The sequence below is a fragment of the Streptomyces sp. NPDC002788 genome, from assembly GCF_053592115.1.
Map to the genome: position 1 here is coordinate 76,025 of NZ_JBSFVB010000022.1, position 42,981 is coordinate 119,005.

The window sequence follows — 42,981 nt, forward strand, 5'->3', positions numbered from 1 at the left end:
GTCCAGGCCGCGCGGCTCGCTCTCGCGCCACCCGGCCGGCCGGTCCGCCCGGCAGCTGGGCCAGGTGGACATGAACACCGGCCCGTGGTGGCCCTCCGCGAGAACGCGTACCGTCCCGTCGTCGCCGTCCACCTCACAGACCAGCTCGCCGGATGCGAACCGGTACGCCTGCACCTGCCGGGGGGCCCGCACCCGATACGGAGGTTTCTCGATCCGCAACTCGCGGTGCGTACCGTCCGGTCCGGTGAGTGCTGCCTCGCGCACGCATCCCTGGTCGGCATCGACGCTCGCGGTGAGCCGGTGCTCCCCCACGGTCAGGCAGTAGTCGACCAGGCGGATGCCGTCCACCAGACGGACATCGGAGCGCAGTTCGTCCTCCCGGGCAGGCGTGATGGTCGCGAAACTGCTCAGTCCCCTCAGCGCCCTGCGAACCTCGCTGTCGAGATCCCCGACCACACTCCGCAGGATCAGCGGAATGTAGTTGTGCAGCTCGACATTGCCGTCCTCCCCGGGCACGGCCGGTCCCACGGAGACGCACCCGACACGCCGGTAGAGCCGGAGCGCCACCGTATTGGCCGGATTGACGGTCAGTCGCAGCACAAGGCAGCCGGACCGCTTCATCCACTCGACCGCCTCGGTGAACAGGCGTCCGGTCAGAACCCCGTTCCGGTAGGCCGGAGCGACGAAGAACATGTCGGCGATGAGCTCGCCGGCGCGTGCGGAACGCCGGCCGGTGGTCTGGAAGAGGCCGAAGGTGCCCACCACACGCCCACCGTCGACCGCCACGAGGAAGGCGGCCGTGTTCCGCTCGGCCAGCTCCCGCGCCAGCTCCTCCCCGCTGATCCCCCCGGCCACCGGGTTCGGACTGTCACGATGACGGTTGAAGAGCTCCGCGACATGGTTCTCGTCGCCGCTCTGGTACGGGCGGATCATGAGCGACATTCCGCACTCCTCCCTCTTCGCATCAAGTGCCACCGGCAGGGGCACAGCCGCTACGCCTTGCGCTCCGTGGTGACGACCAGAGATCCCGCGGCCGCTGGCGCCGAGCCCACTGCGGCCCGGACCGTCACCTGCCGCAGCCGGCCGAGCCGCTGGCCGAGCCGGGCCTCCAGCAGCAGCTGGTCACCGGGCACGACCAACCGGGAGAACTTCATCGAGCTGATGGCACCGAGGTAGCCGACGCCGGCGGCGGGGTCGCCGGCCCCGGCTCCGTCCGACTCGACGAGTTCGGCCACGTACACGACCGCCACCAACTGGGCCATCGCCTCGACGATCATCACGCCCGGCATGATCGAGTGGTCTGGGTAGTGCCCGGCGAAGAACGGCTCGTTCACCGAGACGTTCTTCACCCCACGCCCGGATACGCCGGGTACGACGTCGTACGCCCGGTCGATCATCAGCATCGGCCAGCGGTGCGGCAGCAGCCGCTTGATGTCGTCCGAGGAGTAGCTGTAGGTGCCCTTGGCTGCCTCGGCCCGGCGCCTGGGGGCGGGTGCGGGGGCTTCTGGCGTAACGGTCATGGTCCGACCTCGCGGGCTTCGATGAAGTCCACCAGGGCATTGACGGAGCCGAAGGCCTCGAAGTCGTCGTCGTTGATCAGTACGTCGTACTCGTTGTTGACCATCACGACGATCTCCAGGCTGTCGAGCGAGTCCATCTCGAGGCCGCGGCCGAACAGCGGCTGGTTGTCGGACACGACGGCCGGGTCGACGCCTAGGCCGAGCTGACCGATGATCATCGACTTGATCTTCATGTTTCTCTCCAGGCGCCTCTCGGCCTGGGCGCGGACGTGCTCGACGGTGGTGACGGACACGGCAGGATCCTTTCCTGGGGTTCCGGGACGACGAAGTTGCTGTCTGGTCACTCTGTCCGGTACGGGGCGATTTGTCAGCTATAGAGCATTCCGCCGTCCACGGTGAGGACCTTGGCGGTGATGTAGGACGCGGCCGGGCTGGCCAGGAAGACCGCTGCCTGAGCCACTTCGGCCGGGGTCCCCATACGTCCGAGGGGGATCGCCTGGTACGCCTCCTTCAGCTGCGCGGGAGGCACCTTGCGGACCATGTCGGTGTCGATGAATCCGGGCGCCACCACGTTGACCCGGATACCGCGAGGGGCGGTCTCGTACGCCAGTGTCCTGGCCATGGCGATCACCCCGCCCTTGCTCGCCGCGTAGTTGGCCTGGCCGGCCCGGCCGGCGATGCCGCTGGTGGAGGCGATCAGGACGATCGCGCCGCCGGTCGCGTACATCTGCTTCGTCGCCTCTCGGGCCGTCAGGAAGGCGCCGGTCAGGTTGGTGCCGATGACCTCCTGCCACTTCGCGCGGCTCATGGCGGCCAGGTGCCCGTCAGCGGTCACCCCGGCGTTGAGGACGGCGACGTCCAGGGGTCCCCAGGACCCGCGCAACTCCTTGTACATCGCGGTCACTTGGTTTTCGTCCGAGACGTCCGCCCGCAGCAGCAGCGCCTGTCGGCCGAGCCCGCGCACCACCTCCGCGACCTCCTCCGCTCGCGAGGCGCTGGAATGGTAGTTGAGGGCGACGTCACAGCCGTGCTCGGCCAGGGCGACCGCGATCGCCGCGCCGATGCCTCGCGACGCACCGGTCACCAGGGCCTTGGAGCCCTCGGCGAACAGCGCTCCCGGCCCCCTCATGGCGCGCTCCCGGCCAGCACCGCGGTGACCCGGTGGCCGCCGGGATCGAAACCCTCGACCTCGATGCCCAGACCGGCCCGGTCGGCGGCCCTGAGCACCAGCTGCGCCACCGCGAGGTCGAGGATGCCCAGGCCGAAGGGCGAGAAGACGATGGGCCCTGCCGTCTCCCGGATGCCGGTCCGCCCCTCCAGCACGGCACCGATCTCGGCGTGGATGAACTCCCGGTGACCCACCTCCTGCTCGGCGCGGTGCACGGAGGTCTGCTCGCGGCAGACGTGTGCGATGTCGTCGACCACGTTGTGCGCGCCGAGCACCGAGGCCGTGCTCAGGTCGCGCAGCGACAGGTGCAGGATCACCTGGCCGGACGGCTGCAGCGGATAGTCGGCCAGGTTCAGCCAGTAGGTGGAGTCGGTCGTGGCGATGCTCACGGTGTCGGCCCTGAGCGCCTCCCCCACGTCACCGGCCCGGAACGTGATCCCCGGGTACTCGGCGGCCAGCTCGGACGCGAGCACCTCGGCACGCTCGGCGACCACGTCCTGCAACGCCACGGTCTCGATGTGCGGGTGCACCAGCGTCAGATATGCCATGACGCGGTGGTTGATCGTGCCGCACCCGATCAGCCCGGCCGTGCGCACCCGGCGGTCGCCGTGGAGGACCTTCGCTGCCAGCGCGGCACCTGCGGCTGTCCGTGTCGCGGATACCTGACTGCCCTCCAACAGGGCCGACGGGTAACCGGACTCCAGGTCGTTGAGGATGCACAGCGACGAGGCGCGCTGCATGCCCCTGTCCACGTTCGCGGGGAAGGACGAGATCCATTTCAGTCCCATCACCGGTTCCGGCCCGCCCAGGTAGGCCGGCAGCGAGATGACGCGGGAGCCAGTCGGCTGCGGCGGGCGCAGGAAGGTGGAGAACGGGACGTGCGACTGGCCTTGGCCGTGCAGACGGTAGGCGGTTCGCACGGAGTCGAGCACGGCAGACTCCAGGCCCACCAGCGAGGCCCGGACGTCGTCGCGACCGAGGATTCTCATGGCTCGCTCCTTTCTTGATCGTGGTTCGGCCCGCGGTGCGGGATTTCGGGGATCACGAGAAGCATGAGACGTCACAAGGCCGTTGAGACTCCGGGACGTGCTCCTCGACCCACCGGTCGGAGTAGATGGTGTCGAGGTACCTGTCGCCCCCGTCGGGAAGGACCGCGACGCAGGTCGCACCCGGCTCGATCCGCGACGAGCCGTCCTGGAGCGCGGCGACGGCGGCGCCCGACGAGCCGCCGGCGAGGATGGATTCCTCCGACAGCAACTGGCGGCAGCCTCGGACGCAGTCGGAGTCGGTCACCTTCACCACCCGGTCCGCGAGCCCGGGCCGCAGCAACGGCGGCACCATCGCCGCCCCGTGCCCGGGGATCGTGCGCCGGTACGAGTGCTCCCACGGCTCGGGCGTACCGAAGATGACGCTGCCGACCGCGTCGACCGCGACGATGCGGGTTTTGAGACCGCTGTCCCGGATGTACTCAGCACAGCCGCGAAGCGTGCCGCAGGTGCTGGCCGCGACGAAGAGGTAGTCCGGTTCACGAGGCAGGGCGTCGCAGATTTCGCGCATGGTGGTGCGGTGCGCCCGCGCGTTGTACTCGTTGGCGTACTGATTCGGCCAGTACGCGCCGGGAATGCTGCCCAGGAGCTCCCGGACGCGGTCGATCCGGGCCGGAAGATACTCGCCCGTGGTCGGGTCGCGGTGCTCCACGACGTCGACCCGGGCACCGTAGGCCCGCATGATGGCGAGGTTCTGCCCGGTGGTCCGGGGGTCGACCACGCAGATCAGGTTCAGCCGGTAGAAGTTGCACAACTGTGCGAGGGCGATACCGAGATTGCCCGAGGTGGACTCCACGATCGTGGACACCCCGGGGAGCAGCCGACCCGCCCGCAGCGCCTGTTCGATCATCGACTTGGCAGCGCGGTCCTTGATGCTGCCGCCCGGGTTGAAGCACTCGCACTTGGCGTAGACGCGGAACCGCTCCGGAGGGAACAGCCGGTCGAGAGCGACGAGTGGGGTACCGCCGATCGTCGCGACGATGTCGGCCTCCCAGGGGCGGGCCCGGCGGACCGGCGTTGCCGCACCGTCGGGAACGATGGCTGTCATTCCGTCGCCTTTCTGCTGATCTGGAGCCGCAGTTCACTCACGTAGCGCTGACCGTCGGCATCCGGCAGCCAGGAGTCGCCCGGGGCCGGCAGGGGTTCGCTGAGGGTCATCACGGCGTCGGGGTCGAGCCGCCGCCCTCTGCGGACGAGGTTGGCGAAGGAGAGCACCAGCGTGGGACTTGTGAAGTCGAACAGGGACGGTTTGGTCTCCTGGGGAAACTTGACGTAGGCCCGATCAGGCAGGGTGTTCTCGGCGACCCAGCGGCGCACTGCCAGGTAGTCGCGATGCCGGTCCGCCTTGGAGGGCAGCTCGAGCCCGCCGACCGGCATCCGCCAGGTCTCCCGGAACACGACCAGGTCGTCGAGGGTCACCCGAGGCGAATGCGCCCCGTCGAGCCCGATCTTGAAGGCGTCCGCGGCGATGATCGATGTCAGCACCTCTAGCAACTTGCGGACCGGCCACGAGCGCCCGTCGGGGGTGGTGGCGGTTACCGTGCCGTCAACGTCGGCCAGCACGATGGCCGCTGCCGGATCGATCCTGGCGCGGTCGCCGAACGGGGCCCGCGTGAATCCGATCAGCCGGTCGCCGGTGCCGATCGGCGCGGGTACCATCCGGCCGCTGTTGCGTCGCCAGCCGACCGGCAGCAACGGCACCATCCTCTCGGCGCCGACCGCAGTGTTGATCTTGTCCCGGAGTGATTCACCGTCCGTGGTCCAGTCGAGGAACGACAGGTCGAGGGTGGCCAGGCAGGCGTGCAGTTCGCCGAGGACCACGGTGTAGTCGCCGGCGTTCACCGCATCCACGGACGGGGCCACTACCTGCAGGTCGGGGCTGTGCAGGGCCAGATGAGGTGAGCAGGATCCGTCGGTCGCGAACAGGGCGCGGGCACGATCCTCGATCTCCGCGACGGACCGGTGCAGCCGCGCCGATGGCGCGGCGTCCGGATCGAAGCCGATGACCTCGCGCCACTTCTGCGCCAGCTCGCGGGTCGCGGTCCGTACGCAACAGGCGTCGTCCCCCCAGTACAGCCTGAGAACCTTCGGCCAGATATCGGCGAAGGTCACCTTCCCGTGACGCGCCGCGATATCGCGTACCATCCGCGCGACCTCCGCCTCCGCGAGCCGAGCCAGGCGGTCGCCGAACCAGTCCGCCGAGTCGGCCATCAGGGCCAGGGGACGGGACACGCCGTCCAGGAAGTCCCGGCCCAGGTGCATCCGGCAGTCCCGGAGGGTGTCCTGATAGCACAGCGTGCGGCCCGCGTACGCCTTGCCGTGTTCACGGGAGGGCGACTGCCCGGTCGTACGGACGAAGAACTCGTCGAGCCGGTCGAGCGCCGCAGTGAGTTCCTCCGCGCTGTCCGCGCGGTCCACCTCCTTGCGGAGCTGTCCCAGCTCCGCAAGGACCGCGTCGAACCGGACGAACAACTCCGCGTCGCCGACGGCCGTCACCCGCCGGCGGAGAATCTCCTCAGCATGTACACCGACGGGGATGTTGGCGTCCCAGCTCACGACCCGCTGACGCAGCAGTCTAAGGAGCACCTGTTCCACGCGCTGCCGTGCCGTCGTGCCGTCACACCGCTGCTCGGCGATGAGCGCGTCCGCGATGCTCTCACCGTTCCGGTCACCGTCGGTGTGGCGCAGCACGTGCAGGTCGTCTTCGCCCAGCCTCACCAGGCGGCGGCCCGGCATGACCAGCCGGTCACCGTCGAGGTGCACGTCGGCCCGCAGCATCGGCGGGAACCACCAGCGGGCGCCCGGCTGTCCGGCCATCCAGTCGCCCAGCGCGGCGATCATCCAATGTTCGAAGAAAACCCGGCTGTCCGCGATGAGCGACGGCCCGGGTCGGAACTCGACGGCCCGCTGCACCTGTCCGACGGAGATCCAGGCCGCCGGGCCGAAGAAGCCGATCGTCTCGGCCTTGGCGCAGTACCGCAGCCAGTACATGGCCAGGGTGCGTTCCCGTTCCCGGCGCTTGGCCCCGGTTCCCTTCGAGGATGCGACGGAGTCCAGGATGCGGTACATGGTGCGGTTCTGCCAGGCGATGGCCAGGCGTACCCGCTCGTCGGCGGCGACGCGGGCCAGCTGGTCCGACTCGGCGGCGCGGTCCGCCTCGTACGCGGCCACGAACTCGTCATGGCCGACGGCGCCGCTCTGCAAGAACGCCGCTGCACGCATCGCCCGCTGCCCGCCGAACCGGTCGAGTCCGGAGACCGGGAAGCCCGCGCTGCGGAGCAGGCCGATGCCCCACACTTGCCAGTCCGTGTCGCCCAGTCGACAGGACGGGGCGAAGGCCGACCAGTCGAGGGAGGGGGCGGCTTCCAGCGTGCCGGTCATCGTGCCGCTCCGTCGCGGATCGCCGCGGCCAGCCTCGTGACGCCTTCGGTGATCCGTTCCCTCGGCACATGGCTGAAGCACAGCCGCAGTCCGTCCAAGTGCTCCCCGCCGACGCTGAAGTGACTGCCGGGCGTGAAGGAGACGCCGTGTTCGACCGCTGCCGGGACCAGGTGACGGGTGTCCATGCCTTCGCTGTGGCGCATCCAGATGTAGAAGCCCCCGTTCGGGCGCTGCCACCGCCAGGGACCCGACGTACCGAACTCCTTCTCCAGAGCGTCGGCCATCAGCGCGCAGCGTTCCCGGTAGCTCTCGCGGTAGTCGTCGATCAGGTCCGTCCACCCGGCCCGGGCGTGGAACGTGGCGATCACGGCATGGGCCAGCGCGGAGGGCGACAGTGCCATCACCTCACTGGTGCGGCGCAGCGACTGCGCCAGGCGGGCCGGTGCGGCGATCCAGCCGCAGCGCAGTCCCGGAGCGAAGATCTTCGAGAAGGTGCCCAGATACACCACGCGGTCCGGGTTCATCCCGTGGAAGGCGGTGGTGCATGTGCCGTCGAACGACAGCAGTCCGTACGGGTTGTCCTCGACCAGCAGGAGATCCAGGTCCTCGCAGACCGCCAGCAACTCCTTGCGGCGTTCGACGGACAGAGTCAGCCCTGTCGGGTTCTGGAACGTCGGATTGCAGTACAGCAGCCGTACGGTGTGCCCGTCCGCGCGAAGACGCAGTGCCGTTTCGCGCAGCCCGGCAGGGTCGATGCCGTGCTCTTCCTCGGGTACGGCACACAGGTTCAGGCCTGCGGTGCGGAAGGCTGCGATGGCTCCCGGGTACGCGGGTGTCTGGAACAGCACGGTCTCACCCGGTGCGCCGATCCCGAGGGCCACGGTCATCAGCCCCATCTGCGACCCGCTGGTGGGCACCAGGTCCTCGGCGACCGCGTGCGCGCCCTCACGGGTCATCAGGTCGGTGATTGCCTGCACGAGGGCCTTGGAGACGTGTGGCGTGCTGTACTGGAAGGCGACCCTTCCGCCGAGTCGCACGAGACTGGACAGCTGACCGGAGAGTGCCTGCAGCGGCAGGACGCCCAGGTCGGGCATGCCGCCCGCGAAGGAGATCAGATCTCCCCCCAGCTCGAACAGCCTTGGCATCTCGACCGCGCATCCGGTGTCGGTTCGCATGATGTGCCTAGATCCCGGCCGGAGTCGAGGCAGCTACCTGTGCCTGAACGTGGCGCCACAGGTCGGCCGGGGAGAGGAGCGCAGGATCGGCGAGCGCATCGGGGTCGATCTCGATTCCGTAGTGCTCCTCGACGGCCACCACAAGGGCGATGGTGTGGAGCGAGTCCACGCCCAGGTGCACGAGCGGCGTCTCCTGATCCGTGATGGTCACGGAGCAGATCTGCTCGACGAGCTGGTCAAACTGTGACTGGTCCATGGTGGGTCCTCTCTGTGCGTGGGGAGACCTGGCTGCGCGATGCGGGCGTGCCCGGCGGATCGATCAGGCGGTGGACAGCCGCGCGGTCCGGCTTGCCGTTCGAGGTCAGAGGCACCGCGCTGATCCGGATGATCTGGTCGGGCATCCGGGCGGGGTCGAGCCGTCGTGCCAGGTCCGCGTGGATTTCTTCCGGCTCCAGGACGCTCTGCACCGCCAGGCGCAGCGGCCCTTCCTCGGGTTCGGGCCGCAGCGCCACCGCCGCGGTCACCCCGGGGATCCGCTCGGCGGCGTCCTCGATCTCGGCCAGACCCAGGCGGACTCCCCGCCGCTTGATCATGTCGTCGTCACGGCCGATGAAGTAGAGCCGTCCCGCCTCGTCGAGACAGCCCTGGTCGCCGGTGTGCAGTTCGAGCGAGCCGTCGGCGCACCGGACAAAGCGCTTCTGCTCCTCCAGCGGAACCCCCCAGTAGCCGGCCATCACCGTGGCGCCCCGGACGACGATCTCGCCGACCGTACGGGGACCGACGGGCCGCTTGTCAGCGTCGACGATCCGGACGTGGTCGCCGGGGATCGGCAGACCGACCGAATCGGGGTGCGCGGCGTACTGATCAGGGGCGAGGATCGAGATGCGTTTGCACTCGGTCATGCCGTACATGGAGGCGAAGACCGCACCGGGGAACAGCTCCAGCAGTTCGGAGACGAGCACGTGGCCCGGGCGGGCACCAGTGTTGGTGAACAAGCGCACCTTCGTCGGCCGACGGGACCGGGACTGCAGGAGGGTGAGCATCTGTGCGAGGGAGGGCACCACCGGAACGACCGTCACCCCGTGCCGCTCGATGAGGCGGAGCAGGGCCGTGTCCTGGCCACGCCCGCTGAGCACCACAGTGCTGCCGGTCAGTGCGCACAGCAGTGCCTGGTACAGCCCGTAGTCGAAGGACAGAGGCAGTCGGCAGAGCACCACGTCGTCCGCGTGATAGCGCAGACACGTCTGGATCGCCTCGACCGCCGCGAGCATCTGCCGGTGCGGGCAGACGACTCCACGCGGTCGACCGGTCGTGCCCGATGTGTAGATCAGCATCGCGACGGCATCGTCGGGTGCCGCGACGCGGAAGCCATCGGGCGCGGTCCTCCGGATCTCCTTCCACGCCTGCGCGCTCTCGACGGTGCGCTCCGCACGCTCCCCTGCGGCGGGTGAGCAGACTGCCAGGGTGGCGGCGCAGTCATCGATGACATGGCCGACTTGAAAGTCCGTCATTTCCGGATGCACCGGAACGAAGACGGCGCCGATCCTGAGGGTGGCGTAGAACAGGGCAAGGAAGGCGCGGTCGTTGCCGCCGACGTAGACCACTCGCTGCCCGGCTGTGACACCTTGGCTCCGCAGCCATCCGACCGCGCGGTCCGCAACTGTGCCCAGCTCGCGGTAGTTCAGGCACCCCTGCGCGTCGATAACCGCCGGGTGGTCGCCGCGCTCGGAGCACGGGCGGTCCAGGAGATCAGACACCAGCATGGGCGGGCTCCTCTCGTCCGCCGGTCCTGCCGATCCACGCGCAGGCCCGGCTGAGGTCCCCGGCCGCGTTGAGGCAGAGAAGTTCCGTGCCGGGATGCTGGCGCTTGAGGAGGTTGGCGAGCGTGCGGGCAGGGGGCAGAGAGACGGTCAGCCCGGGCTTCAGCCGGGTGAGGGAGCGCATGCAGAGGTCCCAGCGCACCGGCCGGACCAACTGGTCGATGAGCGCTCGGCGGATCTCCTCGGGAGAGGTGATCACCCTGCCGTCGGCGTTCGACAGCAGGAGCCTGCATGGCCGTTCGAAGTGGGTTTCGGCGGCCGCGGCGGCGAAGACCTGCCGTGCCGACTCCATGTACGGGGTGTGGAAGGCCCCCGCGACGGGCAGCGGTCTGACCGTCGCCGCGCGCGGCGGCGCGGCGGACAGCCGCTCAAGGTCCTCGACCGGTCCGGCGGCAACGATCTGGCCAGGGCCGTTGAAGGTGGCCGCAGTAAGGCCGAGTTCCGCGATCCTGGCCAGCACCTCCGACTCTTCACCACCGACCACCGCCGCCATCGAGGTGGGCACGTCGGCGCAGGCCGCGGCCATGGCGCGACCGCGGATCGCGGCGAGCCGGACAGCGTCGGCGGGGCTCAGCACTCCGGCGTACGCGGCCGCGGTGAGCTCACCGACCGAGTGGCCGGCCACCACCGCGGTGCCCTCAGGTGCCGTCCGGGCCAGCACGTCATGCGCCAGCAGGCCCAGGGCGACCAGCAGGGGCTGGGTGTTCTCGGTCCGGGCGATCTCCGTGGCCGACGCCTTTGTGCCCAAGTGGGCCACGTCGCAGTCGGCGGCCTCGGACCAAGCCCGCACCCGTTCGGCGTGGGCCGGGTCGCGCAGCCAGCCGGCCAGTAACCCAGGAGTCTGAGAGCCCTGGCCCGGTGCAATGATGGCGAGCAATTTCTTCCCTTTTCCTGTTGCGTACCCCACACCCGCGGTCTCGCGGCTTCGGGTCACCGGCGCCCGGTACTCGTTGCGAACCTGCGAATCGCCACGTACGAGAACGCGGCGAACCAGGCGATGACGTTGCATACGGCGCCCGCCAGACCGGAGTGCTCACCGCTGAACGAGTAGCCGTCCGTGAGGGCGTAGCGGGCGAGGGTCGCCACCCCATACATGGGAGTGAAGCGGGAGATGTCCAGCATGGTCCCGCTGAGTGGGATGAACAGACCCCCGAGGAAGGCGAGCGCGGTCATCGTCAACCCAGGCATATGCATGACCACATCGGGCTTCATGGCCAACCCCATGGCGATGCCGAGCGCGGCGAAGACCGCTGCACCGAGCCATGCGACGAGCAGGGACGTCACCCACACATCGGCATCGGCGCGTGCGCCGGTCACGAACCCCAGCACGCCGACGACGGCCACGGGCACGCCGGCCATCACCACCGAGCACCACACCTTGACGAGAAGGTATCCCGCCGGGGTGAGCGGGCTCAGCGTGATGGTGCGCATCCACCCCACCGATCGCTCCACCGAAATGGTGGCCGCGGAACTGGTGGCAGCCGTCGCGGCGCCGTACACAGCCAGGCCGATCATCATCCAGGCGGCGAAGTTTCCGTGCGGCAGCGCCGCATCCTCGGGACTGGTGCGGAACAGGGCGAGATACAGCACCGCCGGGAGCACAAGAGTGAAGACGGTGGTCTGGCGGTTGAACCGCCGTCGCAGCTCGTAGCGGATGAACGTGAGGTTCACCCCGCTGACGGGCGAAGTACGAGGGCGGGCGCTCGGCGCCGAACGAGTGGAAGAAGTGGATGAAGATGTCACCGCAGCCTGTCCTCGACGTGCGTGTCGGAGTTGGTGATGGCCATGAAGGCGTCTTCGAGGCTGCGCGGCGCGACTTCGATCTCCGTGGCCGACGTCGCGTTGACCAGCACCCGCAGCAGGGCGTCCGAGTCGTCGCAGGCGAAGAAGTGGCGTTCGCCGCGGGCCGTGCAGGAGCGGACGATGGCAGACCTGCCCACCTCCTCGGCCTCGGGCGGGTCGATCACGGCCGAGACGGTGCGTCCGCTGATAGCCGCACGGATGGACGACGCCGAGCCGTCGGCCACGACCGCACCCCGGTCGATCATCACCACACGGTCGGCGAACTGGTCGGCCTCCTCCATGTAGTGCGTGGCGAACATGACCGTCATGCCACGTTCGGCGTCGTGGCGGACAGCTGCCCAGAACTCACGCCGAGCAGCCACGTCCATGCCGGCGGTCGGCTCGTCCAGCACCAGGAATGCAGGATTCGGCAGCAGCGCGATGGCGAACCGCAGCCGCTGCTGCTCGCCGCCCGAGCACTCGGAGACCCTCCGGTGCCGCAGCTCACTGACTCCCGCCCGGCTCATGCAGTGTTCGGGATCGGCGCCGGAATGGAGCGAAGCGAGCATGTGAACCGTGGCCTCGACCGTCAGGTCGGGAAGCAGTCCGCCCGTCTGCAGGACCGCCGCGACCTGCCCAGTGCGCACCGCGTGCTGCGGCGACTGTCCGAACAGCCTGACGTCTCCCGAGTCGGGCCGGGTCAGCCCCAGAAGCATGTCGATGGTGGTCGTCTTGCCGGCTCCGTTCGGTCCGAGGAACGCCACGACCTCGCCACGCGGGATCCGCAGGTCGAGCCCCTTAACGGCCGTGAACTTATCGCCCTTAGCATCAGTGAAGTGCTTGGTAAGCCCGCTGAGCATGGCGGCGTCGGGAGGTGCCTCTCCCCCCGTTACCGGGCTGGCCTGGGTTTCGACCATTATCCGGACCTTTCATGATTTAATCAGGCGCGACCTCGGTGATCCCTTCAGTGGGGGCGACCTCGGTGATCCCCACTCTGCTACACGCCACTGCCGAACACTGCCGCTGACACGCGTTCATGATCGCAAAGTTGGGGCATCTGGTGCAGTTTGCAGGCGCGCGCCGAGCCGTCCGCGCGCCACCGCTGGACCGCTCGGCGATCCACCGGGCCTCGGTTTGGTCCCAGACCACGACGGGGCGCTGTCACGTCGGCTGAGCGAGTGGGACGATCTCGGGGTCGATCGTGGTGGAGGGGGTTCGTCCGCGGGGAGTCGGCCAGCCCTTCACCCGCTGGTCCCTGCGCAAGCTGGTTGCCTACCTGCGGAAAATCCACGGCAGGGTCATCCGGATCGGCCGCGAGCATGACGCTGCCTGTTCGCCCGCAGAGGTGTCACCTTCCAGACGCCCCGATCGTCTGCCACAGAAGCAACTTGACAGGGCTTTCGGCAGGCTGTCGTGAGGGTCTGAGTCAACGTCATCGTGCCCCATCGGTCCCCACGTTCTCCAGTCCCGCGACTGCGACGCGCAGTTGGACGCATGACGATGGATCAACTTCTTGTCTCGGCGTTCGTCACGGCGCGCAGCAGCGCGCCGAGGGTGCTCGGCGTTCATGCAGACCTTGGCCGGGGCGTGCCGGTTGTCCGGGTCGGGCGAAGCCGTGCTCGCGTCCCGCACGGTCGCGGCCGACCCGCTTGACGACAACCGCGGCCTGCTCGCGCACCGAAGCGTCGCGGACGCCGGCCCACCGACCGCTCGATACGCACCACATCCCTGTGCGCCCCGGCCGCGTGGCGCACAGGGATGTGGTGCGCGCACACCAGCCAGACGGCCCGCGCCGGCAGCTTCGGCGGCGCTCCGGGCGATGGGCAGCAGCGTCCCGTCCAGGATCACGAACGCCTTGCGTACTGTGCTGCGTCCGGCCACTGCGATGTCCGCGGCGAGAGCGGCACGTCGTTCTCGCCGCGATTGGTCAGCCCTTCAACCAGGTTCGACAACGGCTCACTGGTCCAGGAACCTGCTGCATCACCCACTCGGCCGAGGTTGCAAGCAGATGTCGGCTGTGTTTCGGTGAATGAACGGCCGTGAGGTTGGAGCGGACGGATCCGGTCAGGCCCCGTGCGTGTACCTCGCCTATCGAGGTCGCCGTTCAACTACTTCGATGACGTGGCCGGCGGAACGGAAGGTCACGGCGGACCGGGCGCCGGCGGTGGCGGCGCCGCCGTGTACCACGACAAGCACGGCTCCTGGGGAAAGGAGGCGCAGGCGGGGCGACGGAGGAGCCAGCCGGGCAGGCGGAGTGAACCCCTTCCCGACGGCTGTGCACCTCGCGGAGATGCACGTCAGCCAGCCCGGTGAGCGCCCCCGGCAACGTGACCGCCGGCGGCAGCGTGGCCCCGGAAGAGCCGGTGCCGAGAACGGCAGCGAGCATCCGGCAGCCCATCGCCTGCCGGGCCACGCAGCGGCCGGACGCGCCGAGCGCCCCGAGAACCACGGGCAGGACACGGCTCGAACAGAGAACAACGATGTGGAAGGTCACCGAGCGATGAGCGAAACGCAGAACAACCAGCACATCGACCAGGTCGCACAAGCCATCGGCAACACCGGTCTGATCAGCCCGCTGCCGACGTGGACGGCCGTACCAAAGGCACCCGAACCCGATGAAGTCTGGCAACTGGGTGCCGGAAACGCCTGGGTGTACTACGGGAGCGGGAACGACGGACTGGTCCGCCCCCTGATCCTCTCCGACGGGTTCGACAGTGGGCCCAGCAGCCTGGACCACATCTGGGACTCCTGGAACAGCGAAGGCACGTTCGCGTTCTTCACCAAACTCCTCGACAGCGGCAGAGACCTGATCATCGTGGGGTACCACGAGCGCAGCGCATCCATCCAGGACAACGCGGCAGTCGTCACCAAGGCCATCACCAAGGCGATCCACGACAGGACGGGAAACGCCGAGCTCGTGGTCGGCGGGTACAGCATGGGCGGGCTCATCACCCGCTACGCGCTGACCAAAATGGAGCACGACGGACCGGAACACCAGACGCATACCTACTTCAGCTACGACACCCCGCACCGAGGCGCCTGGGTCCCCATCTCCCTGCAGGCATTCGCGCACTACAGCGCAGTTGTGCACCCCGATGTGTTCGCCCCGTTCTCCGACCAGATCAACAGTCCTGCCGCCCGCCAGATGCTGTGGCGTCACATCCACGATTACAATGAAACCCCGGCCGAGGATCCGCTCCGCACCAAGTTCCTCACGGAACTCCACGACTTCGGCGGATGGCCGCGCCATCCCCGCAAGATCGGCGTGGCCAATGGCCTGGGCACCGGAGTGGGCAACGGCGATGTCGCCGGCGCCGAGGCACTGAAGTCCACGGGCGTGTGGCTCAACCAGACGACCCTCGACATCCAGCAAAGCGGCAACCACCAGAAGGTGGCGTCCCTCAGGAACGCTGCCGTCCCCCCCCGGTCTGTGGACGTGTACACCGACGGCATCCCCGATGGCGACGGAGCCCCCGGCGGGCAGCTGAACTCCTTCCAGATCGTTGCCGAGGCGCTACTAGGTCTGGCCGATAACAAATATCGGGACGCGTGCTTCATCCCCACGGTCAGCGCCGCGGCCATCCGGGACCTCGGCACGCACAACGACCTCTACGTCAATGTCAACAGCCTGCCGACCAGTGAAAGCGAACTGGACGAATTCCAGTGCTCCACGGACAAGAATGAGGGACACATCTACATGTCGCCCGAGCACGGGCAATGGCTTCTCGACAGGCTGCCGGCCTGACGGCGGGCGGGATCACACCTTCCCTCCGGGGCACCCGGGGTGTCCCGGAGCTCCCTCGCCGGCGCGGTCCGCCGCCCCGCCCGCTGACGCTGGACGCAGCGTAGACCCAGGTGCCGTCCCCCGCGCAGCCGGACGACGGCGCCGACATGCTCACCCGCGAGGCGCGGATGCTGTGGAAGCGCGCAGGGATGCCCGCCCGGACCCACGTCGTCAAGGCCACCCGGCACCCCGGCATGCGGCACGACCTCACCCTGCTGCTGCGCGCCTCGGAGACCGGCCGACCCATCACCGGTCTTTCCCCCCGAAAACCGTCGGTGCGGCGTTCGGCGTGCCCGCGGCCGACATCACCCTCGCGGAGTGCGGGTGCGGTGGCCACCCGCCCGCTAGCGCCCACTCCCCCGCTGCACGACGCCGAAGGGCGCCGGCGGAGAACGATCCCCCGCGAGCAGCGGCTCGCCGCCGAGCGGACCGTCCGCGGGCTCGTGGACCGCGCCCTGTGCGCCGGTGCCGTTGGCCCATCGCCAGGAAGGTGCCGCGGGCACAGCCTGCGGGGCCTGGCTGAATGCCTCGTCTGTCGCGCGCCGCGAAGCTTGCTGGCAGCCGGTTCGGTGTAGACCGCGGGCCGACGACGCCACCGCCGAAACCGAGCCACCCGCTGGTGGCCGCCCCGGGCACAGCAGCACCGGGGGGTGCCGTCGGTCGGCCCCACTCCACCCGGCCCAGGCGCCTGCGAGCCACGCGAGCACCCCGGTCACGACACGCACGGCGGACCCTGCTTCCGGCTCGACTCGCCCATGTCGAACGCCCCGCACACCAGCACCGCCTGCGGCTGGGTACCCAGCTGGCGCAGGATGACCAGCGTCTTGTCCACGGGGGGCGCGTTGACGTCCGGCGCGTAGGCGATGTAGCCGGTGGCCCCGTTGAAGGGGGTGATGCCGCCGGCAAGTGTGATCAGCACCGAGCGGCGCTCGATCCGTTCGTCGCGCGACCGGGCCTGGTTCACCGCGTCCGACAGCACATGGAGGGCGTCGTACGACACTGCCGAATGGCCGTCCTGCCGCCAGGGGTCGGCCCCGGCCCCGTAGGTCCGCACGAACGCGTCGTACCGTGACAGGAATTGCCGGGTCTCGGCGCTCAGGGACGCGTACCCGTCCGGCAGCCGGTGCGCCGAGTAGTACAGGCGCAGCCAGTTCTGCTCGGCGTAGGCGCCGGTCTGGGCCACGTTCGTGAGTTCGTTGCCGCCGAGGACGGTGACCGGGCGGTCGACGCAGGTGCCGCGGTTGTCCATCGCGCTGATGAAGGCGGTGAAGTCCTTGGCCCGGGCCGACCAGTACACGACGGATTGCGGCTCTTCGGCGAGGGCCTTGCACAACTGCCCGGCGAGCACGCTCGCGCTGGTCAGGGTGGGGGCGCCGTCCGGTGTCTGCGGGTCGAAGTCGCCGTCCTGGTTGAAATCGAAGACGCGCGTGGTGCCGGGGAACGCCGACACGAAGCGGCCGGCGAGGCTGCGGCTGTAGAGGTCGGCGGAACTCCGGATGACGATGGCGCGCCGGGCCGGGGAGCAACTGTCGCTGTCGTCGTGCCGGGCCACGATGTTGGCGCTACTGGCGAAGTTCGCCTCGATGCGGGCCTCGCGCTCGTTGTCCGGGGTGAAGGGCCAGTAGCTTTTGGTCGCGTTCCCGGCCAGCATCTCGTTGGCGGTGGCCGTCGTGCCGACGGTGGGGATGCCCTCCCGGCCGAGCACCTGGAGGGCGGCGCGCGTCTCGGCGCGGCTCTGTGCGTACGCCAGGACGCCGACGATCTTCTCATGGTCCTCGGCGTTCTTCTCGTCGCGCACCTCGGCGACCAGCTTCCCAGCCTCCGCCACGGCGTCGCGGTACGCCTCACCGGTGTTGCGCACGTCCACGCGCAGCGGGACCGTGTTCTCGTCGGAGCCTGCGTCCTGGTTCAGCTGCTGCTGCCACATCGCGATGCCGTGCAGTTCCGGGATCGTCCCGTCGAAGCGCATGTCGTCCTCGCTGCGCGGCGGGCTGGAGACGAAGGCGACGACGGTGCGCACGTCCCGGCCCTTCGCGGCGTAGGCCTCGGCGCGCCGGTTCTGATCGGCGATGGCCTTGAGCGCACCCCTGTACCAGCCTTCGGCGTGCAGCGGAACAGGGCGGGAGCGGGCCTGGGCGGCGACGGAGGCGGTACCGCCGACGCAGCTGCGGTCGCCGCCGTCACGGACCCGGTCGGCGGCGACGCCGCCCGCCGTCAGGGCGAGTACGGCCGTACCGGCGAAGAGCGCGGTGGTGGTACGCCAGCTGGTGCGGAAGCGACGGTGCGGCTCCACCCGGGCGATGGGCAGCCCCGGCCCGGTGAGGGACGTCTCGTCGAAGGTGAAGGCCACCGGGGTGCCGTCCTGCGACCCGAGCGCGGTGGCGGCCTGGGAGAGCCTCGACTCGCGGGCACCGAGCTCGGCCATGAGCGTGTCGTCCGGTCTGCCGACGGCGACGACGAGCGGTCCGGGCCGAGGGGCGGTGTCACGCAACTCGTGCAGGACACGCAGGAACCGCTCGGCGCGGCGGGCCCCGTCGGCACCGGGTGGCGGCACCTCGACGAGGAGCACGGACCGGGCCGTGCGCCGTCGCCGTTTGGGCAGGTACCGGCCGGTCCTCGGCGTGGCCAGATCCTCCAGCAGAGCCCTCAGCAGGAGCTTTTCCAGCGTCTGCAGGGCCTGCTCCTGGTGCCGCTCGTCCGACGCCGTGCGCAACCGCGGCGCCTGGGTGGCGGCGACGTGGGCCATCACCTGGTACAGGTCGCGACGCCCGCCTGCCTCCCGCATCCCGCCGAGCCAGCGCCGTATCACCTTCCGGGAGATCCGGCGGGACCAGACCCAGCGTGGCAGATGGCAGGTGAACGACAGCCAGAAGACTTTCAGCAGCCAGCCCTTCACGTCGCCGCCGTCGGGCGACACATCGGTCGAGGCCGCCCTCGGTAGACGCCCGAGCAGACCCCGCCGCTCAGCCTGCTGTCGGTCGCAGGCGTGCCGGCGCAGTTCCTCGGCGTACCCGCCGACCGACTGCTGGGGACGTTCACGGATGTAGGTGACGAGCGACCGCACGACGTCGAAGTGCGGATACCGGTCGGGTGTCATGCGCCGCGGTGTGCCGTTCTCCAGCAACTGTCCCGCCTGCTCGGTGAGCATCACCGGCTCCTCGGCGGCGGACACGAGCGCGTACGGGACGAGCGGACCGCGGTCGTCCAGCGGCCTGTGCAGCGCCCGAAGAACGCGCCTCGTGCCCTCCTCGCCCGCCGGGCCATCCGTGGCGATGCGGAAGACGAACAGCGGCGGCCGGGTGTCCAGGCGAGCCGGGTCGGCCGGTGTGATGGCGGTCGGATAGTCACTGACGAAGATCTCCGCCCCGGCGTTGACCGGGTCGGGGAAGAGCTCGTCGGATTCACCGCGAAACGACGTCATGCGGAAGGCCCCCGTTGCCGACTGCTCGCTGCACTCTTGCGGATTGCAGAATGTATGCCCAGAACATGCCCATTCACAACGGCTATTGACATACCATCAGGTCTTGGTCACAGCGTTGGATCGCCCACGAACCCACCGAGGCCCGCCTCGGACGGTTCGCCTCCGACGTCCAGCCCAAACGCCGGCGCGACGACGACCATGCCTGACTTCCTCCACCCGGAGGCCCCCATGAGCAACACCCAACGCGACGTCGACCACGCCTCTCCCACCCCGAACCACCCGCGTCCCCGCTCTGGCATCGGCACGGCGCGAAGGCCCGGCCGCTCACCGACGCCCAACGGAAGCCCAACGGAAGCGCAGCCGCGAGCCGCTGGAGATCGCCCAGTGCCAGCCCCGCACCACCGTCGTGCAGGAGGGACAGTCGATGGGCACCGACGGGATCGAGGCCCTGCTCCCCTGGGCGAAGAAACACCCCGCCGCCAGCCTCCGCAACCGGGCTGCCCGCGTCCGCAGCGACCTCCGAGCTGACCGAACGCCGCGTCGCCGACACCGCGCAGCGGGAGGCAGAGGTACGTGTCGCCAAGGCCGCGGCCGAACTGGAAGCCGCGCGGGCGCAGCGCGCGGTGAAGGCCGGCGGCCACGTCGCCACGACGGTGCAGGCGGCCACCTCCCGGCACCCGCCCCGGGCCCGGCGGCTCGGACCGGCAAGCGCACCTCGGAGGGCGCTGGCCGCGATCCGGACGTGGGCGCGCGCCAACGGCTACCAGGTCGCCGACAAGGGCGACCCGGCCAAGGCCGTCCTGGACGCCTACGACGCCGCCCACCGCACCAACGACCTGGCGGACGCGAGCTGATGAACGCCATAACCGCTCGCTCTGGACGGCCACCTGGCCGCCGACCCCGGCCCCGGCGACCGTGAGGGCACCGTCTCCTGGCGGCTGACCTGCTCCGCCGGGACCGACCACCTGGTGAAGACCTCGCCGGGCGGCAGATGGCCCCGGAATTCCTCCACGACACCCAGATCCTGGGCGCGGCCGTGGATGCCGGCATCGACACGAGCCACTGGGAGGAAGGCCACACCGAGGCGTTCGCGAAGACTTACGGCGCGAAGTGGCCCAAGGCCGTCGCGAGATCACCGAGGACCGGGAGCAGCTGCTGGCGTTCTACGACTTCCAGGCCGAGCACTGGATACAGCTGCGGACCACGAACCCCATCGAGTCGACGTTCTCCACGGTCAAGCTCCGCACCAAGGTCACCCGCGGTGCCGGCAGCCCGGCCGCCGCCTCGCGATGGTGTTCAAGCTGGTCGAGTCCGCGCAGGCCCGCTGGCGGGCGATCACCGGCACCCACCTGGTCCCCCAGGTCCGCGCGGGCGCCCGCTTCGAGAACGGCGTCCTGGTCGAACGCCAGGAAGACGCATCCGCCTGATCATGCGTCAGCCGATTTACCACTCAATTGCCCATGGAACAGCGCCGGCGGCCCTACGCTGCTGTGTCATGCAGGAGACGCGCCTCGACACTGCTCGGATCCGGGCGGCTCGCCGGGTGATCGACCCGATTTTTCTCGACACTCCGCTGTACCGCTGCGAGGCGCTGGAGCCCGACCTCGGGTGCAGGGTGAGCATCAAGCTCGAAACGGCGAACCCGGTCCGCAGCTTCAAGGCCCGCGGCACCGAGGTGGTCGCGAGCCTGCTCGCCGACCATGGCCCGCGAGCCGTGGTGTGCGCCAGCGCGGGCAACCTCGGCCAAGCCCTCGCCTGGTCCGGTCGCGGCCGGGGGCTCGACGTCACCGTCGTGGCATCCCGCTTCGCGACTGTGGCCAAGCTTGATCGCATCCGCGCACTGGACGCCGGGTTGGAGCTGGTGGACGGCGACCACGAGATGGCTCGCGAGCGGGCGGCGGCCATCGCGCGCTGCGACGGCATCCGGCTGGTCGAAGACAGCCTGGACATCGAGACCTGCGAGGGCGCGGCGACCATCGGCTTGGAGCTGGTGGACACTGCGCCGTCGTTCGACACCGTCCTGATTGCTCTCGGCGGTGGGGCGCTGGCCACCGGCGTGGGTCATGTGGTGAAGGCCATGGCGCCCGAGGTCGAGGTGATCTGCGTCCAGCCGCTGGGCGCACCGGCGCTGACACACTCGTGGCGCCAGCGGCGCGTCGTCACCACCGACTCGACCAACACCATCGCTGACGGCGTCGCCGGCCGGTGTCCCATCCCGGCCGTCCTGGACGACCTCCTCCTGGTCGCTGACGACGCGGTCCTGGTCCAGGAGGCGTCGATCATCGCCGGTATGCGGATGCTCCTCGACCACGCCGGCCTCGTCGTCGAACCGTCGGCCGCGCTCGGCATCGCGGCGATCCTCGAAGACCGTGACCGCTTCGCCGGCCGACACGTTGTCACCATCGTGTGCGGCAGCAATGTCGACGTGGACGCCTATCACCGCTGGGTCGGTTTGGCTCCCGTCCACGGGTCTTGACCATTGCTCGCCTGGAAGAAACGCGGTGCCGATGCCCGTTGCTCCCTGTGACAGACACCATTCACAGGGCCTGCGAGGAGATTGTGAGCATGACTGAGATCAGCACGGGTGGTGACCTGGTCACTTACATCAATGTCTTCACCGTCGCTCCCGAGAATCAGCAACGTCTCATCGAGCTGCTCCAGTACATGGCGCGGGAGGTCATGCCGAAGCAGCCTGGGTATGTGCAGGCCAATATTCACCGGGGTCTTGAGGGCACTCGAGTGGCCAACTACAACCAGTGGCGCTCGCAAGCGGATCTGGCGGCCGCGCGCGAAGACGCCGACGTGCGGGCGTGCATGGAGCAAGTACTGAAGATCGCGACGCTCGACCTCGTACCGTACGAGGTCGTCTCCGTACACCGGCCGTAGGTTTGCGGCCGGAGGGTTTACCAGTTCTGTGTGCAGACTGCTGTTTTGTTGTGGTATGCCGCCACAGCGGATGTTCTGCTCGCTGCGGAAGCGGGCGGGTTCCTTGCGCTGGGCGGCGAGCATGTCGGGGCGGCGGGCGTCCGCCTTCCGCCAGCGCAGGTAGCGGCGCAGGGCTCAGGCGTGCGCGCCATCAGCGCAGGTGATCGCGGCTAACGTCCCGCCGATTGATGACACGGACAAGGGCATTCGGCTCCCGGACACGCTCCTGCGCGGTATGTCCGGTCAACCACCCCCTTGGCCTGCAAGGCGAGCACTCGACCGTGTGGTGGAAGAACCCACGTCGTAGATCGCTCCGAGTGCCTCGTGGGCCGGTCCCGTCCGCAGGTGGACGAGCGTCACCAGGGCCCGGTGGGTGAAGACGCGCTCGTACTTCGGTCCGGCGCCGTGACGTTCTCGGCCGCGGCGTAGGCGAACACGTCCTCCAGTGTCCGTAGCCGAACCATGCCGCAGAACGCACGGTGAGACATGACAGCACGAGCCTGCTTGTTCTTCACACGTCAAGAACCTGGCGGGGCGCTCCCATGACACGCCAGAGTCCGACGGATCGCTTGGTCTGACCTCACCCGTATGCGACCGACTGGATAGCGGAAGCACAACATGGCCGGGGGCGGCGCTTTGACGAGTTCAGCTCTCCCCCTCGGCGCAGGGCACCTGCCCGAGCGGCGCTGTCCGAAGCGGAGATCCGCGAAGCGGAGGCGGAGCTGGGCGAGCCAACACCCGGGCTGGGCGGGGGCGGCAGCCCGATAGGTGAACCCGCGAACCACCGGCCGATCGGGACTCTCGGTCACGCTCATCGCGGGGCGGGTGCGTGACCACGAAGCGGGGGCCGGTCTGCTGACTGGTCCTCCCCCGCGCTGCTTCTTGCATAGCTTGTTCTACGAGTGATTACGGCGTAATCACTCCCGGCGCGATGCACCAAGGCCCGTCAGGGTGCGCGGTGAAACGCACCTGTTTTGATCGCTGGGCACGCCAACGTCAGTCGGGCCGCACAGGCCCGAACCGTTCATCACAGGTCGTCGCATCTGATACCGCGGCGGCAGCCCTGTATGAGCGCCTGGGCTGGGAGCTGATGGCCACAGTCGAGCTGCAGTGGAGTCCGCACCAGACGGTGGCCAGCCGCTGTTACGCAGCACCATCGTGACGTGGTCAGTCATAGCCACTCGCTGATGGCGGCGACGAGGACGGTCGCCTCGTAGCGGACCGACCGCGAGCTTGTCGTACCGGGCTCGAGGGCGATTGTCAGTGGCCCCTGCCAGCATGCGCAAGTGACCTCAACTGACCACTCACTTACCGCACCTGACGAACGACCGCGGGGCCACCTACTGGCGCTGGTCGGTGCGATCGAACCCTGGGACCACCTGGAGCGCACTCATGTGGATGCCACCAGGCAGTGGATCGCCAGTGGAGCCCCGCTCTACCGAGTGCGCAAGCCGGACGTTCCGGCGAAGCACTTGGTGAGCTACTTCGTCGTCCTCGACGACACGCGGGGGCAGCTGCTGCTCGTCGCGCACCGCAAGGCGGGCCTGTGGCTGCCGTCCGGAGGACACGTCGAGCCGGGCGAGGACCCTTGGGCCGCGGTGGTCCGCGAATGCCGCGAGGAACTGGGCATCGAGGCCGTGGCATCGCCGATCACCGGCGAGCAGCCACTCTTCCTCACCGTCACCCCAACCCAGGGGCAGCACACGCACACCGACGTCTCGCTCTGGTACCTCCTCAATGCGGAAGCCCACACCATCACGTCCTACGACCACAGCGAGTTCAACGCAATCCGGTGGTTGACCGATGAGCAGGTGCTCAAGGAGCCGGACGAGGTGCTCGACCCTCACATGCACCGCTTCACGCGCAAGTTGCAGCACGCCCGGACCAAGGGGCATCGCAAGTAGTCGGCGGCGGCTGTTGGCGGAGCCGTACGGCGTTGCTAGGCCAGGGGCCGACCCAGCACCGCCACGCTGCACGCCAAGCTGGGTCGGCGAAACCAGACTGGCGACCAAGTGCTCGGAGCCAGGCTGCTGCCGTCACAAGGGAGTCCTTGGCCGGGAGTGATTACGGCGTAATCACTCCCGGCGGATGCCTTGCCGCGGGTGAGGTGATTACGACGTAATCAACCAGGGGCCGAAGGTCGGCTCAATGGTCTGACCAACGAACGTGCGTGGCGGCTGGCTGTCGGCCCCTGCCCACGTCACATCGAGGATTGGCGGGCGACCCGACGTCGTCCCTGACGAGGTCCGGGAGAATGGCTGCCGAGCACTCAGGGGGACTTCAGCTGCACTGCCAGGTGAACATCGCCCGGTCAAAGCGCCGATCGGTCAGGTCCTGCGGACGGATCAGCCAGTACAACGCACCGCAGTCACCCCACATCATGCCCGCGGCATCCTCACTGTCGAACTGCGCCAGTAGCACCCAGCTGCCCGCCTCGTCCGACAGCCGGGGATCCCCCCAGGACACCCTGCCTTCCAGCACAGCTTCTGCGATCTCTATCTCCACCGGGTTCTGCACCGAGTGCGCATAGCCGCCGACCTGGTGGCCCACTGTGTCGTCGAATTCCCACAGCGCGTCGAGGAACTCCTGAGTGCATACGGGATGGTCGTAGCGCTGCCCGAGCGGAGCACCCGGTGCGAACGTCTCCCGGATATGCGGATGCCAGGGCTCAGCCGCCGTCATCTCCACCCGCGCTGTCAGCGGCACCAGCGGATACGGCTGGAGCTCCCCCGGTGTTTCCCGATCCGGCACACCTGCGCCTTCCGGAACGTAGAGCACGCGAGCGCCGGCCCAGCTGTCCCGGTCCTCTGCCAGCACGAGAGCATCGCCGTCATCGAGCTGACCGTCGAAGTAGAAGAACAAGAGAGACCCGGACTTTGGCAGGTCGATGGCCAGTGTCTGGGAGGGAAGCGCCGCGCATTCGATCGACGCAATGAACGAGAGGGGCCCGTGTCCCTCCCACACGGGCCAGTCCACTCCGGTCGCGAGCTTCGGCTGACCGCCGAGATGGCCGGCCACGCTGTCCGAGCCCGTAGCTACGCCGAGTCGTACAGATGGTCGCACCAGCTCCAACCACCTCTCGGCTATGCCGGGGGGCAGATGCTCGGAGGCGAGAGAGCGCAGAGCTTCGTGAGATCCATGAATCATGCGCCTGATCATGCAAGACACCACTGACAGACGCCTCCGTCACCACGCGACCTGAAGCTCACAGCGGAGTCGTGGAACGGCACTGCCTTGTGAGTGCAGGCACCTATCCACCGGCGACCCGACCGCCCGTGCTGCCCGCTCGCCAGCGACTCACTCTCAAGCCCCCCGCCGTGTTGACGGCCTCTCCTACGGGGCCGTCAACACGGGCTCCGGAACGGCCGTTGCCCCCAGCCGCCTTATTTCCCGATCGCTTCTCCGGCGCGGCCGCGAGTCGGGCGGCGATGTTTGATCCGACGCCGGCGGCCGTGCCCGTTGCCGCCCCGTAGCCGCGAGGCACCACGCCGACGTGCCCGCCATGGCCACCGGCATTGCCGCCCAGGGCGAAGCGGGAGCGTGACATGAGCTGTCTTGAGCCGCAGTACCCGGTTACGGCAACGCGCCGAGCGCTGTGAACCGCCGGGGGAGTACGGGCCTTTGCGTGGTTCGGGTCCTGTCCGGCGAGTCGCGTGAGTCAGTCGGGCGTCACACGGCTGGGCTAACTGCTGGCGTGCGGTTGCGGTGCTATGTGCTCAGTTTGCCGGTCGAGTGATTACGGCGTAATCAGCCGGGGGAGTGCTTGCGGCTCACCAAGTTGGTCTAACTAACGTGTCGATGGTGTCAATGATCTACAACGTTAGTATGGTGTCCTTCATGAGTTCGCCAGCCACCTCCAGCGACCGCGAGAAGGTCGTCTCCAAGCTGCCGGGATGGCTCCGGCAGAACCTCAAAATCAGAGCCGCCCAGCACGGCATCGAGATTCAGGCCGCCGTCGAACAAGGCATCACCGACTGGTGCAGCCTCGCCTCCACCCCCGACACCGTTGACACCGCAGGCGCCGACTCCTTCTCCACCTTCCTGCCCCCCGGGCAGTGGGAGGAGTTCCGGCAGATCGCAACCGACCGGCGTGTCTCCCTGATCCAGGGCCTGGCCCAGTCCGTCCAGTTGTGGCTCGACGCCAACCCAGCCCCCAACATCGAGCGACCCGCGATCACCCGACGCATCGTCGTCTGCAACCAGAAGGGCGGAGTCGGCAAAACCGCTGTCACCGCCGGACTTGGCGAGGCACTGGCCGAAGACCCCAACAGACTGCACCCCGTACGCGTCGCCAAAGCCCTCACCAAGGCCCTACGCGCGAGCGAGACGCACAACGACCAACCGGAAACGGGAGCCGACCCGCTCGACATCGAGAACCTGCCCGGCCTCGGCCTCCGGGTACTCCTCGTCGACTTCGACCCTCAGTGCCACCTCACCAACCAGCTGGGCGCCAGCCCGCTGCCGTTGAACGGTGACAGCCTCACCAACCACATGGCCGGCGACCCCAAAGGCGATCTGCGCGACCTCATCGTCTCCGTCGACGACGAAACCTTCGGTGGCCGCCTCCACCTTCTGCCCGCCTGCAACGACGCCTTCCTCCTCGACGTACGCCTGTCCGCCGTACGAGCCCGGGAAGCCGCGCTCGAGAGGGCCCTTGCCCCACTCGAAGCTGATTACGACGTAATCATCGTCGACTGCCCACCCAGCCTCGGCCTCAGCATGGACGCCGCCGCCTACTACGGCCGACGGCGCGACAGCGAAAAGCCCGGCCAATCCGGGGCCCTCATCGTCGTCCAAGCCGAGGACAGCTCCGCCGACGCCTACGAACTGCTCACCACTCAGATCGACGACCTGCGCGGCGACCTCCAAGTCGACATCGACTACCTCGGCATCGTCGTCAACCTCTACGACTCCCGCCGCGGATACATCGCAACCTCCTCCCTCCAGGGCTGGGTGGACATAAAGGATCCGAGGGTGGTGGGACTCATCGGAGACCTCAAGGAACAGAAGGAAGCAGTCCGCGTGAAGAAACCCCTGCTGTCCTACGCCCCCAAGTCACAGCAGGCCGTCGGCATGCGCGCCCTGGCAAGGGAGGTCTCGTGAGCAAGGCCGACCGACTGGGCTCCGGCCGGTTCGGCGGGGGAGTGCGCACGGTCAGCGCACGCCGTCAGGCCGTCGCTGCCGCCACGGGCGTCCCCACCGAGGGCATCGCCCCACCCGCGGAACTCCCCGTCCATCGAATCAGCCTCAACCCGGACAACCCCCGGTCCGACCTCGGTGACCTCACCGACCTCGCGGGCAGCCTGAAGACCCACGGCCAGAAGCAGGCCATCACGGTCATGAACCGCGACGCCTACATCAAGGCCAACCCGGAACGCGAAGGCGACCTCGAGCCGGACACCACCCACGTCGTCGTAGACGGCAGCAGCCGCCTCGCCGCAGCCCGCGAGGCCGGCCTCGACACGCTCAAGGTCATGGTCAGCGACGACCAGGGCTCCACCCCCGAAGAACTTCTCGAATCCGCCCTCGTCGCCAACATCCACCGCCAAGACCTCGAAGAACTCGACGAAGCCCGCGCCCTCCAGCGCCTCCTGGAAATTCACGGCAGCCAGCGAGCCCTCGCCAAACGCCTCCACCGCTCCCAGGGCTGGATCTCCCAGCGTCTCGCCCTGCTCAACCTGAGTCCTGAACTCCAGGCCCGCATCGGTGAGGACCCCATCGATCTGCTGCGGGCTGTCGGCAACAAGCCCGTTGACCAGCAAGTAACCGCCCTGGAAGAACTCAAGGCGGAGCGCGCGGCAAAGGAAGAGGTGGCGCGCACGTCCAAACGCCATGCGACACAACAGACAACTACTGCTCGCGAGGAAGACACCCCGGGCCGGCCTGCCGGTGATTACGGCGTAATCACCGGCTCCGCGGAAGAGGGCTCGTCAACCAACAGCCAGGATGAGTCACCAAAGCGGGAGGGGGAGCCGCCGCAGAGTCCGGCAACATCAGACACAATCCCCGAGCCCCGCGCCGACTCCCGCTCGTCGAAGGGCAATAAGGCGAGCCTGGAACAGCAAGCCCGTCGGGTGCCGTTCGACAGGCCCGGGGAACTCGCGTTGCTGCTGGACGTGAGGGTGGAGGCCGACGACGCCTTCTTCACGCTCCTGGAACTGCTGACCAGCAAAGCACTCGACAGGGACCCAGCGCGGGCTGGTGAACTGGCGCGCTCCTTCGCTGAGCAAGCCGCAGCACGGGCCGGCTGACTCGGCAGTGCCCTTGCTGCGTAGACGGCCTCATCCTGCAGGGGATGGGGCCGTCTGCATGGCTTCGGCTACAGGAATGCGGGCCCGGCGGGGCTAGGCGGTGTGGAGACGACGGCGGGGCTGCTCCAGCGTGACGAGCAGGGCGCAGGCCTTGGACAGGCACGTGGCGTTGGCGCTGAGCCAGGCCAGGTCCTCGGCCACGGTGACGGCCTTGTTGCGGAGGTCGTCCTTGGACTCGCGGGGCGGGTGAGCAGGCGGCTGCGGTGCGCGTATTCGTCGGCGCCTGCGTGCAACTGCTGGGCCGCGATATCTATAGGGCCCGCAAGTACGCCCCGGGCCCGGCGCTCATCGGGTGTGGGTCGCTGGGGGTGGGGTCGAGGTGACGTGTCTGATTCCGGCCCCGGTGCTGCCGGCGGTCAGGGCCGCCGAGGCCAGCCGGGCGGGCCAGCGGCTTGGACATCGTGTGGGCCGTCGCCCAGGGTGTAGAAGCGCGCGGGGAGGCCGGTCGGCCAGTGCATCACCGCCAGCATCGCCGTCGCAGACGGCCCGAGTGGGGGGTTGACCGGACACCTGCGCTGAACCGTCCTGCTCTGGGCTCGAGAGCCCTCCGAGCCCCGGCAGCCTCGGAACACCACGCTCAACTCAGTGGTGTTGCGCTCCAGCGGACAGGATCTGACCACCGCAGGGCACCACATCGAGATGGCCTCCCGCACGACCGAGCCCGGTCCTTTTGATCTTGGCGGTTCCGGCTGTCCGCAACCGCGTCGAACGCTGACTCAACGCTCCCTTTCACCGAGTTGCCGCTCCGTTCGGCCGGGGGTGAGCGGCTGCCGGGCTGGTAGCCGGGGACGCATTTGATATCGCCCTGTCGGCCGACGCGATCGAGCCGAATCGAATCAATGTGCACGAGCGCTGGGAAACGGACGAGGATCTCGAACGCTTCCGTGGGTGTGGGCCCGGAGCCCGAGCAGACAGCTCAAATCCGCGACGTTGAGGTGCGCAAATACCGGATATCCGGTGTCGAGGCCCCGTTGGCCATGCCCCTTCAATCATGATCGGAGCCAGATGAGGAGCATGGCGGCGATGACGGTGCCGAGCTTGACCCGAGACAACTGCCGCCAGCGCCTGTCACGGTGATTGAGGCAACAGTGCCGCTGCTGGAGTTGGCCAACGCCGGGAGGACCGAGCACAAGGCGCTCAGCGACTCACTCCTGGCGGTGGAGCCGCCGGCCTATCCCACCCGCGAGCAGCTCGCCGCCCGGTACCTCGCGGGCTGCGGCCGGCCTCTAACCCGGCGACTTGCGCACACACCGGCATGAAGACGGCACTGCGGCAGTCGTCTGCCACATCGATGCGGGCGCGATCCGGGTCTTTTCGCATGTCATGGACACTGCGCGCAGTCCCGCAGAGGGCAGCCTCGATGAGGAAGCTGTCCTCTCTTTTGCCTTGGAAGTGACGCTGCACAGCCTGCTCGTTGGCATACGCCAGGTGGAGCTCCGTTCCCTCGGCAGCGAGGGAGGGCGGGAGGGGCTGGGCCGGGGCGGCCGGAAATCGGGGTGCGCCCGCCGAGAGTTGCGCGCCGCCGGTCGGGGCCGCCGCGCTGCGCCGCCGTCACAGCGGTGGTGTCTGGAGAGGGACGTTGGTGGGGGAGAGGTCAGTGCGGAGGCGGTGCAGGCTGCGGGTGACGCCACCGGCCGACGGCGTCACGGGCGACGTCGACACCGACCTCCACCACGAGCTCGTGCTGAACGCACGAGCGACCAGGCACCACTACGCCTTCAGGAGTCATGGAGATCCCGCCCGGCTGAGATCCTCCCCTCACCGGCACGCCGGCCGTGAGCTCGACGATCTGTTGACGGCGTACAAGGTGGACCAGACCCGCGCGGCAACCGTCGCCAGGTGCTGAAAGCCCGGGCCGAAGCCCACATAGCTCAGAGAGGGAGAGGAGCGCCCATGGTGGATCGGACACACCGGCCGAGCAAGCGCTCGCCCGTTCATATACGACCGGTGACGGGAGCGTGAGCTTCGACGTCACCGATCTGACGGTGGAGCGCCGTCCCGGGCGGCGCCGCTGTGCTGGCATACCGACTCACGGTGGAACGCCCGGGCGACAGGACGAACGCTGGGCAGTCGCACTGCCCTTGGAGGACAGCTCCTTCGCCGATGTCCTCGCCTCGCTCGCCCCGGAGCCCGACCGGCTTCAGCCACTCGTACACCTGGTGCATGCTCTGCTGGAGGAGTGGGGGACACGGAGGGCCACAACCGACAGTCGGCGAAGATGGGCCGCCGCCAAAACCGGTGGTACGCGGTCCTCGGACGGGAGACACTCACCAACTATGTCGACGACGCCTCCGCCCGGCCCGCTGTGTACGCGTGATTCACTCGCCTCGGAGCTGCGTGACATCGGCCTACGCCCGGGTGAGACACTCCTCGTTCACTCCTCCCTCAGCTCGCTCGGCTGGGTCTGCGGCGGCCCCGGCGCTGTTGTGTTGGCACTGCTCGACGTCCTCGGCGACGACGGGACGTTGGTGGTGCCGACGCATTCTGGGGACAACTCGGATCCGGCGAACTGGAACAGTCCGTCCGTGCCTGAGGCATGGTGGGCGGACATCAGGGCATCGATGCTGCCTTACGACCCGCGCACCACGCCCACGCGCGGTGTGGGCGCGATCCCCGAGACCGTCCGTAACTGGCCAGGGGCTGCCCGCAGTGCGCATCCGCAGACCTCATTCGCGGCCATAGGCCCGCGCGCCTCCACGATCCTGGACGGCCACGCTCTGCACTGCCGGCTTGGTGAACGCAGTCCGCTTGCCCGTTTGGAAGACGTCAGGGCGCGGATCCTCCTGCTGGGCACGGGCTTCGAATCCTGCACGGCGTTTCACCTGGCCGAGTACCGGATTCCCGCACCGCAGGTCGACAACTCCTTCGCCATCATGACCCCACAGGGCCGCCGTTGGACCACCGTGCGAGATACGGCGATCACCGATGACGGCTTCGATGACCTGGGCGCGGCCTTCGAGCAGGAGCGCCCCATAACACGAGGTACGGTGGCCGCAGCCGAAGCTCGGCTGTTCTCCCTGACTGACGCCGTCGCATATGCCCAGGTCTGGTTGGCCGAGCACCGCCCAAGCGCGGCACCGATCCCAATGCTGTCCTGAGAGTAGATCAGCTGGTGCGCTTGGGTTTCCTCGTCCAGTTGTCGGTGTGCTGGGGCTCTTGCGGGTCAGGCGTCGGGTCATCATGGTGATGAGTGCCCAGTTCAGGTGGGCTTCGGAGTGCTGGGGCAGGCGTTCGCAGTCGCGTACGTTGCGGCGGGCGTTCATGCACCAGCCGATCGTGCGCTCGACTTTCCAGCGGCGGGGAAGGACGAGGGTCCTTTGGTGCCCTTGGGCCGAGAGATGACGCGCAGGGTGAGCCAGAGGCGTTCGCGGGCCCAGTCCACGAGGTCGTCGGCGTAGCCGCGGTCGGCCCAGACCTGGTGATCTGTGGCTGAGTGAGACGCAGTCGTTTTCGCGGCGTCGTAGCCGCGACTGTTGCGGCTGATGGTGGAGGCGCCCTTGACCGACTGGGAGTCCACGATCAGCGTCACCGGGTGCGGGCAGCGGCCCTTGCCGGTGCGGATCCTCCGGCGGAGCTGATCACGGATGTAGGTGACGGCCCTGGCTCGGTTCCACCGCCAGAAGAACCCGCAAACCGTCTTCCAGGGTGGGAAGTCCGCAGGTAGAGCCCGCCATTTCACGCCGTTGTCGACGATGTAGCGGATGCCGTCGACGATCTCTCGCCGGGCCATTTCTCCGGGTGGCCGCCGGTCTTGGTCTGGCAGGTCGGGACCGGCAGCAGGGGTTCGAGAAGGGCCCACTCGGCAACGGAGGTGTCGGACGGGTAGCGGCGGCGACGGGGAGCAGCGGGCATGGCGGGCTCGGCAGAGGTGATCGGCTGTGGACGGGGGCTATTGGGGAGAGCTGGGCGAGGGTGGCGCGGACGCCGGTGAGCTGGGCGGTGGCGAGCTGGGCCCGTTCGTCGTCGGGGTCTCGGGCCAGGTGCGGATCGAGCGTGCCCGTGATCACCCGGGTCAGTCGGCCGAGGATCTGCCGGAACTGCCGTTTGTCGTACTCGATCCAGTCCGCGGGGTCGTCGGAGAACAGGTAGCCGTCCCGGCGAGACCAGGTGATCGGCGTCAGGTTCTCTGCGGCGACGACGTCGCGGACGTGCCGGATGCCCCGGCCGACCTGCGAGCGGGTCAGGCGGGTTGCAGCCATGATCTGGTAGGTGTGCAGGCCCGCAGGCCTCGCTTCCATCAGGGCGACGCGGACCAGGTCGCCGTAGTGCTCGGCCAGCGGCCGGGCCTCTCGGCGTCGCGGCATGGCCTACTCGCCCTTGAGGAGCTGGAAGAGCTGCTCGTCCAGGGTGAACTCGCCGTTGTCGAGGGCTCCTTCGAGCCAGTAGGCCGCGGCGCGGACCCGGCCGATCTGACGCCTCACGGTCTCGCGCTCGTCGTCGGTGAACTCCTGCCCGCGCAGCTGCGGGACCAGCCTGCCCAGGGTGGCCACGAACCCGTGGCAGGACCCGACCAGGTCGAGGTATTCGATGGTGTGCTCGATCGCGCGGACGGCCGTGTGCGTTCGCGGATCCGGTCGCGTGCCTCGTGGGAGTTGTCGAACTGGGCTCGGTTGACGAGCATCCGGGCGGTGTCGTCTCGCATCGTCTTCCGGGCGACAGCCGGGCGGCGCAGCAGATCTGTGGTCACCTGCTGGGCGACGGTGTCGTCCCTGGTCAGCTCTGCGACGACCCGGACCCTCTCGGCAGGGTGACGTGCTCGGTCACCGCCGGCCGCTTGAGCAGATCGGTGGCGACCTGCGCGGCGACCTCGTCGTCCCGGGTCAGGTCGGCGACGGCCTGGACCTTCTCATCCACCGTGACCGGCCGGTCGACCCGCTGGCCGACGACCTCTTCGCTCCGTCCGGCGTCCACTGCCTCGCCCCGGTGCGCGGGTTGAACGGCGCGTCCTCGATCGCCGCCCACCACTCGTCCTCGTCCACGACCGACGCGAGGATGCGGTGCCTCCGCCGCCATCGTCTGCGGCAGCGGATCACCGCACTCCCGGCAGAACCGCCGAGCCGTCCCGCCAGCCCCCACAACTCAGATCATCCAGGCGCACGCACCTCACCGCCAGGGATCAAATACACCTACTTATGGAGAAGGGCCTCAACCCGGCCCGCCGGCAACGGCCCGTGGCGGAACTGAGCGTGTCCGGCGCAGGCTCAGGGCCATGCGCGCGTGGCCGTGAGAACCGCCCTGGGCGGCGTGCTGACGTACGGCGGCACGCCGTACGCTCCCGAGCCCCTCCAGCGCACCGATGGTCTCTGCCATGGCAGCTCTCAAGGCCTCGTGGCTCGCGCGGCCGGTGCGGAGAAGGGCGACGCCGTGCAGCACCCAGGCGAACATCGTCGCGAGCAGCCTGGCGTCGCCCCCACGCCACGCCTGGGCCTCGTCGTCAACGACCGCGACCGTGAGGTCTCCCCGCGCAGAAGTCTCCTGCTGGTACAGGCAGGTGTTCAAGTGCGGGTCACGACCTGGGTTCGTGGGTGCCACTGTCCGTCATCAGACTGCTGGTTGACGACCAGCCCGAAAGGTGGCTGAGCAGCGTGGTACCAGGGGCCTTCGCCGGCCCCTGGACCCCGCTGCCCCCGCCACTTCCCGGCGCGAATCCGTTTCGTGGTGGCTCGGACCGTGCGCGCCGGGAAGCGGCGGGGTACGGGTGGTGAGGCCCCGTGAGACCGGCACCGCCAGTGCGGTCGGTTACCTCGTCGACTGCGGACCGGAAGGGTGCTCGGTCGTGGGGTTGAGGTCCGCTCGTCCTATGAGTGCCACAAGGTTCGACGAGGTGAGCCGGGCGTCCTGCCGTGCTGAAAGTGCTCGGCAGTTGCCTGTGCCGTGGTGTGAACGGCGGGGCTCCTGCTGAGGTAAGAGAGCGCGGCCGTTGGTTAGCCTCTGACCTGCGCAAATACCGCGAACAACCAAGACCGGAGGAACTGGCAGGCAGTTCCTCCGACAGCAGAGGGCGATCAGGAGACCTGAGTGAACAGATCCTTCAGTCGTGTCACACAGTCCCACGGAACGCGCACCACGATCTGACGGACCGGGACAGCGATCCTGAGACCTGGCACCCCGACGTGACGATCTGGGTACCACGATCCTGCAGCCGTGGCAGATTGACGTGACGTACATGAGGGTGCAGCGATGCGGCTGCGGCTGGACGGTGTGAATCCTGAGCGTGTCAGCAGACGACACGGCAGACAGGCCGGGTTGATTGACTTCCTGCTCATGTACGTTAAGTTCATCTGGTCGGCCTCGCAGCCGCCTCTCATGAACCGTCAGACAACCCCCGTGCACGGAGGGACCGTTGGGAGCAGTACGCAGGCTGGTCGATGCCGAGACGGGCGAGGCGGTCCCCTATGCGCCGTACGCCTTCTCCGGCAGGCACACCCAGGTTGACAAGGCTCGCGTCGAGGCGATCACCGAATCGAAGGCGTTCACGCCCAGCCAGAAGTTCCTGGTCCTGTGGTGGATCGGGGTCTCGCCCGAGGGCATGGAACCGTTGAGGGCTACCGGGGCTGACATCGCCAAGCGGGTGGGGATGTCCACCGACGCCGTCGGGAAGATCAACAGGAAGCTGGCCAAGCACCGCATCCTGATCGTCCGCGGACGCATCGGCAACTACAACTTCTACCGGATCAGCCCGTACATCGCCTTCCACGGAACAGGGCTCGAGCAGCGTGAAGCGGTGAAGACGTGCAACCCGCCGGACATCCCCGGATTCAACGAGAACGTGCCTGCACGGTGGGAGGCCCAGTGATCAGCAGCGACGACAAGCAGAAGAACCTCGAGCTGCTCGAGAAGACGGCCGGGATGACCGCCAACCAGCGTCTCGTCGTCATGCTGTACGCCCTGCACCCGACCGACCGGTCCGGAGCCGTACTCGAGACCGCCGCCAACCTGGCCAAACTCGTTGGAATGGCCGCGCCCGTCTTCTCCCGCACCCGCAAGCAGGTCATCGAAGCCGGCTGGCTCGAGGAGACCGAGAGGCTCGGCCACATCAGGTATTACCGGCTTGACCCAAAGCGCATGGGCGAAAACGTCGTCGTCCCCCTCCGCCGCGCAACCTGACGTCCCACAGACCGCACCTCATTGACGTGAAGTACATGAGGGACGGTCTGCAGGACCGTTTTCCTTGACCTCCGGGCAAGCCGGAAAGCGTCCTGTGCCGGGAAAGGCCAGCGGGCGGCATCCCCGCGTGGTCGTGGGGCACGGGGGTCCAGCAGGACCGCGCAGGAACGGGAACCTCTCCGCGTCCGCTACAGCTGTTCCGTTCCGGGTGCGCGCTGGTCCTCCTGGTACGGCGACCGCCAGCGCTGTCCGCGGCCTGTCAGGAAGTGCCACTGGTTCGCCGCGTGCGCCGAGTCGTCGTGGCGCAGACCGAGAAGGATCCGGCCGTCGTCGTCCTAGAGGTTGAGGTGGACACCGGCGGCGTGGAACTCGGTCCCATCCGGCGCATCGTCTCGCAGCGGACAGACGCTGACCGGCTCGCGGCCGGACGAGGGGTGCGGGCATGCGCGCTCACGGGGTGCCTCCTACTGGCGAGCGGTCGTGCTGTATCTCCCCGGCGGGCGATGGGCCGTGCGGCGGCGGGTGAGGAGGGGCTCAAAGGAGGAGGTCATGGAGCACCTCCTCCGCTTCCGTCAGGCGCTCGCACAGCGCGGCCATGGCCGCCTGCCGGTTCCGGCCGTACGCCTCGAGTTCGCGGGTGACGGCAGCCGGGTCGTCAAGCGGCTCGGACAGGGGATACACGGAGCAGGCCAGGTAGCCGGCTGCAACCCGGGGCACGGCGAGCAGTTCTTCGGCAGACAGCGCCGGGTTGGCTGCCCGGTAGGCGGCGACCGCGTCGGCCAGTCCGGTGGGCCAGTCCGGTTGTGCCAGGACGGTGCGCGGGTCCAGGACGATCCGTCCGAGTTCCCACACAGGGCTGCGGTGGCCCGGCGGCCGGAAGTCGATCACCGCCGCCACATGCTGTTCCCGTAAGAGCATGTTGGGGGAGGCCAGGTCGCCGTGGACGGTCTGCGCCGTCAAGGTCGTCGGCAGTGCTTTGAGCATGGCGGCCACGGTGGGTAGCGCGTCGAGCCGCTGGGCAGCGGTCTCCTGCGCCCAGGCTGCGAACTCCGAGGCGGGTGGCCTCTCGGTGTAGCGGGCGAGCAGCCGTTCGAGGCGCTTCCCGGCCCGTTTCACATCGCAGACCTCCCGGGCGGGTACGCGACGCGGCGGGCCGGCCGGGTGACGGGCCAGGGTCCGGTGCAGGCGGCCGACCGTCTCGCCCACCGTGGCCCACCGTTCGCCGAACAGGCCGCCTTCCGCCGTCTCCGCGTTCTCGACGTACGCCGCGACGGACACCGCCATCCCGTCGGCGGTCGCGATGAGATCGCCGTGCAGGGTCCGCCGCACGTCCGGCGCCGGGACCCCGCCGAGCCGCGCGAACTGGCCAAGCTCCAGCGCCTTACGCTCCTCGTCCAGATCGGCGGACGCCGGGTACGCCTTCACGAACCACCGGCCGCCGTCACTGTCACGAGCGACGTAGTTGCGGGTTGCGGTCCCCGCCGGGCCTTCGTCCACCACATGGTGGGGATGATCCGGTAGAACAGCGGCAGGATCCCCGCTACGAGGCGCGGAGCCGACCGCACGGAACTCTTCGCCCTATCTGGCCCTCACCCTGCTGGAGTCGGGCCGTGCGGTACTGATCAGCCAGGCGCTGGAGTTCCGGGGCGACATCCCCCTGCTGCGTCGCCATCATCCTGGGCTCGCCCAGCGCTTTGTGGAGCTACGTGCCGCGCTCCACCTCACAGACGGCGACTGGGCGGCGGAGGGGGAGGCCGATGGCTCGTCGGATCCGGTCTCCCGGCGCAGCCGCCGTCTGTCCGATGAGCTCGCCGACGTGCTGCAGGAAATCCGCCGACAGCCGGGTTTCGCCTCTTTCGCGCGGCCCCCGACACTTCAGTCGCTGATCTCCCAGGCCGCTCAAGGACCCATCGTCGTCTACAACGTCAGCGGCTATCGCAGTGATGCCCTGATCATCACGGAACAGGGGATCACGAGTCTGGCGCTGCCCGCGCTCACCCCGCATGCCGTACGGAACCAGGTGCGGGCCTTTCACCAAGGCCTGGAGCGGGCCACTGACCCGGGGCTGAGAGCCGTGGACCGCAAGGAGACCCAGAAACGCATGCGGGCCTGCCTGGCCTGGCTCTGGGACCACGCCGCCGGTCCCGTGCTGCATCGGCTCGGCATCGACAGCGCGCACCGAACGTCGGCCCCGTGGCCCCGGGTGTGGTGGATACCGGGCGGTCTGCTCGGGCAGCTTCCGCTGCACGCGGCCGGCCACCACGACGACAGCCCCGATGCGCCCGACCGCCGCACAGTGCTCGACCGAGTCGTCTCCTCCTTCTCGCCCAGCGTCCGCGCGCTGGACCACTCCCGGACGCGCAGCAGGCATCACCACCGGCAGGGCGACAAGGCGCTCATCGTCTGCATGCCGACAACCCCTGGTATGGAAGCCCCGCTGAGCTGCGCCGGTGCGGAAGCCGAGCTCTTGGCGTCCCGGTTTCCGTCGTCACTCCACCTCACGGAGGCGACCAACGCCCAGGTCATGGCTAGCCTGACCGACTATCCAATCGTGCACTTCGCCTGCCACGCTGTCTGTCATCCGACGGACCCCTCGCAGAGCACGCTGTTGCTCAACGACCACGCGACCGCGCCTGTCACCGTGCGGTGTCTGAACACCCTCAGCCTCGAACAGGGTCGGCTCGCCTACCTTCCGCCTGCAGCACGGCCGTGACCGCCGCGGACACCCTGCTCGACGAGGCCATCCACCTCACGTCGGCATTTCAGCTTGCGGGCTTCCCGCATGTCATCGGCACCCTGTGGCGGGTGGACGACGCAACCGCGCTCCGGGTCACCACGGCGTTTTACGGCCACCTCGCTGAAGTCGACGGGCCTCGACGACGCGGCCCTGGCCCTGCACAGAACCCTCCGAGACCTGCGTGACCGCTATCCGCTGCTGGTCACCACCTGGGCCGCCCACCTGCACACCGGCGCCTGAGGAACACCTGATGAGGCAGGCCCTCGGCCTCATCGAAAAGAGAGACCTCATGCAAGTCCCCCTCCGGGGAGCCGCTCGCGACGTCCTTCATGAACGACCCACCGACGTCCTCATTCCCGCGACGCTGGACGAGGGCGGTCGGATCGGCGCAGCGGAGGCCCTGAGTACGATCAAGCTCGTCAAGGACTTGGGTATGAATCCCGACCTGAGGGTGGTGGGGATCATCCCGTCGATGGTGCCGGGCGGCCGTAGCACGCTGAAGGACGCCATAGAAGAGTACCTCGCGGACATCTGCGGCACCCTGGCCTGGAGGGCGGCCGCCTCACCGCCGACGAGGCCGCCGAGGCCGCCAACTCGATCGAGATGCATGGCCTGGGCCGACCCGTGGGCAGACAGGACCAGTACCTGTCCTCACACGGCGGATTCCGTACCATCGACTTCCACCCCGACGGCACCGTGGCCGTCGAAGAGGTCCCCGTCGACGCGGAGTTCGTCCACCGCCTCGACGAGGAACTCCTCCTGTTCTTCACCGGCCGTACCCGCGACGCCGGAGAGGTGCTCGGCGAGCAGAACGCACGGGTCAACCACAGCGACCACGACGCCGAACGCCGCCTCCACGCCATCAAGGCACTCACCCCCCTCGCACTCGACGCACTGAAGAACAACGACGCGATCGCCCTCGGACAGGTGCTGGGAGCCCACTGGGAACTCAAGCGGCACCTCGGTTCCAGAGTCTGTCTACCGAGCGTCGAGCGGGCCTATGGCGACGCGCTGGACGCCGGAGCCAGCGGTGGCAAACTGCTGGGAGCCGGTGGGGGAGGCTACTTCCTCGTGCACAGCCCGGCCGCCCGCCGCGACGAGGTCCGCACCGCCATGGGCACCCACGGCTTCACCGAACAGCCGTTCCGCTTCGACCCCCGCGGGGTCCGGGTCTCCTGCGTCGACCCCGCCGGCTAGCCCACCACACCCCCTCCTCACCTGCCCTTGCACCGTTCCCGACTGGAGTCCCTATGTTCGCCCCGTACCGTCGACTGTTCTCCGCCACGGGGGTCGTCGGCTTCAGCAGTATGGGCTTCCTGGCACGGCTGGCCCTGGCCATGTCCGGCGTCGGCACCGTCGTGATGATCGCCTCGCTGCGCGACTCCTACGCCCTCGCTGGAGCCGTCACCGGCGCCTCACTGGCCACCACCCTGCTGACCATCCCGCTGCTCGGCCGGCTCGTCGACCGCTACGGGCAGGCACGCGTGGCCATCCCGGCCGCGATCTGGTCAGCCGTCATGTCGGCCGCCCTCCTGGTGTGTCTGGAGCTGGACGCCCCGACCTGGACGCTGTTCGCCACGAACATCCTCTCGGCCACCGCACCGAACGTGGGCGGCATGGCACGCGCCCGATGGGCCGAGATCTACGACAACGACGCCGACTCGATGCACGTGGCCAACTCCTTCGAACAGGTCCTGGACGAGGTCTGCTTCATCCTCGGCCCCATCCTCGCCGTCGCCCTCGCCACCAGCGTCTCCCCGGAGGCCGGCCGCCTCGCCGCCCTGGTACTGACCCTGGTGGGCACCGTGCTGTTCGCCGTCCAACGCGGCACCGAGCCGCCGGTGCAGCCGACCGACCCGTCCGGGCAGAAGGCCCCGCTGCGCAACCGCGGACTCCAGGTCATGATGCTGGTCTTCCTGTTCACCGGGTCCATCTTCGGCTCGCTTGAGATGGTGACCGTCGCCTTCACCGACTCCATCGGCCACAAGCCCGTGGCCGGAACCGTCCTCGCACTGCAAGCGATCGGCTCCGCCGTCGCGGGCATGCTGTTCGGCATGGTCACCCTGCGCGGCACGGGCGTCTCCCGGTTCCTGACAGGGGTCACCGCAATGGCGGTACTGATGCTGCCGTTGAACCTCGCCGGCGGCCTGTGGTCCCTCGCCCCGCTGATGTTCATCGCCGGCATGGCGACCTCGCCCACCATGATCACCGGCATGGGGCTGGTGCAGGAACTGATCCCCCGGTCGCAGATCAACGAGGGCATGACCCTCGCCGTCACCAGCCTCCTCGGCGGCATCTCCCTGGGCGGCATGGTGGCAGGCTGGGCGGTCGAGCGCTTCGGTGCCGACTCTGGATACGTTCTGCCCGCCGCCGCGGCCGCCCTCGCCGTACTCGTCGCCGTCACCGGCTCGACGTGGCTGCGCAGGGAGGTCGCCGCCAACGCCTCGGCCGACGACGCCCCCTCCGCACCGGAACGGGTCGCGGTCGGCCAGGAGGCCTGACCCCGGCGAAACCGCCCTGCGGCCCCTCACCGGGCCGCCGGTCTCACAGCGTGGCGACCGACGGCAACCAGCCGTGCTGCACCGCCAGCGCCCCGGCCTGGAAACGGCTGCGCGCACCCAGCCGCTCCATCATGTCGTTGGCCACCCGACGCGCGGTACGCGGCGAGACACTCAGACGCTTGGCGATCGACTCGTCCGTCATCCCCCGGTACAGCGAGTTGAGCACCTCCCGCTCCTGCGCGCTGAGCCCCGACTCATCACGCCGCCGCGTCTTTGCCAGGTCCACCGCCGACTCCCACACCCCGTCGTAGCGGCCATCGGCCCGGTAGCGCGCGGACATTTACCCGGTGGGGTTATGTGATGACGGTGAAGCCGTGCCGTTTGCCGAGCCGTGTCAGGGAGTCCCGGCCTGGAATGCCGTCGGCGTCCTTGCCGCGGTAGGAGCCGCCGGCTTGGCTGCGCTGCCAGGCGGCGTAGCTTTCCAGGGTTTTGGTTCCGAACGAGCCGTCGGCATAACGGCGGGGGAGGAGGCCTTCGGCAACGAGTGCGTCCTCCACCACTCGGACGTCGGCTGGGTGGGTGCGGTGGCCGTCGGGCCCGGAGGGGTCTCTTCTGGCCGCAGCAATCACGTGGGCGAGAGTGACGTGCGGCCGGGGCCGGTCCGGCTGGGCTTTGGCGGACAAGACCTTCGCGGTGTCGATCGCTCCGGGATCACCGTGGTCGTTGCCCGGGACGTGACAGTGGCCGAAATGCCCGCCCCTGGACTGCCACACTCGTCGTGAGCGAGAGGCGGAGCCGCCCGGGTAGGCCACGGGAGGACCGGCCGGCCAGACGTCCGGGACCTCCCAGGAACGAAGGGCGGCGAGGATCTCCTGCCAGCCGGGCTTGGTCTGTGGATCCCATCCTGCCGTCCACGGTCTGGCGGCGTAGCCCAGGACCTCGATCTGTACGCAGACACTGCCTTCTCTATTGGTCCGGCGGGAGCCATCGTTGCGGAGAGCACGGGCGGAGTGGTGCAGGGGGCCGAACTGTCCGACGCGGTCAGTGACCGGGCAGTAGATCAGGTGGGGTTCTGCGGCCACCTTGATCAAATAGGAGGACACGGCGTCGAGGTACTTTCCGCCGGCCGGTGACTCGGTGGTGTGATGGACCACGCGGGGTGGGTTGCCCGGAGTGTCCATCGGGCCACCGATAACGCCGTCGCCGAACCTGATCGCCCGGTCGACCCACACAGTGCAGCGATCCTGGCTGGCCGGTGTGGCCGCCTCGGTCCTTCCCTGGGCCGAGCGCGCCGCCTGCTTTCCCGGACCACCGGCTCCGTCGTCGACGGGCTGGTACCAGTCCAGGTCTCCGTCCTCCCGCAGCACGAAGATCGAGCCCGGCTGGCGCGGATGCTCGACGATATGGCGGGAGGCGGAGGGCAGTGCTGCCATCGCGCAGGCGTCCTGCACGTGGTCTTCGCCGACGGTGCCGCAGTAGGTGACGGACTGTTCGGGGTGGATGACAGCTGCGTGAAAGCGAGGCATGGGAACTCCTGGTTTGAGGTGCTGATCGTCCGGCTTCTGTCGGTGGGCCAGGCGTCACCACTGCATTCAGGCAAGAACCGGTGCCATCACTGGAGGTCGACGGGGTCAAGCATGAGGACGTGCCCACTGGAGCGTCTGCTCAGATGCCTGGAGCATCGTGTCGTGTGTAGGCCAGGCCATTGCTGGTGCCGGCAGGTGTGGTGACGGTGACGGTGACCGGCCCGGCGGGGCCTGCGGGGGTGACGGCGGTGATCTGGGTCGGGGACACCACCGTGAACGATGCGGGCGTTGAACCGAATCGGACGGCGGTGGTCGTGGTGAGGTTGTTGCCCGTCAGAGTGACGACGGTCCCAGCTTGCGTTGATCCCTGAGCGGGGTGAATCGAAGCCAGGGTGGGGGCACCGAGGTAGACGTAGTTGAGGGGATTGCTGGTGCCGCCCGGGGTGGTTACGGTCACCGCGGCGGCACCCGCTGCATGCGCAGGAGCTACGGCGGTGATCTGGGTGCTGCTGTTGACGGTGAAGGAGGTAGCGGCGATGCCGTCGAACCGCACCGCAGTCGCCCCCAGAAGGTCGTTGCCGGTCAGTGTGATCGCGGTACCGCCCGCCGTCGTTCCAGAGGCGGGTGCGAGAGCGGTCAGCGAGGGAAGCGCGGCGTAGAAGAAGTACGCATTGGGGTTCTCGGCGTTGCTGGTGCCGCCGGGTGTGGTGACGGTGACGGCCGCGGCACCGGCCGCGTGGGCAGGGGTTACGGCGGTGATCTGGGTGCTGCTGTTGA

The 42,981-nt window shown here is 68.8% G+C and carries 32 protein-coding genes and 6 pseudogenes; 16 read left to right on the forward strand and 22 right to left on the reverse strand.

Translation table 11 applies throughout. The features are described 5' to 3' along the window. The 13 genes from ACWD1U_RS32390 to ACWD1U_RS32450 form a co-directional block, all read right to left on the reverse strand. On the reverse strand, positions 1–942 hold a 942-nt coding region (locus ACWD1U_RS32390; RefSeq protein WP_451112929.1), incomplete at its 3' end, for a GNAT family N-acetyltransferase. Between the two features lie 50 nt (positions 943–992). Beyond that, complete coding sequence (gene fabZ / locus ACWD1U_RS32395; RefSeq protein WP_451112930.1) at positions 993–1,520, reverse strand: 3-hydroxyacyl-ACP dehydratase FabZ; 528 nt, start codon at positions 1,518–1,520, stop codon at positions 993–995. Continuing rightward, positions 1,517–1,813 carry an acyl carrier protein gene (locus tag ACWD1U_RS32400; protein WP_451112931.1) on the reverse strand — a complete coding sequence of 99 codons (297 nt, stop codon included), beginning with the start codon at positions 1,811–1,813 and terminating at the stop codon, positions 1,517–1,519. The genes fabZ and ACWD1U_RS32400 overlap by 4 nt, the downstream gene beginning before the upstream one ends. A 74-nt stretch (positions 1,814–1,887) precedes the next feature. Further along, the gene (fabG, locus tag ACWD1U_RS32405; protein ID WP_451112932.1) at positions 1,888–2,649 is read right to left on the reverse strand and encodes a 3-oxoacyl-ACP reductase FabG; all 762 of its coding nucleotides are present in this window, start codon (positions 2,647–2,649) and stop codon (positions 1,888–1,890) included. Continuing rightward, positions 2,646–3,677: a 2,3-diaminopropionate biosynthesis protein SbnB gene (sbnB, locus tag ACWD1U_RS32410; RefSeq protein ID WP_451112933.1), complete on the reverse strand. Its 1,032-nt coding sequence runs from the start codon at positions 3,675–3,677 to the stop codon at positions 2,646–2,648. The genes fabG and sbnB overlap by 4 nt, the downstream gene beginning before the upstream one ends. Positions 3,678–3,729: 52 nt before the next feature. Further along, positions 3,730–4,782: a 2,3-diaminopropionate biosynthesis protein SbnA gene (sbnA, locus tag ACWD1U_RS32415; RefSeq protein ID WP_451112934.1), complete on the reverse strand. Its 1,053-nt coding sequence runs from the start codon at positions 4,780–4,782 to the stop codon at positions 3,730–3,732. Beyond that, positions 4,779–7,115 carry a lantibiotic dehydratase gene (locus ACWD1U_RS32420; RefSeq protein WP_451112935.1) on the reverse strand — a complete coding sequence of 779 codons (2,337 nt, stop codon included), beginning with the start codon at positions 7,113–7,115 and terminating at the stop codon, positions 4,779–4,781. The genes sbnA and ACWD1U_RS32420 overlap by 4 nt, the downstream gene beginning before the upstream one ends. After that, the gene (locus ACWD1U_RS32425) at positions 7,112–8,290 is read right to left on the reverse strand and encodes an aminotransferase-like domain-containing protein (protein ID WP_451112936.1); all 1,179 of its coding nucleotides are present in this window, start codon (positions 8,288–8,290) and stop codon (positions 7,112–7,114) included. Before ACWD1U_RS32425 ends, ACWD1U_RS32420 begins: the two co-directional genes overlap by 4 nt. 7 nt (positions 8,291–8,297) lie before the next feature. Beyond that, positions 8,298–8,546, reverse strand: coding sequence for an acyl carrier protein (locus ACWD1U_RS32430; protein WP_451112937.1), 249 nt, complete (start codon positions 8,544–8,546; stop codon positions 8,298–8,300). Beyond that, positions 8,527–10,053: a class I adenylate-forming enzyme family protein gene (locus ACWD1U_RS32435; protein ID WP_451112938.1), complete on the reverse strand. Its 1,527-nt coding sequence runs from the start codon at positions 10,051–10,053 to the stop codon at positions 8,527–8,529. Before ACWD1U_RS32435 ends, ACWD1U_RS32430 begins: the two co-directional genes overlap by 20 nt. Next, positions 10,040–10,987, reverse strand: a complete 948-nt coding sequence (locus ACWD1U_RS32440; RefSeq protein ID WP_451112939.1) for an ACP S-malonyltransferase — start codon at positions 10,985–10,987, stop codon at positions 10,040–10,042. The genes ACWD1U_RS32435 and ACWD1U_RS32440 overlap by 14 nt, the downstream gene beginning before the upstream one ends. A gap of 53 nt (positions 10,988–11,040) precedes the next feature. Continuing rightward, on the reverse strand, positions 11,041–11,781 hold the full coding sequence (locus tag ACWD1U_RS32445; RefSeq protein WP_451112940.1) for an ABC transporter permease: 741 nt from the start codon (positions 11,779–11,781) through the stop codon (positions 11,041–11,043). Positions 11,782–11,849: 68 nt separating this feature from the next. After that, positions 11,850–12,752, reverse strand: coding sequence for an ABC transporter ATP-binding protein (locus ACWD1U_RS32450; protein ID WP_451112941.1), 903 nt, complete (start codon positions 12,750–12,752; stop codon positions 11,850–11,852). Positions 12,753–14,182: 1,430 nt separating this feature from the next. Between ACWD1U_RS32450 and ACWD1U_RS32455 the strand changes: the two genes are divergently transcribed. Continuing rightward, positions 14,183–15,637, forward strand: a complete 1,455-nt coding sequence (locus ACWD1U_RS32455) for an esterase/lipase family protein (RefSeq protein WP_451112942.1) — start codon at positions 14,183–14,185, stop codon at positions 15,635–15,637. A gap of 751 nt (positions 15,638–16,388) precedes the next feature. On the opposite strand, the gene ACWD1U_RS32460 is transcribed toward ACWD1U_RS32455, so the two are convergent. Further along, a complete protein-coding gene (locus ACWD1U_RS32460) occupies positions 16,389–19,097 on the reverse strand; it encodes an ABC transporter substrate-binding protein (RefSeq protein ID WP_451112943.1) in 2,709 nt (902 codons plus the stop codon). A gap of 623 nt (positions 19,098–19,720) precedes the next feature. Here ACWD1U_RS32460 and ACWD1U_RS32465 point away from each other — a divergent pair. The 6 genes and pseudogenes from ACWD1U_RS32465 to ACWD1U_RS32490 all read left to right on the forward strand — a co-directional run bounded on the left by ACWD1U_RS32465 (position 19,721) and on the right by ACWD1U_RS32490 (position 23,926). Beyond that, positions 19,721–19,951 (forward strand): Lsr2 family DNA-binding protein, encoded by a 231-nt coding sequence (locus ACWD1U_RS32465; protein ID WP_451112944.1) that lies wholly within the window; start codon positions 19,721–19,723, stop codon positions 19,949–19,951. A gap of 227 nt (positions 19,952–20,178) precedes the next feature. Further along, positions 20,179–20,524: pseudogene (locus ACWD1U_RS32470) on the forward strand (transposase); the annotation flags it as partial. A gap of 68 nt (positions 20,525–20,592) precedes the next feature. Then, positions 20,593–21,573, forward strand: coding sequence for a threonine ammonia-lyase (locus tag ACWD1U_RS32475; RefSeq protein WP_451112960.1), 981 nt, complete (start codon positions 20,593–20,595; stop codon positions 21,571–21,573). Between the two features lie 89 nt (positions 21,574–21,662). After that, complete coding sequence (locus tag ACWD1U_RS32480; protein ID WP_059417547.1) at positions 21,663–21,983, forward strand: antibiotic biosynthesis monooxygenase family protein; 321 nt, start codon at positions 21,663–21,665, stop codon at positions 21,981–21,983. Between the two features lie 1,072 nt (positions 21,984–23,055). Then, positions 23,056–23,184 (forward strand): annotated as a pseudogene (locus tag ACWD1U_RS32485) (GNAT family N-acetyltransferase); the annotation flags it as partial. Positions 23,185–23,464: 280 nt separating this feature from the next. After that, positions 23,465–23,926 (forward strand): NUDIX hydrolase, encoded by a 462-nt coding sequence (locus tag ACWD1U_RS32490; RefSeq protein WP_451112945.1) that lies wholly within the window; start codon positions 23,465–23,467, stop codon positions 23,924–23,926. 376 nt (positions 23,927–24,302) lie between these two features. Here ACWD1U_RS32490 and ACWD1U_RS32495 read toward each other — a convergent pair whose 3' ends face one another. Further along, positions 24,303–25,040 (reverse strand): YwqG family protein, encoded by a 738-nt coding sequence (locus ACWD1U_RS32495; protein ID WP_451112946.1) that lies wholly within the window; start codon positions 25,038–25,040, stop codon positions 24,303–24,305. A gap of 819 nt (positions 25,041–25,859) precedes the next feature. Between ACWD1U_RS32495 and ACWD1U_RS32500 the strand changes: the two genes are divergently transcribed. From ACWD1U_RS32500 to ACWD1U_RS32515, 4 genes and pseudogenes are all read left to right on the forward strand, one after another. After that, on the forward strand, positions 25,860–27,125 hold the full coding sequence (locus ACWD1U_RS32500; protein ID WP_451112947.1) for a ParA family protein: 1,266 nt from the start codon (positions 25,860–25,862) through the stop codon (positions 27,123–27,125). Next, positions 27,122–28,273, forward strand: a complete 1,152-nt coding sequence (locus tag ACWD1U_RS32505; protein ID WP_451112948.1) for a ParB/RepB/Spo0J family partition protein — start codon at positions 27,122–27,124, stop codon at positions 28,271–28,273. The genes ACWD1U_RS32500 and ACWD1U_RS32505 overlap by 4 nt, the downstream gene beginning before the upstream one ends. 627 nt (positions 28,274–28,900) lie before the next feature. Further along, positions 28,901–29,048, forward strand: a pseudogene (locus tag ACWD1U_RS32510) (pentapeptide repeat-containing protein); the annotation flags it as partial. Between the two features lie 1,561 nt (positions 29,049–30,609). Continuing rightward, on the forward strand, positions 30,610–31,431 hold the full coding sequence (locus ACWD1U_RS32515; RefSeq protein ID WP_451112949.1) for an aminoglycoside N(3)-acetyltransferase: 822 nt from the start codon (positions 30,610–30,612) through the stop codon (positions 31,429–31,431). A 10-nt stretch (positions 31,432–31,441) separates the two neighbouring features. Here ACWD1U_RS32515 and ACWD1U_RS32520 read toward each other — a convergent pair. The 3 genes and pseudogenes from ACWD1U_RS32520 to ACWD1U_RS32530 all read right to left on the reverse strand — a co-directional run. Further along, positions 31,442–32,185, reverse strand: a pseudogene (locus ACWD1U_RS32520) (transposase); the annotation flags it as partial. A 455-nt stretch (positions 32,186–32,640) separates the two neighbouring features. Next, positions 32,641–33,366 (reverse strand): annotated as a pseudogene (locus tag ACWD1U_RS32525) (DUF6192 family protein). 112 nt (positions 33,367–33,478) lie between these two features. Continuing rightward, entirely contained in the window at positions 33,479–33,832 is a 354-nt protein-coding gene (locus ACWD1U_RS32530) for a hypothetical protein (protein ID WP_451112950.1), read from the reverse strand. Positions 33,833–34,676: 844 nt separating this feature from the next. On the opposite strand from ACWD1U_RS32530, the gene ACWD1U_RS32535 reads away from it, so the two are divergent. Together ACWD1U_RS32535 and ACWD1U_RS32540 are read left to right on the forward strand one after the other, a co-directional pair. Further along, positions 34,677–35,129 (forward strand): MarR family transcriptional regulator, encoded by a 453-nt coding sequence (locus ACWD1U_RS32535; RefSeq protein WP_102907254.1) that lies wholly within the window; start codon positions 34,677–34,679, stop codon positions 35,127–35,129. Beyond that, the gene (locus tag ACWD1U_RS32540) at positions 35,129–35,440 is read left to right on the forward strand and encodes a hypothetical protein (RefSeq protein WP_059423490.1); all 312 of its coding nucleotides are present in this window, start codon (positions 35,129–35,131) and stop codon (positions 35,438–35,440) included. The genes ACWD1U_RS32535 and ACWD1U_RS32540 overlap by 1 nt, the downstream gene beginning before the upstream one ends. A gap of 534 nt (positions 35,441–35,974) precedes the next feature. On the opposite strand, the gene ACWD1U_RS32545 is transcribed toward ACWD1U_RS32540, so the two are convergent. Beyond that, positions 35,975–36,940, reverse strand: a complete 966-nt coding sequence (locus ACWD1U_RS32545; protein WP_451112951.1) for a phosphotransferase enzyme family protein — start codon at positions 36,938–36,940, stop codon at positions 35,975–35,977. Between the two features lie 601 nt (positions 36,941–37,541). Between ACWD1U_RS32545 and ACWD1U_RS32550 the strand changes: the two are divergent. The 3 genes and pseudogenes from ACWD1U_RS32550 to ACWD1U_RS32560 all read left to right on the forward strand — a co-directional run bounded on the left by ACWD1U_RS32550 (position 37,542) and on the right by ACWD1U_RS32560 (position 40,678). Next, positions 37,542–38,362 (forward strand): annotated as a pseudogene (locus ACWD1U_RS32550) (CHAT domain-containing protein). 439 nt (positions 38,363–38,801) lie between these two features. Next, positions 38,802–39,374: a hypothetical protein gene (locus tag ACWD1U_RS32555; RefSeq protein ID WP_451112952.1), complete on the forward strand. Its 573-nt coding sequence runs from the start codon at positions 38,802–38,804 to the stop codon at positions 39,372–39,374. Positions 39,375–39,427: 53 nt separating this feature from the next. Beyond that, a complete protein-coding gene (locus ACWD1U_RS32560; RefSeq protein ID WP_451112953.1) occupies positions 39,428–40,678 on the forward strand; it encodes an MFS transporter in 1,251 nt (416 codons plus the stop codon). A 43-nt stretch (positions 40,679–40,721) separates the two neighbouring features. Here the strand turns inward: ACWD1U_RS32560 and ACWD1U_RS32565 are convergent, their stop codons facing one another. The 3 genes from ACWD1U_RS32565 to ACWD1U_RS32575 all read right to left on the reverse strand — a co-directional run. Continuing rightward, on the reverse strand, positions 40,722–41,018 hold the full coding sequence (locus ACWD1U_RS32565) for a helix-turn-helix domain-containing protein (RefSeq protein ID WP_451112954.1): 297 nt from the start codon (positions 41,016–41,018) through the stop codon (positions 40,722–40,724). A 13-nt stretch (positions 41,019–41,031) separates the two neighbouring features. Then, complete coding sequence (locus ACWD1U_RS32570) at positions 41,032–42,204, reverse strand: peptidoglycan-binding protein LysM (protein ID WP_451112955.1); 1,173 nt, start codon at positions 42,202–42,204, stop codon at positions 41,032–41,034. 139 nt (positions 42,205–42,343) lie between these two features. Continuing rightward, positions 42,344–42,981, reverse strand: a 638-nt coding sequence (locus ACWD1U_RS32575) for an IPT/TIG domain-containing protein (RefSeq protein ID WP_451112956.1), incomplete at its 5' end; no start/stop codon positions are given.

Excerpts from the sequence above, each read along its gene's own strand:
- fabG (WP_451112932.1), bottom strand. The coding sequence starts at position 2,649 with ATGAGGGGGCCGGGAGCGCTGTTCGCCGAGGGCTCCAAGGCCCTGGTG.
- ACWD1U_RS32420 (WP_451112935.1), bottom strand. The coding sequence starts at position 7,115 with ATGACCGGCACGCTGGAAGCCGCCCCCTCCCTCGACTGGTCGGCCTTC.
- ACWD1U_RS32455 (WP_451112942.1), top strand. The coding sequence starts at position 14,183 with ATGCACGTCAGCCAGCCCGGTGAGCGCCCCCGGCAACGTGACCGCCGG.
- ACWD1U_RS32560 (WP_451112953.1), top strand. The coding sequence starts at position 39,428 with ATGTTCGCCCCGTACCGTCGACTGTTCTCCGCCACGGGGGTCGTCGGC.
- fabZ (WP_451112930.1), bottom strand. The coding sequence starts at position 1,520 with ATGACCGTTACGCCAGAAGCCCCCGCACCCGCCCCCAGGCGCCGGGCC.
- ACWD1U_RS32480 (WP_059417547.1), top strand. The coding sequence starts at position 21,663 with ATGACTGAGATCAGCACGGGTGGTGACCTGGTCACTTACATCAATGTC.
- ACWD1U_RS32565 (WP_451112954.1), bottom strand. The coding sequence starts at position 41,018 with ATGTCCGCGCGCTACCGGGCCGATGGCCGCTACGACGGGGTGTGGGAG.
- ACWD1U_RS32435 (WP_451112938.1), bottom strand. The coding sequence starts at position 10,053 with ATGCTGGTGTCTGATCTCCTGGACCGCCCGTGCTCCGAGCGCGGCGAC.
- ACWD1U_RS32430 (WP_451112937.1), bottom strand. The coding sequence starts at position 8,546 with ATGGACCAGTCACAGTTTGACCAGCTCGTCGAGCAGATCTGCTCCGTG.
- ACWD1U_RS32450 (WP_451112941.1), bottom strand. The coding sequence starts at position 12,752 with ATGCTCAGCGGGCTTACCAAGCACTTCACTGATGCTAAGGGCGATAAG.
- ACWD1U_RS32425 (WP_451112936.1), bottom strand. The coding sequence starts at position 8,290 with ATGCGAACCGACACCGGATGCGCGGTCGAGATGCCAAGGCTGTTCGAG.
- ACWD1U_RS32475 (WP_451112960.1), top strand. The coding sequence starts at position 20,593 with ATGCAGGAGACGCGCCTCGACACTGCTCGGATCCGGGCGGCTCGCCGG.
- ACWD1U_RS32515 (WP_451112949.1), top strand. The coding sequence starts at position 30,610 with ATGTCGACGACGCCTCCGCCCGGCCCGCTGTGTACGCGTGATTCACTC.
- ACWD1U_RS32570 (WP_451112955.1), bottom strand. The coding sequence starts at position 42,204 with ATGCCTCGCTTTCACGCAGCTGTCATCCACCCCGAACAGTCCGTCACC.
- sbnA (WP_451112934.1), bottom strand. The coding sequence starts at position 4,782 with ATGACAGCCATCGTTCCCGACGGTGCGGCAACGCCGGTCCGCCGGGCC.
- sbnB (WP_451112933.1), bottom strand. The coding sequence starts at position 3,677 with ATGAGAATCCTCGGTCGCGACGACGTCCGGGCCTCGCTGGTGGGCCTG.
- ACWD1U_RS32500 (WP_451112947.1), top strand. The coding sequence starts at position 25,860 with ATGAGTTCGCCAGCCACCTCCAGCGACCGCGAGAAGGTCGTCTCCAAG.
- ACWD1U_RS32460 (WP_451112943.1), bottom strand. The coding sequence starts at position 19,097 with ATGACGTCGTTTCGCGGTGAATCCGACGAGCTCTTCCCCGACCCGGTC.